54 protein-coding genes (1 of these 54 cut by a window edge) are annotated in these 56887 nt (G+C 61.0%); 27 read left to right on the plus strand and 27 right to left on the minus strand.

The window, feature by feature from the left end; all coding sequences use genetic code 11:
- Positions 1-216: 216 nt before the first annotated feature.
- The 8 genes from KGA85_RS05575 to KGA85_RS05610 all read left to right on the plus strand — a co-directional run bounded on the left by KGA85_RS05575 (position 217) and on the right by KGA85_RS05610 (position 8312).
- Positions 217-1737, plus strand: coding sequence for an aldehyde dehydrogenase family protein (locus tag KGA85_RS05575; protein ID WP_046037291.1), 1521 nt, complete (start codon positions 217-219; stop codon positions 1735-1737).
- Between the two features lie 192 nt (positions 1738-1929).
- A complete protein-coding gene (pqqA, locus tag KGA85_RS05580; RefSeq protein WP_003253598.1) occupies positions 1930-2001 on the plus strand; it encodes a pyrroloquinoline quinone precursor peptide PqqA in 72 nt (23 codons plus the stop codon).
- A gap of 55 nt (positions 2002-2056) precedes the next feature.
- Positions 2057-2971, plus strand: a complete 915-nt coding sequence (gene pqqB, locus KGA85_RS05585; protein ID WP_223461801.1) for a pyrroloquinoline quinone biosynthesis protein PqqB — start codon at positions 2057-2059, stop codon at positions 2969-2971.
- Between the two features lie 141 nt (positions 2972-3112).
- Positions 3113-3865 (plus strand): pyrroloquinoline-quinone synthase PqqC, encoded by a 753-nt coding sequence (gene pqqC / locus KGA85_RS05590; protein ID WP_223461803.1) that lies wholly within the window; start codon positions 3113-3115, stop codon positions 3863-3865.
- Entirely contained in the window at positions 3862-4134 is a 273-nt protein-coding gene (gene pqqD, locus KGA85_RS05595; RefSeq protein ID WP_223461805.1) for a pyrroloquinoline quinone biosynthesis peptide chaperone PqqD, read from the plus strand. The genes pqqC and pqqD overlap by 4 nt, the downstream gene beginning before the upstream one ends.
- Positions 4112-5254 (plus strand): pyrroloquinoline quinone biosynthesis protein PqqE, encoded by a 1143-nt coding sequence (pqqE, locus tag KGA85_RS05600; RefSeq protein WP_223461807.1) that lies wholly within the window; start codon positions 4112-4114, stop codon positions 5252-5254. The genes pqqD and pqqE overlap by 23 nt, the downstream gene beginning before the upstream one ends.
- A gap of 174 nt (positions 5255-5428) precedes the next feature.
- Positions 5429-6592: an alcohol dehydrogenase-like regulatory protein ErcA gene (ercA, locus tag KGA85_RS05605; protein WP_223461809.1), complete on the plus strand. Its 1164-nt coding sequence runs from the start codon at positions 5429-5431 to the stop codon at positions 6590-6592.
- Positions 6576-8312: a NahK/ErcS family hybrid sensor histidine kinase/response regulator gene (locus KGA85_RS05610; RefSeq protein ID WP_223535913.1), complete on the plus strand. Its 1737-nt coding sequence runs from the start codon at positions 6576-6578 to the stop codon at positions 8310-8312. Before ercA ends, KGA85_RS05610 begins: the two co-directional genes overlap by 17 nt.
- Here KGA85_RS05610 and KGA85_RS05615 read toward each other — a convergent pair.
- From KGA85_RS05615 to copC, 9 genes are all read right to left on the minus strand, one after another.
- Positions 8288-9178 (minus strand): aldose 1-epimerase, encoded by an 891-nt coding sequence (locus tag KGA85_RS05615; RefSeq protein WP_223542966.1) that lies wholly within the window; start codon positions 9176-9178, stop codon positions 8288-8290. The genes KGA85_RS05610 and KGA85_RS05615 overlap by 25 nt on opposite strands.
- A gap of 255 nt (positions 9179-9433) precedes the next feature.
- On the minus strand, positions 9434-10714 hold the full coding sequence (locus KGA85_RS05620; RefSeq protein ID WP_223458172.1) for a TRAP transporter large permease: 1281 nt from the start codon (positions 10712-10714) through the stop codon (positions 9434-9436).
- A complete protein-coding gene (locus KGA85_RS05625; RefSeq protein ID WP_223458170.1) occupies positions 10715-11242 on the minus strand; it encodes a TRAP transporter small permease in 528 nt (175 codons plus the stop codon).
- 78 nt (positions 11243-11320) lie between these two features.
- Positions 11321-12292, minus strand: coding sequence for a TRAP transporter substrate-binding protein (locus tag KGA85_RS05630; protein ID WP_223458168.1), 972 nt, complete (start codon positions 12290-12292; stop codon positions 11321-11323).
- 78 nt (positions 12293-12370) lie between these two features.
- Complete coding sequence (locus KGA85_RS05635) at positions 12371-13258, minus strand: SMP-30/gluconolactonase/LRE family protein (protein WP_223542967.1); 888 nt, start codon at positions 13256-13258, stop codon at positions 12371-12373.
- A 52-nt stretch (positions 13259-13310) separates the two neighbouring features.
- Positions 13311-14135: an NAD-dependent epimerase/dehydratase family protein gene (locus KGA85_RS05640; RefSeq protein ID WP_223458164.1), complete on the minus strand. Its 825-nt coding sequence runs from the start codon at positions 14133-14135 to the stop codon at positions 13311-13313.
- 193 nt (positions 14136-14328) lie between these two features.
- Positions 14329-15624, minus strand: a complete 1296-nt coding sequence (locus KGA85_RS05645) for an OprD family porin (RefSeq protein WP_223458162.1) — start codon at positions 15622-15624, stop codon at positions 14329-14331.
- Between the two features lie 156 nt (positions 15625-15780).
- Positions 15781-16638, minus strand: a complete 858-nt coding sequence (gene copD / locus KGA85_RS05650) for a copper homeostasis membrane protein CopD (RefSeq protein ID WP_223542968.1) — start codon at positions 16636-16638, stop codon at positions 15781-15783.
- 3 nt (positions 16639-16641) lie between these two features.
- Positions 16642-17007, minus strand: coding sequence for a copper homeostasis periplasmic binding protein CopC (gene copC / locus KGA85_RS05655; protein WP_223458158.1), 366 nt, complete (start codon positions 17005-17007; stop codon positions 16642-16644).
- A gap of 135 nt (positions 17008-17142) precedes the next feature.
- On the opposite strand from copC, the gene KGA85_RS05660 reads away from it, so the two are divergent.
- Complete coding sequence (locus KGA85_RS05660) at positions 17143-17763, plus strand: TetR/AcrR family transcriptional regulator (protein WP_008046717.1); 621 nt, start codon at positions 17143-17145, stop codon at positions 17761-17763.
- Between the two features lie 128 nt (positions 17764-17891).
- Here KGA85_RS05660 and preA read toward each other — a convergent pair whose 3' ends face one another.
- The 3 genes from preA to hydA form a co-directional block, all read right to left on the minus strand.
- Positions 17892-19166 carry an NAD-dependent dihydropyrimidine dehydrogenase subunit PreA gene (gene preA / locus KGA85_RS05665; protein ID WP_223458156.1) on the minus strand — a complete coding sequence of 425 codons (1275 nt, stop codon included), beginning with the start codon at positions 19164-19166 and terminating at the stop codon, positions 17892-17894.
- Complete coding sequence (locus KGA85_RS05670) at positions 19167-20534, minus strand: NAD(P)-dependent oxidoreductase (RefSeq protein WP_223533872.1); 1368 nt, start codon at positions 20532-20534, stop codon at positions 19167-19169.
- A 160-nt stretch (positions 20535-20694) separates the two neighbouring features.
- Positions 20695-22134, minus strand: a complete 1440-nt coding sequence (gene hydA / locus KGA85_RS05675; protein ID WP_223458152.1) for a dihydropyrimidinase — start codon at positions 22132-22134, stop codon at positions 20695-20697.
- 541 nt (positions 22135-22675) lie between these two features.
- On the opposite strand from hydA, the gene KGA85_RS05680 reads away from it, so the two are divergent.
- The 7 genes from KGA85_RS05680 (at position 22676) to KGA85_RS05710 (ending at position 30907) form a co-directional block, all read left to right on the plus strand.
- On the plus strand, positions 22676-24160 hold the full coding sequence (locus KGA85_RS05680) for an NCS1 family nucleobase:cation symporter-1 (RefSeq protein WP_223542969.1): 1485 nt from the start codon (positions 22676-22678) through the stop codon (positions 24158-24160).
- Positions 24161-24308: 148 nt separating this feature from the next.
- Entirely contained in the window at positions 24309-25592 is a 1284-nt protein-coding gene (locus tag KGA85_RS05685; protein ID WP_223533870.1) for a Zn-dependent hydrolase, read from the plus strand.
- 94 nt (positions 25593-25686) lie between these two features.
- Positions 25687-26121, plus strand: coding sequence for a carboxymuconolactone decarboxylase family protein (locus tag KGA85_RS05690; protein WP_223533869.1), 435 nt, complete (start codon positions 25687-25689; stop codon positions 26119-26121).
- 3 nt (positions 26122-26124) lie between these two features.
- Positions 26125-27018 carry an RNA polymerase sigma factor SigJ gene (gene sigJ / locus KGA85_RS05695; RefSeq protein ID WP_223458144.1) on the plus strand — a complete coding sequence of 298 codons (894 nt, stop codon included), beginning with the start codon at positions 26125-26127 and terminating at the stop codon, positions 27016-27018.
- Positions 27019-27146: 128 nt separating this feature from the next.
- On the plus strand, positions 27147-28247 hold the full coding sequence (locus tag KGA85_RS05700) for a LuxR C-terminal-related transcriptional regulator (protein ID WP_223533868.1): 1101 nt from the start codon (positions 27147-27149) through the stop codon (positions 28245-28247).
- Between the two features lie 403 nt (positions 28248-28650).
- Complete coding sequence (locus KGA85_RS05705; protein WP_223458141.1) at positions 28651-28800, plus strand: hypothetical protein; 150 nt, start codon at positions 28651-28653, stop codon at positions 28798-28800.
- A gap of 136 nt (positions 28801-28936) precedes the next feature.
- Positions 28937-30907, plus strand: coding sequence for a hypothetical protein (locus tag KGA85_RS05710; RefSeq protein ID WP_223533569.1), 1971 nt, complete (start codon positions 28937-28939; stop codon positions 30905-30907).
- Between the two features lie 203 nt (positions 30908-31110).
- On the opposite strand, the gene KGA85_RS05715 is transcribed toward KGA85_RS05710, so the two are convergent.
- From KGA85_RS05715 to KGA85_RS05735, 5 genes are all read right to left on the minus strand, one after another.
- Positions 31111-31878: an SDR family oxidoreductase gene (locus KGA85_RS05715; protein WP_008046696.1), complete on the minus strand. Its 768-nt coding sequence runs from the start codon at positions 31876-31878 to the stop codon at positions 31111-31113.
- 145 nt (positions 31879-32023) lie between these two features.
- Entirely contained in the window at positions 32024-33091 is a 1068-nt protein-coding gene (locus KGA85_RS05720) for a phosphotransferase family protein (RefSeq protein WP_223458137.1), read from the minus strand.
- A gap of 144 nt (positions 33092-33235) precedes the next feature.
- Complete coding sequence (locus KGA85_RS05725; protein ID WP_223458135.1) at positions 33236-34201, minus strand: 2-hydroxyacid dehydrogenase; 966 nt, start codon at positions 34199-34201, stop codon at positions 33236-33238.
- Positions 34202-34345: 144 nt separating this feature from the next.
- Positions 34346-34933: a TetR/AcrR family transcriptional regulator gene (locus KGA85_RS05730; protein ID WP_223537549.1), complete on the minus strand. Its 588-nt coding sequence runs from the start codon at positions 34931-34933 to the stop codon at positions 34346-34348.
- A 28-nt stretch (positions 34934-34961) separates the two neighbouring features.
- Complete coding sequence (locus KGA85_RS05735; protein WP_223458131.1) at positions 34962-35345, minus strand: tautomerase family protein; 384 nt, start codon at positions 35343-35345, stop codon at positions 34962-34964.
- Positions 35346-35721: 376 nt separating this feature from the next.
- Between KGA85_RS05735 and KGA85_RS05740 the strand changes: the two genes are divergently transcribed.
- A complete protein-coding gene (locus tag KGA85_RS05740) occupies positions 35722-37002 on the plus strand; it encodes a serine/threonine transporter (protein WP_223533571.1) in 1281 nt (426 codons plus the stop codon).
- Between the two features lie 94 nt (positions 37003-37096).
- The gene (locus KGA85_RS05745) at positions 37097-38746 is read left to right on the plus strand and encodes a SulP family inorganic anion transporter (protein WP_223458128.1); all 1650 of its coding nucleotides are present in this window, start codon (positions 37097-37099) and stop codon (positions 38744-38746) included.
- 126 nt (positions 38747-38872) lie between these two features.
- Here KGA85_RS05745 and acnB read toward each other — a convergent pair whose 3' ends face one another.
- A complete protein-coding gene (gene acnB, locus KGA85_RS05750; RefSeq protein WP_223458174.1) occupies positions 38873-41473 on the minus strand; it encodes a bifunctional aconitate hydratase 2/2-methylisocitrate dehydratase in 2601 nt (866 codons plus the stop codon).
- Positions 41474-41930: 457 nt separating this feature from the next.
- On the opposite strand from acnB, the gene KGA85_RS05755 reads away from it, so the two are divergent.
- On the plus strand, positions 41931-42401 hold the full coding sequence (locus tag KGA85_RS05755) for a DUF1289 domain-containing protein (RefSeq protein ID WP_223458126.1): 471 nt from the start codon (positions 41931-41933) through the stop codon (positions 42399-42401).
- A gap of 55 nt (positions 42402-42456) precedes the next feature.
- Here KGA85_RS05755 and KGA85_RS05760 read toward each other — a convergent pair whose 3' ends face one another.
- Positions 42457-43320 carry a universal stress protein gene (locus tag KGA85_RS05760; protein ID WP_223458124.1) on the minus strand — a complete coding sequence of 288 codons (864 nt, stop codon included), beginning with the start codon at positions 43318-43320 and terminating at the stop codon, positions 42457-42459.
- A gap of 162 nt (positions 43321-43482) precedes the next feature.
- On the opposite strand from KGA85_RS05760, the gene KGA85_RS05765 reads away from it, so the two are divergent.
- Positions 43483-44091 carry a tRNA-(ms[2]io[6]A)-hydroxylase gene (locus KGA85_RS05765; protein WP_223458122.1) on the plus strand — a complete coding sequence of 203 codons (609 nt, stop codon included), beginning with the start codon at positions 43483-43485 and terminating at the stop codon, positions 44089-44091.
- A gap of 15 nt (positions 44092-44106) precedes the next feature.
- On the opposite strand, the gene KGA85_RS05770 is transcribed toward KGA85_RS05765, so the two are convergent.
- A complete protein-coding gene (locus KGA85_RS05770) occupies positions 44107-44598 on the minus strand; it encodes a GFA family protein (protein ID WP_223458120.1) in 492 nt (163 codons plus the stop codon).
- A 164-nt stretch (positions 44599-44762) separates the two neighbouring features.
- Between KGA85_RS05770 and KGA85_RS05775 the strand changes: the two genes are divergently transcribed.
- The 3 genes from KGA85_RS05775 (at position 44763) to KGA85_RS05785 (ending at position 47957) form a co-directional block, all read left to right on the plus strand.
- Positions 44763-45647, plus strand: a complete 885-nt coding sequence (locus KGA85_RS05775) for a LysR substrate-binding domain-containing protein (protein ID WP_223458118.1) — start codon at positions 44763-44765, stop codon at positions 45645-45647.
- A gap of 100 nt (positions 45648-45747) precedes the next feature.
- The gene (gene aguA, locus KGA85_RS05780; protein WP_223542970.1) at positions 45748-46857 is read left to right on the plus strand and encodes an agmatine deiminase; all 1110 of its coding nucleotides are present in this window, start codon (positions 45748-45750) and stop codon (positions 46855-46857) included.
- Between the two features lie 2 nt (positions 46858-46859).
- Positions 46860-47957: an extracellular solute-binding protein gene (locus KGA85_RS05785; protein ID WP_223458114.1), complete on the plus strand. Its 1098-nt coding sequence runs from the start codon at positions 46860-46862 to the stop codon at positions 47955-47957.
- Positions 47958-48077: 120 nt separating this feature from the next.
- On the opposite strand, the gene KGA85_RS05790 is transcribed toward KGA85_RS05785, so the two are convergent.
- The 5 genes from KGA85_RS05790 to KGA85_RS05810 all read right to left on the minus strand — a co-directional run bounded on the left by KGA85_RS05790 (position 48078) and on the right by KGA85_RS05810 (position 52322).
- Positions 48078-48695, minus strand: coding sequence for a DNA-3-methyladenine glycosylase family protein (locus KGA85_RS05790; RefSeq protein ID WP_223458112.1), 618 nt, complete (start codon positions 48693-48695; stop codon positions 48078-48080).
- 4 nt (positions 48696-48699) lie between these two features.
- Positions 48700-49512 (minus strand): isocitrate lyase/phosphoenolpyruvate mutase family protein, encoded by an 813-nt coding sequence (locus tag KGA85_RS05795; RefSeq protein WP_223533572.1) that lies wholly within the window; start codon positions 49510-49512, stop codon positions 48700-48702.
- A 35-nt stretch (positions 49513-49547) separates the two neighbouring features.
- Entirely contained in the window at positions 49548-50630 is a 1083-nt protein-coding gene (locus KGA85_RS05800; protein WP_223533573.1) for a bifunctional transcriptional activator/DNA repair enzyme AdaA, read from the minus strand.
- An 83-nt stretch (positions 50631-50713) separates the two neighbouring features.
- Complete coding sequence (locus tag KGA85_RS05805) at positions 50714-51334, minus strand: LysE family translocator (RefSeq protein ID WP_223458105.1); 621 nt, start codon at positions 51332-51334, stop codon at positions 50714-50716.
- 91 nt (positions 51335-51425) lie between these two features.
- Entirely contained in the window at positions 51426-52322 is an 897-nt protein-coding gene (locus tag KGA85_RS05810) for a DMT family transporter (protein WP_223458103.1), read from the minus strand.
- A gap of 89 nt (positions 52323-52411) precedes the next feature.
- On the opposite strand from KGA85_RS05810, the gene KGA85_RS05815 reads away from it, so the two are divergent.
- Both KGA85_RS05815 and KGA85_RS05820 read left to right on the plus strand, forming a co-directional pair.
- Positions 52412-53743, plus strand: a complete 1332-nt coding sequence (locus KGA85_RS05815; protein WP_223458100.1) for a PLP-dependent aminotransferase family protein — start codon at positions 52412-52414, stop codon at positions 53741-53743.
- Positions 53744-53829: 86 nt separating this feature from the next.
- Positions 53830-54417, plus strand: a complete 588-nt coding sequence (locus tag KGA85_RS05820) for a LysE family translocator (protein WP_223542971.1) — start codon at positions 53830-53832, stop codon at positions 54415-54417.
- A 207-nt stretch (positions 54418-54624) separates the two neighbouring features.
- Here KGA85_RS05820 and KGA85_RS05825 read toward each other — a convergent pair whose 3' ends face one another.
- Positions 54625-55458, minus strand: a complete 834-nt coding sequence (locus tag KGA85_RS05825) for a helix-turn-helix transcriptional regulator (protein WP_223537565.1) — start codon at positions 55456-55458, stop codon at positions 54625-54627.
- 33 nt (positions 55459-55491) lie between these two features.
- Positions 55492-55995 carry a VOC family protein gene (locus KGA85_RS05830; protein WP_223458094.1) on the minus strand — a complete coding sequence of 168 codons (504 nt, stop codon included), beginning with the start codon at positions 55993-55995 and terminating at the stop codon, positions 55492-55494.
- Positions 55996-56261: 266 nt separating this feature from the next.
- Between KGA85_RS05830 and KGA85_RS05835 the strand changes: the two genes are divergently transcribed.
- Both KGA85_RS05835 and KGA85_RS05840 read left to right on the plus strand, forming a co-directional pair.
- On the plus strand, positions 56262-56510 hold the full coding sequence (locus tag KGA85_RS05835; RefSeq protein WP_223533574.1) for a transmembrane sensor/regulator PpyR: 249 nt from the start codon (positions 56262-56264) through the stop codon (positions 56508-56510).
- Positions 56510-56887: the 5' end (the start) of an NnrS family protein gene (locus KGA85_RS05840; RefSeq protein WP_223458090.1), read on the plus strand. 777 nt of this gene lie beyond the right edge of the window; 378 of the gene's 1155 nt are visible here — the first part of the coding sequence; the start codon lies at positions 56510-56512; its stop codon lies beyond the right edge, outside the window. Before KGA85_RS05835 ends, KGA85_RS05840 begins: the two co-directional genes overlap by 1 nt.

Consider the following 56887-nt stretch of genomic DNA (forward strand, 5'->3'; position numbering starts at 1 on the left):
GGCTTGCTCGCGAAGGGGCCTTCACATTCAACATTGATGTTGCATGATCCGCCGCCTTCGCGAGCAAGCCCGCTCCCACATTAGGTTGTGTGAAATCTACGACCAAATAACGAGAGCCCCTCCTGCCAACGATGCATTCGTCTGGCACGCGGGGCTCTCTAGTATCGGCTCATCGCCTGTCAGTACGACAGGCATCGACCCAGACAGAGGCCTACCATGATCTACGCACAACCCGGAACCCCAGGCGCCGTCATTACCTTCAAACCGCGCTACGGCAACTTCATCGGTGGCGAGTTCGTTGCCCCGATCAATGGCGAGTACTTCACCAACACCTCGCCGGTCAACGGTGAAGTGATCGCCGAATTCCCGCGCTCCAGCGCCGCCGACATCGACAAGGCCCTCGACGCCGCGCATGCCGCAGCGGATGCCTGGGGCAAGACCTCGGCCCAGGACCGCTCCCTGGTGCTGCTGAAAATCGCTGACCGCATCGAGCAGAACCTAGAGGTGCTGGCCGTCACCGAAACCTGGGACAACGGCAAGGCCGTGCGCGAAACCCTGAACGCCGACGTGCCGCTGGCGGCCGACCACTTCCGTTACTTCGCCGGCTGCATCCGCGCCCAGGAAGGCGGGGCTGCGGAGATCAATGAGTTGACCACGGCCTATCACTTCCATGAGCCCCTGGGCGTGGTCGGGCAGATCATTCCGTGGAACTTCCCACTGCTGATGGCCGCCTGGAAACTCGCCCCGGCCCTCGCTGCAGGCAACTGCATCGTACTCAAGCCTGCCGAGCAAACGCCGCTGTCGATCATGGTCTTCGCCGAGCTCATCGCCGACCTGCTGCCAGCGGGCGTGCTGAACATCGTCCAGGGCTTCGGTCGCGAAGCTGGCGAGGCCTTGGCCACCAGCAAGCGCATCGCCAAGATCGCCTTCACCGGCTCGACCCCGGTGGGCGCGCACATCATGCATTGCGCCGCCGAGAACATCATTCCGAGCACCGTGGAACTGGGCGGCAAATCGCCGAACATCTTCTTCGAAGACATCATGAATGCGGAACCGGCGTTCATCGAAAAAGCCGCCGAAGGCCTGGTGCTGGCGTTCTTCAACCAGGGCGAAGTCTGCACCTGCCCGTCCCGGGCGCTGGTCCAGGAGTCGATCTACGAGCCGTTCATGGCCGAGGTGATGAAGAAGATCGTCAAGATCAAGCGCGGCAACCCGCTGGACACCGAGACCATGGTCGGCGCCCAGGCGTCCGAGCAGCAATACGACAAGATCCTCTCGTACCTGACCATTGCCCAGGAGGAGGGCGCCGAGCTGCTCACCGGCGGCGCGGCCGAACGTCTGGAGGGCGACCTGTCCAGCGGTTACTACATCCAGCCGACCCTGCTCAAGGGCCACAACAAGATGCGTGTGTTCCAGGAAGAAATCTTCGGCCCGGTGGTGGGTATCACCACCTTTAAGGACGAAGCCGAAGCCCTGGCGATTGCCAACGACAGCGAGTTCGGCCTCGGCGCCGGCCTCTGGACCCGCGACATCAATCGCGCCTACCGCATGGGCCGGGCGATCAAGGCCGGGCGCGTGTGGACCAACTGCTACCACCTGTACCCGGCGCACGCGGCGTTCGGTGGCTACAAGAAGTCCGGCGTCGGTCGGGAGAATCACAAGATGATGCTCGATCACTACCAACAGACCAAAAACCTGCTGGTGAGCTACGACATCAATCCGCTGGGGTTCTTCTGATTCCTTAAACACGACGCATAACCTGTGGGAGCGGGCTTGCTCCCACATGGGTATGTGGGGTTCCGGAAATTTGCGCAACACCCCCTACCAAATCACCCCGCAAACTCCTTCGAAAGTAGCATTCGGGCCCTCATCGCGCCGTGCATTAATGGCTCTACCGGAATCACCCGGGCACAAGAAGAGGAATGACCCATGTGGACTAAACCCGCGTTTACCGATCTGCGCATTGGCTTCGAAGTGACGATGTATTTCGCCAATCGTTGATTGACCACCCGGCCAGCCGATGCGTTGGCCGGGCCTGCCTTCTGGAGCATCCGCCATGCACATCCGCGTTCTCGGTTCCGCCGCTGGCGGTGGTTTTCCACAGTGGAATTGCAACTGCCGCCAGTGCGCCGGTGTGCGCCATGGCAGCCTGCGGGCACAGCGCCGTACGCAGTCGTCGATTGCCCTGAGTGACGACGGTGTGGAGTGGGTGCTGTGCAACGCGTCACCGGACATTCGCGCGCAACTCGAGAGTTTTGCGCCACTGCAACCGGCGCGGCGCCTGCGTGACAGCGCCATCGCCGGCATCGTGCTGCTGGACAGCCAGATCGACCATTGCACCGGTTTGCTCAGCCTGCGCGAAGGCTGTCCGCATGCGGTGTGGTGCACCGAGCGCGTGCATCAGGACCTGAGCAGTGGTTTCCCGTTGTTCAACATGCTTGAGCATTGGAACGGCGGATTGCAATGGCAACCGGTCGGCCTCGATCGCCAGCCGTTCAGCATCCCGGCCTGCGAGTATTTGCAATTTCGCGGGATTCCCCTGGTGAGCAACGCACCGCCGTATTCGCCTAATCGCGGCAACCCGCAACCGGGCGACACCATTGGCTTGTTCATTGAAGACCTGCGCAACGGTGCTTCGCTGTTCTATGCACCGGGCCTTGGCCGGATCGACGATGAAGTGCTGGGCTGGATGCAGCGTGCCGATTGCCTGCTGCTGGACGGCACCCTGTGGCGCGACGACGAGATGCGTATCTGCGAAGTCGGCCAGAGCCTGGGCAGCGAAATGGGGCACCTCCCACAAAGCGGCCCCGGCGGGATGCTTGAAGTTCTGGAGGGTTTCAACCGCCAGCGCAAGGTACTGATCCACATCAACAACACCAATCCGATCCTTGATGAAGACTCGGCCGAGCGGGCGCTGCTGGAACGGCGGGGGATCGAGGTGGCTTACGACGGCATGAGTATTGAGCTGTAGCGAAGGACGCCTTCGCGGGCAAGTCGGATCGCCGCACCGCCGCTCCCACAGGGTTTGGTGTTTGCCGCGAATCCATTGTGGGAGCGGGCTTGCCCGCGAAGAGGCCGGACCAGACGCCGCAGAACTTCCCGGAGAACCGCAATGACTGACAATGCAATGACCCCCAGTGAATTCGAAGCCGCCCTGCGTGCCAAGGGCGCCTACTACCACATCCATCATCCCTTCCACCAAGCCATGTACGCCGGCCGCGCCAGCCGCGAGCAGATCCAGGGCTGGGTCGCCAATCGCTTCTATTATCAGGTCAACATCCCCCTGAAGGACGCCGCGATTCTCGCCAACTGCCCGGACCGCGACGTGCGCCGGGAGTGGCTGCAACGGATTCTCGACCACGACGGCGTCCCCGGCAGCGAGGGCGGTATCGAAGCCTGGCTGCGACTGGGCGAAGCGGTGGGGCTGGATCGCGAGCAGATTTTGTCCCAGGAATTGGTGCTGCCCGGCGTGCGATTTGCCGTGGACGCCTACGTCAATTTCGCCCGTCGCGCCTGCTGGCAGGAAGCGGCCAGCAGTTCGCTGACCGAACTCTTTGCGCCACAGATCCATCAATCGCGACTCGATGCCTGGCCGACCCATTACCCGTGGATCGACGCTGCTGGCTACGACTATTTCCGCACGCGCCTGAGCCAGGCGCGGCGCGATGTCGAGCATGGCTTGCGCATCACCCTGGCGCACTACGTGACGGCCCAGGGGCAACAACGCATGCTGGAGATCCTGCAGTTCAAGCTCGACGTGCTGTGGAGCATGCTCGATGCCATGAGCATGGCCTACGAGCTTGCGCGCCCGCCGTATCACACGGTCACCGGCGACAACGTCTGGCATCGGGGGATCGCCCTGTGAGCCTGATCGATCGCCAGCAGTCACCGGCCTTGCGTCGCGGTTTTCGTCTGCAATGGGAGCCCCGTCAGGACTGCCATGTGCTGCTGTACCCCGAAGGCATGATCAAGCTCAACGCCAGTGCCGGACAAATTCTCGCCCTGGTGGATGGCCAGCGCAGCGTGGCGGCGATCATTGATCGATTGAGCGCGAATTTTCCCGGGGTACCGGGGATCGACGAAGACGTGCTGGCGTTTCTGGAGGTGGCCCATGCGCAATTCTGGATCGAGTGAGACGCTGCCCGGACCGCCGTTGTGGCTGCTCGCCGAGCTGACCTACCGCTGTCCGCTGCAATGCCCGTATTGCTCCAATCCATTGGATTTTGCCCGGCACGGCGAGGAGCTGAGCACGGAAGAATGGATTCGCGTATTCCGCGAAGCGCGGGACATGGGCGCCGCGCAACTGGGGTTTTCCGGCGGCGAGCCGTTGGTTCGCCAGGACCTTGCCGAACTGATCAAGGCTGCCCGGGACATGGGCTACTACACCAACCTGATCACCTCCGGCATCGGCCTGACCGAGCAGAAGGTGCGCGACTTCAAGGTGGCCGGGCTGGACCATATCCAGATCAGCTTCCAGGCCGCCGACGAAGCGGTGAACAACATGCTCGCCGGTTCGCGCAAGGCCTTTGCGCAGAAACTCGCCATGGCCCGAGCGGTGAAAGCCCAGGGCTATCCGATGGTGCTGAACTTCGTCACCCATCGGCACAACATCGACCGGATCGCGCAGATCATCGAGTTGTGCCTGGAGCTGGAAGCGGATTTCGTCGAATTGGCCACCTGCCAGTTCTATGGCTGGGCCGAACTCAACCGCGTCGGTCTGTTGCCCACCCGCGAGCAATTGCAGCGTGCCGAGCGCATCACCAATGAGTACCGCGAACGCCTTGAAGCCCAGGGCCACCCGTGCAAGTTGATCTTCGTCACCCCGGACTACTACGAGGAACGTCCCAAGACCTGCATGAACGGCTGGGCCAACCTGTTTCTCGACATCACTCCCGACGGCACGGCCTTGCCTTGCCACAGCGCCCGGCAATTGCCGGTGCAGTTTCCCAACGTGCGCGAGCACAGCCTCTCGCACATTTGGAACGACTCGTTCGGCTTCAATCGTTTTCGCGGCGATGACTGGATGAAGGAGCCATGCCGCTCCTGCGATGAAAAACACAAGGACCTGGGCGGCTGCCGCTGTCAGGCCTTCATGCTGACTGGCGATGCCAGCAATGCCGACCCGGTGTGCAGCAAGTCGCCCCACCACGGCGTGATCCTCAAGGCCCGCGAAGAAGCGGAGGCGCCGGGGTTGGGGATGGAGCATCTGACGCTGCGTAACGCGAAGGCTTCGCAGCTGATTTATCGCGGCTAGTCTGGCGACACATATCCCCTGTGGGATCGCCGCACCGCCGCTCCCACAGGGGATCTGCGGAGAGTTCGAATGTGAGTACACCCCAGGCAGTGCTACCCATTGGTCTGATTGCATTCACAGCTGGATGGTTTAGTGTGGTTTCTACCTTCCAAAACAATAAAAACAGGCTTTCCAATGAGCCAGAGTCTCAACCAGCTGCGTAAATTCGTTTCACCTGAAATCATCTTCGGTGCCGGTAGCCGGCACAGTGTCGGCAATTACGCCAAGACCTTTGGCGCACGCAAGGTCCTGGTGGTCAGTGACCCCGGTGTGATTGCTGCCGGTTGGGTCGCCGATGTCGAGGCCAGCCTGCAAGCGCTGGGCATCCAGTATTGCCTGTACTCCGATGTCTCGCCCAACCCGCGGGTCGAAGAGGTGATGCTCGGCGCCGAGATGTACCGGGAAAACCACTGCGACGTGATCGTCGCCGTCGGTGGCGGCAGTCCGATGGACTGCGGCAAAGGCATCGGCATCGTCGTCGCCCATGGCCGCAGCATTCTCGATTTCGAGGGCGTGGACACCATCCGCGTGCCCAGCCCGCCGCTGATCCTGATTCCGACCACCGCCGGCACCTCGGCCGACGTCTCGCAATTTGTGATCATTTCCAACCAGCAGGAACGCATGAAGTTCTCCATCGTCAGCAAGGCGGTGGTGCCGGACGTTTCGCTGATCGACCCGGAAACCACCCTGAGCATGGACCCGTTCCTGTCGGCCTGTACCGGCATCGACGCGTTGGTGCATGCCATCGAAGCCTTCGTGTCCACCGGCCACGGGCCACTGACCGACCCCCATGCGCTGGAGGCGATGCGCCTGATCAATGGCAACCTGGTGCAAATGATCGCCAACCCGACCGACATCGCCCTGCGCGAGAAGATCATGCTCGGCAGCATGCAGGCCGGGCTGGCGTTTTCCAACGCCATCCTCGGTGCGGTGCATGCCATGTCCCACAGCCTCGGCGGCTTTCTCGATCTGCCCCACGGCCTGTGCAACGCGGTGCTCGTCGAGCACGTGGTGGCCTTCAATTACAACTCGGCACCGGAGCGCTTCAAGGTGATCGCCGAGACTTTCGGCATCGACTGCCGAGGCCTGAATCACCGGCAGATCTGCGGGCGCCTGGTCGAACACCTGATCGCCCTCAAGCACGCCATCGGCTTTCACGAAACCCTCGGTTTGCATGGCGTCAGGACCTCGGACATTCCGTTCCTGTCGCAGCATGCGATGCACGATCCTTGCATCCTGACCAACCCGCGCGAATCCAGCCAGCGTGATGTCGAGGTCGTCTATGGCGAAGCCCTCTGACGAGCAACAACGGGCCCTCGCCGGGCTGCTGGGGCTGGGCAGCCATTCGGCGCGCAAGAGTCATTACCCGGAGCTGGCCGCGCGCCTGGATGATCTGGAAGCCGAGCGTAACCGCTACAAGTGGTTGTTCGAGAACGCGGTGCACGGGATCTTCCAGGCCAGCCTGCACGATGGCATGCGCGCCGCCAACCCGGCGCTGGCACGCATGCTCGGCTATCAGGACCCGCAGGAGGTGCTGTTCTCCCTGACTGACCTGGCCAGCACCTTGTTCGTCGACGGCGCGCAGGAGCTGGAAACCATCGGCGAAATCCTCCGGCACCAGCGCAGCCTGCACGGCTATGAAACCCGCTTGCGGCGCAAGGACGGCAGTCACCTGGACGTATTGATGAACCTGCTGCTCAAGCCCGGCCAGGAAGGCCTGGTGGAAGGGTTCGTCTCCGATATCACCGAGCGCAAACTGGCCCAGCGGCGCCTGCAGCAACTCAATGACGAACTGGAGCAGCGCGTCGTCGCGCGCACCGATGAGTTGCTCGAAGCCAATCGTAACCTTCAGCAGCAGATCACCCAGCGTAAACAGATCGCCCGGGCCTTGCGCGACGCCCGCGATGCCGCCGAGGCCGCCAATCACAGCAAGGACAAATACCTCGCCGCCGCCAGCCACGACCTGCTGCAACCGCTGAACGCCGCACGGTTGCTGATTTCGACCTTGCGCGAACGCAAATTGCCGGAAGCCGAACAGCTGCTGGTGGAACGCACTCACCAGGCCCTGGAAGGGGCCGAAGACCTGCTGACGGATCTGCTCGACATTTCCCGGCTCGATCAGGCCGCGGTCAAGCCGGACATCGCCTCGTACCGCCTCGATGAACTGCTCGGGCCGCTGGTGTCGGAGTTCCAGTCCGTCGCCCAGGCGGCCGGCTTGAACCTGCGGGTGCGCATGGCCGATTGCGCCATCAGCACCGACTTGCGCCTGATGACGCGGATCCTGCGCAACTTCCTCAGCAATGCCTGCCGCTACACCGATGAAGGCAGCATCCTGCTGGGGGCAAGGCGTCGGGGCGAGATGTTGCGCCTGGAGGTCTGGGACACCGGGCGTGGCATCGCCGCCGACCGGCTCGATTCGATCTTCCTCGAGTTCAACCAACTGGACGTCGGCCGCGCCGCCGACCGTAAGGGCGTGGGTCTGGGGCTGGCGATTGTCGAGCGCATCGCCAAGATCCTTGGCTATAAGATCGGCGTGTACTCGTTGCCGGGACGGGGTTCGATGTTCAGCATCGAGGTACCGATATCCGACGAGGTTCCGTTACCCGTGAGCCAGGTGGTGCCACAACCGGGCACCGGCAACCCGCTGCCGGGCCGCCGTTTACTGGTGATCGACAACGAAGTGAGCATTCTCGAAAGCATGAGCGCGTTGCTCGGGCAGTGGGGCTGCGAGGTTCTGGTCGCCACCGATGAAGCGGCTGCGCTGGCGGCGCTACGCGGGCAGGCGCCGGAGCTGATTCTCGCCGACTATCACCTCGATCACGGGGTGGTCGGCTGTGATGTGGTGCGACATTTGCGCGAGCATTTCCACCAGGACATTCCCGCGGTGATCATTACCGCCGACCGCACCGACCATTGTCGGCGCGCGTTGCAGCGGCTCAACGCACCCTTGCTGAACAAACCGGTGAAACCCGGCAAGTTGCGAGCAGTGTTGAGTCAATTGTTGGGGGCACCAGCCTGAAGCGGCCGGTACTGCAGGGTGAAGCCCAGTTCGGTGGATTGACCCTGTTCCAGCAAACGCAACCCCGGCCGACCGGGCAGGTGGTGCGCGTTGACCGGGTGGCTCACCGGTTCGATACAGAAAAACCCCAGGCCCACGGGGCAGTAGAGCAGGTAGTAGTCGCTGCCGGTGGCCTGGCATTCGAGCGTGTAACCAAGATCCGCTTGCTCGATCAGGCAGTGGCCGTTCCATTCGCAGAAGCCGTTGTCCACCAGCGATTCGGGCAATGCCTTCGGTTGCTGGAAATCCCACTCGACCGGCAACGCGCTGAGCTCTGTCGGCAGTTTTGCCCCGTCGCACATCCACACGTGCCGGGCGGGCGCCTGTAGTCGGGTGTTCGGTGTGCGCGGCAGATACGGATGCAATCCCAAGCCATGCCACGCAGCGTGTTCAGCCAGGTGCGTGACGTGCATTTCGATGCTCAGCTTGCCCGCGCTCAAATGGAAACGTTGCCGGGCGCGATAAGCGAAGGGGGTTGTGCTGTCGAGTTGCAAGACCACTTCATTTTCCGACCGGGAAACCACCTCCCACGGCTGCTGCCAGGCGCTGCCGTGAATCGGCAGGGGATCGGTGAGGCTGTTGGGCGCCAACGCCAGCCAACCATCGGGACAATCGAAACCGCCATCGGCGATGCGGTTGGACCAGGGGATCAAGGGAAAGCAGCCGAGTTTGCCGGGCAGGCCGGTGTTCAGGGCGTACTCATCGGCGTGTCGCAGCAAGGGCTGGCCGGTGCTGCGCACGGTCCAGTTGACGATGCTGGCGCCGAGTTCCGGGGCGAGGGTGAGGTGGGTGAGTTCGTCTTTGAGTTCGATCAGAGTTAGCGACATGTTGACCTGCCATGTGATTTTTTGAGACTTGCACCGTTCCCTGTGGCGAGGGGGCTTTTGTGGCGGGGGGGCTTGTCGGATCGCCGCACCGCCCGGTTCGGCTGCGAAGCAGTCGCAAATACAAGCGACTCGTGGTGCCTCATAAATTGCAGGGGGCCGCTGCGCGACCCAACGGGGCGGTGCGGCGATCCGACAAGCCCCCTCGCCACAAAAGCCCCCCAGCACTAAAGACCCTGGGCTTGCTGGTCAGGGTTTTTACAACACCAGATGCGGCAACCACAGCGACAGTGCCGGAATGTAGGTCACAGCCAACAGCACCAGGAACAGCACGCCGTAGAACGGCAGCAGGGCCTTCACAGTGGACTCGATAGTGACCTTGCCCACCGCCGACCCCACGAACAGGACCGCACCCACCGGCGGTGTGATCAGGCCGATGCCCAGGTTCACCAGCATGATCATGCCGAACTGCACCGGGTCCACGCCTATGCCGAGGATCACCGGCATCAGGATCGGCGTGAGGATCAGGATCAGCGGCGCCATGTCCATCACCGTACCGAGCAACAGCAGCATGACGTTGATGCACATCAGGATCACGTAGCGGTTGTCCGACAGGGTCAGGAACAGCGTGGTGATCTTCGCCGGAATCTGCATCAGGGTCATGATGTAGCCGAAGCTGGCGGCGAAGCCGATCAGGATCATCACGATCGAAATCGTCCGCACGGTGCGGTGCATCAGTTTGGGCAGTTCGCTCCATTTGTAGTCGCGGTAGATGAACATGGTCACGAAGAACGACCACAGCACCGCTATCGCCGCCGACTCGGTGGCGGTGAAAATACCCGACAGAATACCGCCGAGGATGATCACCATCGCCATCAGGCCCCACAGCGCTTCGCCGCAGATCTTCAGCGCCTCGCGCATCGGAATGACTTCACCCTTGGGGTAGTCACGCTTTTTCGCGAAGATCAGGCACAGCACCATCAGGCACGCGCTCATCAACAGGCCCGGCACCACACCGGCCATGAACAGCGAGGCAATCGACACCGTGCCGCCGGCGGCCAGGGAATAGAGCACCGAGTTGTGGCTGGGCGGTGTCAGCAGCGCTTGCACCGAACCGCTGACAGTCACTGCCGTGGCGAATTCCCGGGGATAGCCACGGCGCTCCATTTCCGGAATCAACACCGAGCCGACCGAGGCGGTGTCCGCCACCGAGGAGCCGGAGATCGCGCCGAAGAAGGTCGAGGCCATGATGTTGACCAGCGACAAGCCGCCGCGCACGAAGCCCACCAGCACCCCGGCGAACGCCACCAGGCGCCGGGACATGCCGCCCTCGGCCATGATCGCGCCGGCCAGGACGAAGAACGGAATCGCCAGCAGGGAGAATTTGTTCACGCCCCCGGCCACCTGAATCATCAGCGCCTGGAACGGGATGTCGATCCACCACGCGCCGATCAGTGCGGCAAACCCCAGGGCGTAGGCGACCGGCATGCCGATCAGGATCAACGCGATAAAACTGCCCAACAGAATAAAAGCGTCCATTCAGGCAGCCCCTTCGTTTTCTTCAACGAGGTCGAAACGCACGACCCGACGGTTGCTCTGGTCACCGAGCAAGAGTTTTTCCAGGACAAACACCAGCGTCAGCACGCCGCCCACCGGAATCGGCATGTACGTGATGCCCACCCGCAGGGTTGGCAGGGCGCTCATGAACTGATTCCAGGTGGACATGCACAGCTTGCTGCCCCAGATGGCCATGAACAGGCAGATGGTCGCCATCAACAGTTGCGCGACAATGGCCGCGGCCTTGCGCAGGTGCGGCGGCATACGGTCGGTGAGCATCGCCACCGCCATGTGCGAACCGGATCGGTAGCTGGCGGCGGCGCCGATGAAAGTGAACACCATCATCAGCAGAATGGCGGTAGGCTCCGGCCAGCTGGAGCCGGTGCCGAGGACGTAACGGGCAAAAACGCCCCAGGGGATCATCAGGGAAATGGCCAGGACCGACAGGCCAGCAACCCAGATGCAGGCCATGTAAATCCTGTCGTTGATACGCAGCAGCAGATTCTTCATCGGTTTCCACCGTAACCGGGCGCGCACTGACGTACACCAATGTCAGCGGCGCCGGGCCTTTCTTGAATGCAGGGAGGGTTACTGAACGGCTTCGATGCGCTTGATCAGGTCGGCGTAAGGCGCGCCGTATTTCTCGCGGATTGAGGCGGTTGCCTCGTAGAAAGGTTTCTTGTCGACGGTGATGAACTCGACGCCGGCGGCCTTGAGTTTCTCTTCACTGCTGGCCGATTTCGCATCCCACAGGGTGCGTTCCTGGGCTTGGGCCGCCTTGGCGGTTTTCTTCACCAGGGCCTGCTGCTCGGGGGTGAGTTTTTCCCAGGTGATTTTCGACATCACGATCGGCTCGGGCAGGATCAGGTGACCGGTCAGGCTGTAGAACTTGGCGTTCTGGTAGTGGTTGTGTTCGAGCAGGGTCGGCGGGTTGTTTTCCGCGCCGTCGATCACGCCGGTCTGCAGGGCACTGAAGATTTCGCCGGTGTCCATCGCGATGCCGTTGCCGCCCATGGCGTTGATGGTTTCGATGAACATCGGGTTGCCTTGCACGCGGATCTTCATGCCCTTGAGGTCTTCCAGGCTGCGCACCGGTTTCTTGGTGTAGAGGTTGCGCGTGCCGCCGTCCATCCAGGCCAGGGCGACCAGGTTGAATTCGGAGTTGGTGATCTTGTCGAGGATTTCGTCGCCGACCGCGCCGTCGATGACCTTGCGCATATGCGCCTGGTCACGGAACACGAACGGCATGTTGAACACGTTCACGTCCGGCACCACCGGCCCGACGATGCCGAGGCTGACCCGGGCCATCTGCACAGCACCGACCTGGGCTTGTTCGACCACTTCCTTTTCCGAGCCGAGTACGCCACCGGCGAACATCTTGAAGGTCAGCGCGCCATTGCTGTCGGCCACCAGGGTTTTGCCCAGTTGCTCTTCAGCCACCACGGTCGGGTAACCGGCGGGGTGAATGTCGGCGAATTTGATTTCCAGTGCCTGGGCGGCACCGCTGAGGGAGAAGGCGAATGGAAGTGCGGCGGCGAGCAAGGTGCGTTTGAAGTCCATGGGGGGTGTCTCCAGTTTTATTGTTTTTTTATTCAAGGCACAGCGATGCAGCAGGAGCGCTTTTTCTTTCGAGAAGGGTCAGTCGTTGAACAGGGGTTCGGGTAAGCCTTTGACGCCGGGGTCGAGGGCGAACACGCCACCGGCCAGTGATTGCGGGTCATGGTCGTCGCCGGGGCGGATCGAGGTCACGAACAGCGTGTCCAGTCGAGGGCCACCGAAGGCGCACATGGTGGGTTTTTTCACCGGTACGGCGAGGGAACGGTCAAGTCGGCCGTCGGGGGTAAAACGGTGGATCAAGCCTGCGTCGTTGGCGCAAATCCAGTAGCAGCCATCGGCGTCGACCGCCGCGCCGTCGGGGCGACCTTCGTATTGGTTCATGTCCACGAACACGCGGCGATTCGAAGGTGTACCGGTGTCGATGTCGTAGTCGAAGGCCCAGATCTGCTGGACTTGCGGATGGGAGTCGGACAGGTACAGGGTGCGCCCGTCCGGGCTGAAGCCCAGCCCGTTGGGCACCAGGAAACCCTTTTGTTGAGCATCGAGCGGCCCGCGTTGCCCGGCGCTGTAGCGATACAAGATACCCTCGGCGGCGTTGGCGCCCATGTTCAGCACCATGCTGCCGGCCCAGAAACGCCCCTGACGATCGCAGCGGCCGTCGTTCAAACGCATGTCGGTGCGGGCATGCTCGACCTGGGCCAACTGTTCACTGTCGAGGCTGCCGTCGGTGCGCGGATGCAGGTGGAAGAACCCGCTCTCCATGCCGGCGACCCAGCCGCCGTCACGGTGACGGGCGATGCAAGCGAGCATCTGCGGGGTTTTCCAGGCATCCACCTGCCCGGTGTCGGCACTCCAGCGCTGTAAACCGCCGGCGGGAATATCGACCCAGTACAGCGCGTTTTCCTCAGGCACCCAGACCGGGCTTTCACCGACCGCGTTGCGGGCGTCGACAATCAATTCGGCTTGCATGGCAACTCATTCCCTTGGTTTTTGTTGTGGGGATCAAGCAACGCGCGAAGGCTCAGTCACCGAACGGCCCAGCTGCGCAGAAGGCGCCACCCTGATAGAGCCGCGCCGGATCATCGGCGGCTGGCATCGGCAGGGCTTCGACTTTTTCGCGGAACACTTCGGAGCTGTCCTGAGGGACAAATCCGAGGGTCGTGGCATAGCGGTTATCCCACCAGATGTCCTTGTTGTCGGACATGCCATAGACCACGGTGTGGCCGACATTCGGCGTATACAAGGCGCGCTCGAGCAGTTGGGTCAGGTCGCCGAAGCTCAGCCAGGTACTCATCATCCGGCGGTTGTGCGGCTCCGGGAACGACGAGCCGATGCGCACGCTGACGGTCTCGATGCCATAGCGGTCGAAGTAGAAGGTGGCCATGTCTTCGCCGTAGGACTTGGACAAGCCGTAGTAACTGTCCGGGCGGCGAGGGGAGTGGGCGTCGATCACCTCGTCTTGCTTGTAGAAGCCGATCACATGGTTGGAACTGGCGAATATCACCCGCTTCACACCGTGGCGGCGCGCGGCTTCGTAGATGTGGAACACGCCGCAGATGTTGGCGCCGAGGATCTCTTCGAACGAGCGCTCGGTCGATACGCCGCCGAAGTGCAGGATCGCGTCCACGCCTTCTACCAGTTGATGCACCGCCTGCTTGTCGGCCAGATCGCAGGGCACGACTTCTTCGCGATCATCGATGGCCGGCGCGATGTCGGCGATGTCCGACAGGCGAATCACATTGGCGTAGGGGCGCAGGCTTTCGCGCAGGATTTTCCCGAGGCCACCGGCGGCGCCGGTCAGCAGCAGGCGATTGAAAGGGGGGCGGGCGGTTGCAGTGGTCGTCATGGGAATCCTGGACAAACAGTTGTTGTTATTGAATCGTTGTAGGTTGTCGTATGACTGTGCGGGAGTATCGTTAGGGTTTCTGGCTCTTGTCAACGCGACATTGGTGGAAATTGACGGAGGGTCGTTCCTATTCGCTGAACTGAAATACCCTCCTGTGGGAGCGAGCAAGCCCGCTCCCACAGTTGTTTCGTGTTTACAACAGGCTGATGGGATAGCTGATGAAAATCCGGTTCTCATCGAATTCGTTGGTACTGAAGCTCTTGCGAATCGTTGCATTACGCCATTTCACGTTGAGGTTTTTCAGCGCACCACTCTGAACGGTGTAGGCCAGCTCCGATTCGCGACCCCATTCCTCGCCGTCGGTAATTTTCCCGGTGTGCACGTTGTCACCGCTGATGTAGCGGTTCATCAGGGTCAGGCCGGGAATGCCGAGGGCGACGAAGTTGTAGTCGTGACGTACTTGCCAGGACTTTTCCCGGGCGTTGTCATAGCTGGAGTTGTAGCTGTCGTTGGCCAGGGTGCCGCCGCTGGTGCCGTTGACCCGCATCCAGACGTCGTCACCGGTGAGTTTTTGCAGGCCGACGTAGAAAGTGTTGCCGCCATATTTGGCCGAGAGCAGGGCGAACGCGGTCTTGTTGTCGAGGTCACCGGCCTTGGCGCTGCCGTCTTCCTTGCCGATGAAGTAGCCGAGGTTGGCGCCCAGGGTCCAGTCGCCGACGGGCTGGCTGTGGATCAGGTTGAAGTATTGCTGCTGGTAGATGTCACTGAGTTCCGAGTACCAAACGCCGACCTGCGTGCGCTTTTCATTGAACGCATATTCACCGGCGCCGAAGTTGAAACGGTCCGAAGTGAACGCCGCTTTGCCGTTCATGAACATGTCTTCCATGCTCGCGTCGTTACGCGGGCTGTTTTTCTGGAATTGACCGCCGTAGAGCGTCAGGCCGCTGATTTCGGTGGAGGTCACCTGAGCGCCCTGGAAGGTCTGCGGCAGCGAGCGGCCATCGTCGGAACGCAGGATCGGCAACACCGGCATCCATTCACCGACCTTCAGTTCGGTTTTCGAGATTTTGCCTTTGAGCGCCACGCCGAGCCGGCCGAAATTGTCGGCGGGGCGGCCGTCGTCGTGGATCGGCAACAGCTGCGTGCCGCCGGTGCCTTTGCCGCCATCGAGCTTCTGCGAGTACAGGCCCAGTAGATCGACACCGAAGCCCACGGTGCCCTGGGTGAACCCGGAGCGGGCATCGAGAATGAAGTTTTGCGTCCACTCTTCAGCCTTGCCCTGGGGGTAGGCCGGGTTGGTGTAGTTGCGGTTGATGTAGGCGTTGCGCAGGTTCAGCGTGGCCTTGGCGTCGTCGGTGAAACCTTCGGCCTGGCAGGTGATGGGCAGGACGAGGGTCAGGCCGCTGCAGCCGATCAGGCTCAGGGTAAGACGACGGGCAAAGTCTGGACGCGAAGAACGGGCGGAGGAATTGCGGACGAGCTTGCTCACTGTGACGCTCCCTTGTTTATTGTTTTTATTATTGTTATACGTCGTCGTACAACATTGGGGCGATATTTGCGAGATTTTTGTGGGTTGTCAATCGGAAGTTATACGATGACCTGGCGCAGACTTCGGGATATCCGAGGAACCTGTGGGAGCGGATTGTCAGCTGGAAATCATCGGGGACAGGGTGCCCAGTAGGGAGACTGCCGCCACTGCACCAAGCCCCAGCATCCACTCCAGCATCACGCTGGTGCGCAATGTCTGCAGACGCTGCTCGCAATCATTGATCCGCAAGCGATTGAACAACGCCAGGCCCAGCATCGCCGTCACCAGCACGGCCTTGATCAACAGGATCAAGGCGAACCCGGTGAACAACGGCGTCGGCCAGAATGCCCCGGTGAGCACCCGCACATTGATCAGACCGGTGATCAGCAACCCCGCGACCAGGCCGTAACCGATGCCACTGAAGCGCTGCAACATCCCGCGGATCGAATGCCCATCGGGTTGACGCAGAATCATCACCAGCAGCATCAAGCCGCCGAGCCAGGCACCCACGCAGATCAAGTGGATGAGTTGATTGAGGATCAGCAACTGGCCTGCGGTGCCATCGAGCATGGCGCCGTGGCCGACCGGGGCCAGGGTGGCCAGCAGCAGGCCGCTGAGGATCAGGCGCAGCGCAAGGCTGGCGCGCAGTGGTGTCAGCAACAGCGCCAGCAACAGCAGGTTGACCAGCAGATGCCAGCGCCAGACCTGACCGGAAAAGGTATTGCCCAGCACCAGGCCCAGGGTCGGCGGATCGAAGGCCGCGTCCCAGGCGCCGGCCATGCTCGCGGTAATCAGCAACAACCAGCAGACCCCGCTGGCCAGCGCCACCACCGCCAGCCAACGGCAGGTCCGAGCCAGGCGCTGATCCAGTGCGGTTTCACCATTTGCAAGCAAGGGCCTGAACACCCAGCCCCCGAACAGCATCAACACCACGATGAAATGCAGGAAGCGGCACAGCACCAGCGCGCTCGCCATGAATTACTGGCCAACCTTGAAGGCATAGGCACCTTCGCTTTTGTGGGTGTCGACGGACACGGCGTGCCATTCGACTTTGTAGGCGCCGGCGGTCAACGGCGCGGCCGGGGTGACGATCAGGGTCTTTTTGTCGCTGCCTTCGGTGGTCAGCGCTTTGACCGCCACCGGTGCGCCATCCCGGGTCAGCGTGACTTTAGTGAAACTGGCCTCGATACCCTCGGAGAACTCCAGGCGCAATTGCGCCGGCGCGGCCACGGTGCTGTCGGCGGCCGGTGTCTGGCTTTTCAGGTGGGCGTGGGCAAACACCGAAGAGGCAGCGAGTAGCGAGCCGAGCAGGGCAGCGACGGTCAGGGTTTTCTTGAGCAGCATCGTGGGGACCTCAGGCAGTTTCCAAGTGCGCAGAGTTTAGCTTTACGACGGCGGCTGTACGAAGTTTCGTTTTCACCTGTCGCCGCAGTCCAGAGCGGATGCTAGTCTTGCTCAACGTTGTTGTCGGGGATCCGCATGGGCAATCACAAGATCGAGATTCGTCGCAGTAACGTCGAAAAAATCCTGTTGGGGGCGGAAAAGGTCTTCGCTGAAAAGGGCTTCGGCAGCACCGCCATGGCCGACATCGCCGCTGAAGTGCAACTGCCGCGCTCCAACCTGCATTACTACTTCAGCACCAAGACCGAGTTGTACAGCGCCGTGCTCTTCGACTTGCTGGAAGTCTGGAAGCAGGACGCGCTGTGCTTCGAGATGTTCGACGACCCGCGTGTGGTGCTCAGCAGCTACATCCGCGCCAAGATGAACCATTCCCGCAGCCGGCCGTATGGCTCGAAAGTCTGGGCCAACGAAATCATCCATGGCGCGCCGACCCTCGGCGAAGCGCTGGATGCGAGCCTGTACGACTGGGCCAAGATGAAGGAAGCGAAAATCCGCCAGTGGGTGGACGACAAACGCATCCTGCCGGTGGAGCCATCGAGCTTGCTGTACATGATCTGGGCTTCGACCCAGCACTACGCCGACTTCGATCACCAGGTGAATATTCTCAACGATCACCAGCCGCTGTCGGACATGCAGTTCGAAAAGGCGGTGCAGACGGTGACCAGTGTGATTTTGCGGGGGATTGGGTTGGAGCCTTGAGACTTGTGGTGTAGCGGCGGGCCTCATCGCGAGCAGGCTCGCTCCCACATTGAAATGCAATCCAATGTGGGAGCGAGCCTGCTCCGGGCGGCGCTCCGACGATGGCGTCAGCTCAAACGCCGCTGACCTCAAGGGCTGACGTGATACGGATTCCTCGGATCATGATTCCAGTCCAGGAACGGCTTGCCAGTTTCCACCGGCACCATCTCGATGCAGTCCTGCACCGGGCAGGTGATCTGGCACAGGTTGCAGCCCACGCACTCCTCATCGATCACTTGATACTTGTGAGTGCCGTCCGCTTGCTTGAGGCTGGCCACCGCCTGGTGCGAGGTGTCTTCACAAGCGATATGACAACGACCGCAACCGATGCACGCCTCCTGATCAATCTTCGCGATCACTTGATAGTTGATGTCCAGGTACTTCCAGTCCGTGGTATTGCCCACCGCGCGGCCGGAAAACTCTGAGATGCTGGCATAGCCCTGACTGTCCATCCAGCGCGACAAGCCGTCCTTCATCTCTTCGACAATCCGGAAGCCGTGCAACATCGCCGCCGTGCACACTTGCACCGAGCCGCTGCCCAGGGCGATGAATTCCGCGGCGTCGCGCCAGTTGCCAATGCCGCCGATGCCGCTGATCGGCAGGCCCTGGGTCTGCGGGTCGCGGGCGATTTCGGCGACCATGTTCAAGGCAATCGGCTTGACCGCCGAGCCGCAGTAACCGCCGTGGGTGCTTTGGCTGCCGACCATGGGGTTGGCGACCATGCGCTCGAGGTTGACGCTGGTGATCGAGTTGATGGTGTTGATCAACGACACCGCATCGGCACCGCCTCGGTGGGCGGCGCGGGCGGCGACGCGGATGTCGGTGATGTTCGGCGTGAGCTTGACGATCACCGGCAACGAGCAATACGTCTTGCACCAGCGGGTGACCTGTTCCACATATTCCGGCACCTGGCCGACCGCCGCACCCATGCCCCGTTCCGGCATGCCGTGGGGGCAACCGAAGTTCAGCTCGATGCCATCGGCGCCGGTGGCCTCCACCAGCGGCAGGATGTTTTTCCAGGACTCTTCGACGCAAGGCACCATCAAGGACACGATCAGCGCACGGTCCGGCCAGTCCTTTTTGACCTGGGTGATTTCCCGCAGGTTGATCTCCAGCGAGCGGTCAGTAATCAGCTCGATGTTGTTAAAGCCCAGTACCTCCCGGTTCGCCCCGAAGTGCGCCGAGTAGCGCGACGACACGTTCACCGCCGCCGGGTCCTCCCCCAGGGTTTTCCAGACCACGCCGCCCCAGCCGGCCTCGAAGGCGCGGACCACGTTGTAGGCCTTGTCGGTCGGCGGCGCGGAGGCCAGCCAGAATGGATTGGGTGCTTTGATGCCGGCGAACACAATCGACAGATCGGCCATTTACGCAGCCTCCACGTTGAGCATCAGTTGAGCATTGATCGCCTCGGCGGCTCGCTTGCCATGCTGCACGGCTTGCACGGTGAGGTCTTGATCGAGGCTGGTGCAGTCGCCGCCGGCATACACGCCGGGGATGCTGGTGCGCAGGTTTTCATCGACTTCAATCCGTTCGCCCTGGCGCTTGAGCTCACGGGCCAGCGGATCGCTGAGGGCGTTGCCGTCGAAGGCCTGGCCGATGGCCTTGAAGATCGCATCGGCGGCCATTTCGAAGGTTTCACCGGTGGTTTGCAGGCGACCTTCCACCAGACAGGTGCGGGCGAAACGCATGCCGCGCACGCGGCCCTGGTCATCGAGCAGCACTTCTTCCGGTTGTGCCCAGGTCATCAGCCGCACCTGATTGGCCTTGGCAATGTCCTGTTCGTGATGGGTGGCACCCATGTCCTCGACGCCACGGCGGTACACCAGATTCACGTCGTGGGCGCCGAGGCGGGCCATTTGCACCGCCATGTCGATGGCGGTGTTGCCCGCGCCGAGGACAATGCAGTGGTCGGCCAGGGGCAACTGGCTCAGGTCATCGGCCTGGCGCAGTTCGCGGATGTAGTCGGTGGCGGCGAGCAGGCCGGGCGCGTCTTCGTGGGCCAGACCCAGCTGTTTGCTGGCATTGAGCCCGAGGCCGAGGAACACCGCATCGAACTGTTGGTGCAGTTCGCTGAGGGTCAGGTTGTCCCCGAGTTTCTGCCCGTGACGGATTTCGATGCCGCCAATTTCCAAGAGGAACTCAAGCTCCTTTTGCGCGTAGTCATCCACCAGTTTGTATTTGGCGATCCCGTATTCATTGAGGCCGCCAGCCTTTTCCCGCGCCTCGAAGATCACCACGTCATGCCCGTGCATGGCGCTGCGGTGGGCGCAGGACAAACCGGCCGGACCGGCACCCACCACGGCGATGCGTTTGCCGGTGGCGGCAGCGCGCTGGAAGGGGTGTGTGCTGAAGTGGGCATTGTCCACGGCGTAGCGTTGTAACAGGCCGATCATGACCGGCGCACATTCGTGGGCGTTGTTACGTACACAGGCTTGCTGGCAAAGAATTTCCGTCGGACACACCCGGGCGCAACTGCCGCCGAGGATGTTGGCCGAGAGGATTTTCTGCGCGGCGCCTTGCACGTTGTCCTGCGCAATGTTGCGGATGAACGAGGGGATGTCGATCTCGCTCGGACAGGCATTGACGCAGGGCGCGTCGTAGCAATACAGGCAGCGCGAGGCTTCCAGTTGCGCCTGGCGCTCGTTGAGCGGCGGCGCCAGGTCGGTGAAGTGGCCGGCGAGGGCGGCCGCATCCTCATGGGGATGCGGGAGATGGTCCAGGGTCTTGATCACGGTATTGGCCTCACGGTTATTTGAGGTGCTGCCTCTTATGGGCATTGTTTTTGTGTTGTCTGGGCTGACGTCATCGCGAGCAAGCTCGCTCCCACAGGGATCTCGGGTGTTCACAAAACCTGTGGGAGCGGGCTCGCCCGCGATAGGCCGCAGGCCGCTTTCAGCGTTTCACCGCAACCGGCTTGTGCAACTCAGCTCGCTTGCTCAGCAAATCAAACACCGCCGGATACGCCGGCCGTTCGATATAGCGCCCGGCCCCGCGTTCGGCCCGCAGGTCGCCGTCGGCCCAGACCACGCGGCCCTGGCTGATGGTGTGGCTGGGCACGCCGCGCACGGTCTTGCCTTCGAAGATGTTGAAGTCCACCTGCTGATGGTGGGTCTTGGCGGAAATGGTCCGCGTGCCCTGCGGATCCCACAGCACCAGGTCGGCATCGGCGCCCACGCGAATCGCGCCCTTGCGTGGGTAGAGGTTGAAGATCTTCGCCGTGTTGGTGGACGTCAGCGCGACGAATTGCTGCATCGAAAAGCGTCCACTGTTCACCCCTTCATCCCACAGCACTGCCATGCGGTCTTCGATGCCGGCGGTGCCGTTGGGGATCTTGCTGAAGTCGTCGCGGCCAGCGGCTTTCTGCTCGGCGCAGAAGCAGCAGTGGTCAGTGGCGGTGGTGTGCAGGTTGCCCGATTGCAGGCCATGCCAGAGCGCCTCTTGATGGCCGCGAGGACGGAACGGCGGGCTCATCACGTAACCGGCGGCGGTTTGCCAGTCCGGATCGCGATAGACGCTGTCGTCCAGCAGCAGGTGCCCGGCCAGTACTTCGCCGTAGACCGGCTGGCCCTTGCCCCGTGCGTAGGTGATTTCGTCCAGGGCTTCCTTGGTCGAGACGTGGACCAGGTACAGCGGCGTACCCAGGGTTTCGGCGATGCGGATTGCCCGGCTCGCGGCTTCGCCTTCAACCTGTGAAGGACGCGACAGGGGATGCGCTTCCGGCCCGGTGATGCCCTGGGCCATCAGCTTGCGTTGCAAGTGATACACCAGTTCACCGTTTTCCGCGTGAACGGTGGGCACCGCGCCCAGTTCCAGGCAGCGTTCGAAACTCGCCACCAGGGTGTCATCGGCGGCCATGATTGCGTTCTTGTAGGCCATGAAATGCTTGAAGCTGTTGACGCCGTGCTGGCTGACCAACTCAGCCATTTCCTCGCGGACCTGTTCGCTCCACCAGGTGATGGCGACATGAAAGCCGTAGTCCGACGCCGACTTCTCGGCCCAGCCGCGCCACTGATGGAAGGCTTCGAGCAAGGATTGCTGCGGATTGGGAATCACGAAGTCGATGATCGAGGTGGTGCCGCCGGCCAGTCCCGCCGCCGTGCCGCTGTAGAAGTCTTCGCTGGCCACGGTGCCCATGAAGGGCAGTTGCATGTGGGTGTGCGGGTCGATGCCGCCGGGCATCAGGTATTGGCCGCTGCCGTCGAGCACTTCGGCGCCGGCAGGAACATCGAGATTTTCGCCGATGGCCTTGATCACGCCGTCTGCGCAATACACATCGGCGCGATAACTTTCATCATGGGTAATAATGGTGGCGCCACGGATCAACAGAGACATTCCGAGTTCCTCGCAGGCAATGACCGGTTTATGCCGGTTCTAGATGTTCTATACAAAAACAGTCAAGACAGATCGATTCCTGTCAGTGCTGTCAGGATTAAACGCTAGCTGCAGTTATCCGAATCGGCAAGAATATTTTTTATAAGCTTATTATGTTGTTAACTAATTGATATTTAACGATTAAATTCAAGAATCACCAAAATGGTGAGGCCGCTCACCATTTTGACGCACTTGACAGGATCGAAAAATAGTCAAGATTTCCTATGTGAAATCAGCTGTTTGAGTATGGTCTATGGTTGATGTGCAGCCATTGAAAAAAAGATCAACGCACCAGTTTGAGTCCTGACTGTCCGGACAACTTGCCTGGCATTCGGCCTGAGTGGCCTGACAAATAGTCGAGTCAGCGAATAAAACTGATAAACATCAGTTGGTTGCAATGTGTTTATGGAACTGCCCGATGCGTAATCGGGGCACACGGCACGTTTATTGATGCCGCCAGCCCCTGATGAGCAACAATAATCAAAAGAACAGTGGAGCGGCCATGCAACAGATCAGATCGCAAGTGACCGAGCGCGACGGCTTGTTCGAGCTCGAAGCCGGCAGCGATGTCCTCGACAGTCCCCGTTACAACCACGACATTGCACCGACCAAGGTGCGCGAACGCACCTGGAACAAATGGCACATCACCGCGCTGTGGGTGGGTATGGCGATCTGCGTGCCGACCTACACCCTCGGCGGCGTGCTGACCACGTACTTCGGCCTGACCGTCGGTGAAGCGCTGCTGGCGATTCTGTTCGCCAACATCATCGTGCTGATTCCCCTGACCCTGAACGCCTTTCCCGGCACCAAGTACGGCATTCCCTTTCCGGTGTTGCTGCGCTCGTCCTTCGGCGTGCTCGGTTCCAACATTCCGTGCCTGATCCGCGCCCTGGTGGCGTGTGGCTGGTTCGGCATCCAGACCATGTTCGGCGGGCTGGCGATTCACCTGTTCCTCGGCTCGGTGTTCGAGGGCTGGAAATCCCTGGGCGGCACCGGCGAAGTCATCGGCTTCATGGTGTTCTGGGCGCTGAACCTGTGGGTGGTGATTCGCGGCGCCGAGTCGATCAAATGGCTGGAAACCCTGTCGGCGCCGTTGTTGGTGCTGGTGGGCGTAGGCCTGCTGGTCTGGGCCATGCCCAACGTGTCGATGAGCGAATTGCTGGCAATTCCGGCCAAGCGTCCCGAAGGCGCCGACGTGGCCAGCTACTTCGCCGCCGGGCTGACGGCGATGGTCGGCTTTTGGGCCACGCTGTCACTGAACATTCCGGACTTCAGTCGCTACGCAAAAAGCCAGAAGGACCAGATTGTCGGGCAGATCATCGGTTTGCCGCTGACCATGTTCCTGTTCGCGTCCCTCGGCGTGGTGATGACCGCCGCGTCGGTGAAACTGGTGGGGGTGACGGTTTCTGATCCGGTGACGCTGATCGGTCATATCCAGAGCCCGGTTTGGGTCGCACTGGCGATGGCGCTGATCATCATTGCCACGCTGTCGACCAACACGGCGGCCAACATCGTGTCGCCGACCAATGACTTCCAGAACATCGCGCCCAAGGCGATCAACCGCACCAAGGCAGTATTGCTCACCGGGTTTGTCGGGTTGGCATTGATGGCCCATGAGCTGCTGAAAAAACTCGGCCTGATCATCTCGGACGTCAGTCTCGAAACCGTCTATTCCAACTGGTTGCTCGGCTATTCCAGCCTGCTGGGGCCAATTGCCGGGATCATGGTGGTGGACTATTTCCTGATCAAGAAACAGCAACTGGACCTCGCGGGTTTGTACAGGGATGACGTGTATCCGGCGTGGAACTGGAGCGGCTTCATTGCTTTCGGCGTGCCGGTGGTGTTGACCCTGTTGTCCCTGGGCAGCGATGCGTTTAGCTGGTTCTACAGCTATGGCTGGTTTACCGGCTCGGCGCTGGGTGGGGTTATTTATTATGGGTTGAGTGTGATGAGACCTAGCCCATCTGTCGCGAAATCTGCGGTGTAAGGGAGGGCCTCATCGCGGGCAAGCCCACTCCCACAGGGTTCTCGGGTGTTCACAAAACCTGTGGGAGCGGGCTTGCCCGCGATGGCGGCCTCAAGTTCACCAACAAATTGCCTGAAGAAACACACAAGAACAGCCTGAGGAGATCATCATGAACGCGGCCATAGACGTTCTGCAGTCCAGCCATCAGCACATCAACCGCGACCGCCTGTGGCAATCGCTCATGGAACTGGCCAAGCTCGGCGCCACGGTCAAGGGCGGCGTGTGTCGCCTGGCCCTGACCGATCTCGACCGCCAGGCCCGGGACATTTTCGTCAAATGGTGTATCGATGCCGGCTGCACCGTCAGCATCGACGCCGTCGGCAATATCTTCGCCCGTCGTCCCGGGCGCAATCCCGACCTGCCACCGGTGATGACCGGCAGCCACATCGACACCCAGCCCACCGGCGGCAAGTTCGATGGTTGCTTCGGTGTGCTGGCGGGCGTCGAAGTGTTGCGCACCCTCAATGACCTCAACATCGAAACCGAAGCGCCGCTGGAAGTGGTGGTCTGGACCAACGAGGAAGGCTCGCGCTTCGCCCCGTGCATGATGGGTTCCGGCGTGTTCGCGGAAAAATTCACTCTCGAGGAAACCCTGGCCAAGGTCGATGCCGAGGGCGTGACGGTGGGCGAAGCGCTGAATGCCATTGGCTACGCCGGCCAGCGTAAAGTCAGTGGCCACAAAGTCGGTGCCTACTTCGAAGCCCACATCGAGCAAGGCCCGATCCTGGAAGACGAACGCAAGACCATAGGCGTGGTCATGGGCGCCCTCGGGCAGAAATGGTTTGACCTCAAACTGCGCGGCGTCGAAGCCCACGCCGGCCCGACCCCGATGCACCTGCGCAAGGACGCCCTGGTCGGCGCCGCGGTGATCGTCGGAGCGCTCAACCGCGCAGCCCTCAGCCATCAACCCCATGCCTGCGGCACCGTCGGTTGCCTGCAAGCCTATCCCGGCTCGCGCAACGTCATCCCCGGCGAAGTGCGCATGACCCTGGACTTCCGGCACCTGGAACCGGCGCGCCTGGACTCGATGATCGCCGAAGTGCGCGAAGTCATCGAAACCACCTGCGACGAACACGGCCTGACCTTCGAGCTGACGCCAACGGCCGACTTCCCGCCGCTGTACTTCGACAAAGGCTGCGTCGAAGCTGTGCGCGGCGCCGCCCAAAGCCTGGGCCTGTCGCACATGGACATCGTCAGTGGCGCAGGCCACGACGCGATCTTCCTCGCCGAACTCGGCCCGGCCGGAATGATCTTCGTGCCATGCGAAGGCGGCATCAGCCACAACGAAATCGAAAACGCCGCGCCGGATGACCTGGCGGCCGGCTGTGCGGTGCTGTTGCGAGCGATGCTGGCGGCTTCGGCGGCGGTGGCGAAGGGCGAGCTGGCAGCCTGAGCCGAGTGACGTGCGCTGAAATTTTCAGCGCACGTCACAACGCGCAATCCTCAATCGTCATCCTGTTGAATCCCTCAATCAGTGGAGCAACACGATGTCGTCCAACATCCAAGCGGTCAACCTGCTGCAAGCGATCCCGCAGGTTTTCGAAAGCCTGACCCAGGTCCATGTCGCGCTCGATCAGCATGATCTCGATCCCGCCCTCAAGCACTTGATCCACCTGCGCGCCTCGCAGATCAACCAATGCGGGTTCTGCGTAAAGATGCACACCCGCGAAGCCCGGGAAGCCAATGAAACCAACGAGCGTCTGGATCGCCTGATCGTCTGGCGTCACGTCAGTGACTTCAGCCCTGCGGAGCGCGCCGCGCTGGCGTGGACCGAAGCCTTGACCGTACTGGATGAAAAAACCGATTACGCCAGCCTGCGCGGTGAGCTGAGGGCGCATTTCAATGACCAACAGATCGGCGCCTTGACGGCCGAGATCGGCATGATCAACCTGTGGAACCGCTTACAGGTGTCGAGGCACTGATTGATGAACTGCGCTGAAAACGCCGCGACTGTGTTCGAGCAGCGCCGGCCCTTTTTGCTCGGTCTGGCCTATCGCATTCTCGGATCGCGCGTCGAAGCCGAGGATGCGGTGCAAGAGTTGTTCATCAAGTGGCTGGAGGCCGACCGGGCCTCCATCGCCACGCCGGCCGCCTGGCTGACCACCGCATGCACCCGTCATTGCATTGACCTGCTCCGGTCGGCGCACAAGTCGCGGGTGGATTACATCGGTACCTGGCTGCCGGAGCCGATTCACACGGCCCATCAGGACTCACCCGAGCAGATGCATGAACTGGCTTCGTCGCTGTCCACCGCATTCGTGTTGTTGCTGGAGCGGCTGACACCCAAGGAGCGTGCCGCGTACCTGCTGTACGAAATCTTCGACATGGATTACCCGCAGGTCGCTGATGCGGTCGGGGTGCAGGAAGCCGCTTGCCGCAAACTGGTGTCTCGGGCCAAGGCGAGTCTTGGCAGTGCCCAAACCCGCTATCAACCGGAACCTGTGCGGCAAAACCAGTTGCTGAGCGCCTTCCACAACGCCATTGCCAGTGGCTCTACGGCGAACTTGAGCGCGATGCTGAGCGAAGACGTCGAACTCTGCGCCGACAGCGGCGGCAAGGCTTCGGCGATCCGTGAAACGCTGTTTGGCATCGAAAGCGTGCTGGATTTCATTGGCCAGTCGTTGCACGCCTATTGGCAAACGTATGAATGGCTGCCCATTGAAATCAATGGTGCCCAAGGCGTCATCATTAAAGCCGACGGTGTTATCACCGCGTCGGTGACGTTTGGTTTCGATGAAATGGGGCGGGTGAATCGGGTTTTCATCATGCGTAATCCGGACAAGCTGGCAGGGCTGGGTGCGTCCTTTAACGTGCACTAGTCAAAGGACCACCGGCCCTTCAAGCTTTTCGCCGACAGAAAATGATGGAGATCCCACAAGGTTCATTGCACTAACCAGAACTCCGGCGGTCGTAGTCTTCACAGGGTCACTCTACTTGTGGAGTCGAAATGAGCCAGGACGTCTTGACCACGCAAGCCAATCGCCGCCAGTTGCAGCAAATCATCGCCGGCTTGTCCGATGGGGTGATTCTGCTCGATCCCGACCAGAGCATCCTGTGGGCCAACGAGGCGGCGCTGGCCATGCACGGTGCCTCGCAGATCAGCGACCTGGGTACCAGCGCCAAGGCGTATGCCAAACGCTTTGCCCTGCGTGATCGCAACAATCAGGTCGTGCCTGCCGACAGCTACCCGATCAACCGGGTGGCGCGGGGCGAAACGTTCAGCGATGTGCTGGTGGACGTGACGTCGACGGCGGACGAAGAGCGTACCTGGGTCCATCGCGTGCGCAGCCTGGTATTGGCCGATAGCCGTGGCGAGCCGGAGTCGCTGGTGTTGATCATGGACGATGTCACCGACCGGGCCTGCGCCGAGCAGCGCTTCGCCACAGCGTTTCGCCTGTCGCCAGTGCCGATTCTGCTTTGCGGCGCGGGTGATCAACGGGTGCTGGACGTTAACGAAGCGTTCCTCGATACCTTGGGTTATCCCCGTGAGGACGTGCTTGGCATCAGCATTGCGCAGATCGATTTCATCGATGACAAAAACGCGCGCATCTGGCTGTTCGCCGCGCTGGAGAAAACCGGCAGCCTGGACCGCATCGATGTGCGCTTGCGCCGAAAAGACGCCGGGCTGATCGATTGCACCGTGTCGGCGGACATCGTGAACATTCAAGGCAACCCCTGCTATCTACTGGTGCTGATGGACATCACCGAGCGCAGGCGCACTGAGCTGGAACTGGTGTCGGCCATTGAGGAAGCAATGAAGGACGCCTCATGGTTCAGCCGCACGCTGATCGAAAAACTGACCAACGTGAAGAACATCAATTCACCGAAGTTGCCCAGTGTGTCCTTCACCGACCTGACCACCCGTGAGCGCGATGTGCTGGGCCTGATATGCGAAGGCCGGGCCGACAAGGAAATCGCCGCGCGCCTGAAACTCGCGCCGAACACCGTGCGCAACCATGTGGCGGCAGTGTATTCCAAACTCAATGTGCACAGCCGCAGCGAAGCGATTGTCTGGGCGCGGGAGCGGGGACTGTTCTCCAGTGAATGACGGCCCAAGGGGCAGCGCTAAGGTGCAAATGCCACCGGCCGGGCTATTAGTGATTCGCAGATATTTATTTTTGTGACAGGTGTGTGGATTTTGCGCGCCGGTTCTGTTGTCACAAAAATGTGTCTATCACTTATCGCGGGTCAACCTATGAAAACTCTTGGGAAACGCGTTATCTCACCTTTGTCGCTGGCATTGTGCGTGGCGATTCTCGGCGGCTGCTCCAGTCCGCCACCCCCTCCAACAGTCACTCCACCCCCTCCTGAACGCACCTGCCAGGCCATGGATAAAACCGATGTTCTGGGCGATGTACGGGGCGAAGACGGACAAGTGACCCGAGTCACTTCCACGACTCGCTGCGTCACGCAGTAAAGCCGGGCGCAGTAACCTCGATCTGCTCGGGGGGATGGTGATTTCCTTCATCGTCGCTTTGGGCGATGGGGTGCAGCAGGCCGATCTGTATGCCAGTTCGGCTTTCGTCGGTGCGGTGAGTTTGTTATTGCGCCTGCTGTCGGTGCCTTTTGGCTGGCCGTCGCCGAAAGTCGTGGGTGGCTGACAGCTCAAGTCAGAAGCGGTTTTTATCGCAACTAGTTTTAGTTTGCCTGTCACTTATAACAGTTTCCGGCATGTCGATTTTTCCTGATAGTCAACGGACTGTTTTTTATGTCCATCGCTGAAAAGGAATCGTCGTCATGACCGCCGAAATAAAAGCTGCAACCACTGAATCAAGCCCGTGGGAACAAGCCACGTTGTTTATCAACGGCAAGAAAGTGGAGTGGGGGGCGGAGCTCGTTTTGCTCCGTGGGCAGCAGAACGAAGTGACCGTGGAGGCTCCACCCGCGCTCGCCCGGACGCTCAACCTGGGGCTGGCTGAGGCTGGCAGTTTGAACATCGTTGCATCACCAAATTTTGGCGAGTGGATTGTCCCCGTCGTTGGCAAGTTCAATTGGAAGATTACGCCGGATGCGGGCAAGAGCGGTCGCATCACTTTGGTGTTTTTCAGCAGGGAAGAGCTGGTGCCGTGGGAGCACCGAAGCCTGGTGATTTCGAGCAACCTGGCGGATGAGGCGGACGTGGAGATTGGCGGCGTCGCCGTGCCTGCCGGGGGTAATTGGTTTTTCCGGGAAAAGGCGCAAACGGTGACGTTGACCCCCAAACCCAACAGTCCACTGGCTGGGTTACCGGTCACGCTGACCTGTACCATCAAAAGCGGCCTGGAAGTCGACAACGTGGTGAGCACACCAGCCTTCGGCAGTGAGCAAACTGCGTATTATAGTTGGAGAGTGACGGGGAAAACCAAAAGCGGTACTTTTGAACTGAAGCTGTCGGGTAAGGGCATGACTACGCCTATTACCCTGCCAATCAGTAAGTTGCTGTCGAACCATTTAGCTGACGAGGCTGTTGTTAATATTGGCGGCGTCGCTGTACCGGACGGAGGTAATTGGTTTATCCGCAATCAAGCCCAGATCGTCACACTGAGACCCAAGTCAGATAGTCCATTGGCAGGCTTGCCGGTCACGCTGACCTGCACCATTAAAAGCAACCTTAGTCCTGCCAACGTGGTGAGTGCGCCAGGCTTTGGCTCTGAGCAAACCTTGCATAGTTGGAGGGTGACGGGGAATACCAACAGCGGTACTTTTGAACTGAAGCTGTCGGGTAAGGGCATGATTACACCGATTACCCTGCCAATCAGCAAGTTGCTGTCCAACAACCTGGCGGATGAGGCCAATGTCAAGATTGATGGTGTAGCGGTGCCTGCGGAGGGCAATTGGTTTTTCCGGGACAAACCGCAAACTGTCACGTTGACTCCAAAACCCGGCAGTCTACTCGCTGGCCTTCCGGTCAGTTTGACCTGTGCAGTCAAAGGTGGGCTCAGTCCCGCTAATTTAGCCAGTTCGCCCGCATTTGGCAGTGAGCAAACTGGCTATCGGTGGGACGTAGTGGGGAAAACCAAAAGCGGTACTTTTGAATTGAAACTGTCGGGTAAGGGTATGACTACGCCTATTACCCTTCCAATCAGCAAGTTGTTGTCGAACAATCTGGCTGACGAAGTAAATGTCATGATGGACGGTAAGGAGATTTCCAATGTTGACATCCCAAACCTGAGGAGAGAATGGCATACATTTACATTGGTCCCGAAGTTGTATAGCCCGTTGGCCGGCTACCCGTTGAGGCTACAATGGATCAAAGGAGATGGAATTGAGTCGGGGGATTTGGGGTTTCGGCCGCAAATAAATGCAGAGTCTGTTGTCTATAGTTGGCAGGTTACTGGTTCTTTCACGAAAGCGGGGAGTTATGAGCTCGGCTTTGCTGGGTCAGGATTCAGTGAGATGCTGGTGTTGCCTGTTATTAGGCAGATAGTCCCCAAGTACTATGTGGATGGAAAGGAGCTTCTTGATCTTACCGATTTTATTTTGCCTGATAGGCCGTATTCTTTAAGTGTGGAGGTTTCAGCTGGAATATCGAGCATATATGTGAAAAATAGCTCTGGTGAATTTATCTTTAATCCTCCTTTGAATCGGTCGTTTCCTGTAACTAATGGAAGAGTGGAATGGACCTTTTCATCTCCTGCTGCCGGTAATGTTCTAGAGACGGTAGTTTTTGATTATTCATCTGTATATACGGCGCGGGAAGAAGTTTTGCTTTTTAGTCGAGCGTATTAATTTGCTCGCTAAATAATTGTTGCGCATAGTTAAAAATTCGGCAGTGTCATGAGTCCACGAAAAACTGGGGCTCCTGTTATGCAGTGCTGAAATCTGGGCGACGCTCCCGCTCGCAAGGCAGCCAATCGGCTGCCTTTTTTTCATATTCTCGATCAGCAAGAAGCCGCCCTGGTTGCCTTTTCTGTTTCATCCGCTGACTCACATCAGGACAGAAACCCCCCATCCACATTCAACGAAACTCCTGTCGTGTAACTCGAAGCATCACTCGCCAGATACAACACTGCCCCCGCCATTTCACTCGGATCCGCCACGCGCTTGAGCGGGATCTGCTGCAGAGCGGTGTTCAGAATGGCTTCGTTTTTCACCAGAGCCGAGGCGAATTTAGTGTCGGTCAGGCCCGGCAGCAAGGCATTGCAACGAATCCCGAACTGCGCGCATTCCTTGGCGAAGACTTTGGTCATGTTGATGACCGCTGCCTTGGTCACCGAGTAGATGCCCTGGAAGATCCCCGGCGAAACGCCGTTGATCGAGGCAACGTTGATGATGCTGCCGCCGCCGTTTTCGCGCATCAGCTTGCCGGCTTCGACCGACATGAAGAAGTAGCCGCGAATGTTCACGTCGACGGTTTTCTGGAAGGCGCTGAGGTCGGTGTCCAGCACGTTGCAGAACTGCGGGTTGGTCGCGGCGTTGTTGACCAGGATGTCGAGGCGGCCGAACTGTTCCTTGATGCCGGCGAAGACCTGGCTGATCTGTTCCATTTCGCCGATGTGGCAGGCAACGGCGGTGGCCTTGCCGCCAGCGGCGATGATCGCATCGGCGACGTGCTGGCAGCCTTCGAGTTTGCGGCTCGACACGATCACGTGGGCGCCCTGCTGGGCCAGCAGTTTGGCGATGGCTTCACCGATGCCACGGCTGGCGCCGGAGACGAAAGCGATCTTGCCGTCGAGGTCGAACAACTGAGTCTTGGACATGGGATTCCCTTATAAAAAGTCTTGTTATCGAGTCAAATGCCGGGGTGTGGCGAGTGATGTCTGGTGGGCGGGCTTGCTGCGTTGGTCAGTGAGCGAGCGTTATCGTTAACGACCTTCGCGAGCAGGCTCGCTCCTACAGGGGATCTCAGAGGCTGGATTTGTTGATGACCTGCAAGCTCATCTGCTCAAGCAGCTTGTTCATGTGAATGAACTGCGCGAAGCGTTTGTCCTGGGTCTGGCCATGGTAGAAGCGGTAGTAGATCTGCTGCACGATGCCGGCCAGGCGAAACAGGCCGTAGGTGTAGTAGAAGTCGAAATTGTCGATGCGGATGCCCGAGCGTTCGGCGTAGTAATCGACGAACTCGCGGCGGGTCAGCATGCCCGGCGCGTGGCTTGGCTGACGGCGCATCATCTGCACCGGCGCCGGATCATCGGCTTCGATCCAGTAGGCGAGGGTGTTGCCCAGGTCCATCAGCGGGTCGCCGAGGGTGGTCAGTTCCCAGTCGAGCACGCCGATGATCTGCATCGGGTTGTTCGGGTCAAGGATCACGTTGTCGAAGCGGTAGTCGTTGTGCACGATGCTGGAGGTTGGGTGATCGGCCGGCATCTTGTCGTTGAGCCAGGCTTTGACCGTTGCCCATTGTGGCGCATCGGGGGTCAGGGCTTTTTCGTAGCGATCGCTCCAGCCTTTGATTTGCCGCGCCACGTAGCCTTCGGGTTTGCCGAGGTCACCCAGGCCGTAGGCGTTGTAGTCGACGCGATGCAGTTCCACGAACTTGTCGATGAAACTCTTGCACAGGGCTTCGGTTTTCACCGAATCCAGTCCCAATTCCGGTGGCAGGTCCGAGCGCAGGATGATGCCGTTGACCCGTTCCATTACATAGAACTCGGCACCGATCACCGCTTCGTCGGTGCAGTGCACGTAGGCTTTCGGGCAGTACGGAAAACCGTCGCGCAGTTGATTGAGGATGCGGAATTCACGGCCCATGTCGTGGGCCGACTTGGCCTTGTGGCCGAAGGGCGGGCGACGCAGGACGAATTCCTGTTCGGGGTATTCCAGTAAGTAGGTGAGGTTTGAAGCACCGCCCGGAAACTGGCTGATCCGTGGCAAGCCGCTGAGCCCCGGAATATGGGCCTTGAGGTACGGATCGATCAGGCTGGCATCGAGCTCTTCGCCGGTGCGGATACGGGTTGACTGGTCGTTAAGCGCCATGCTTATCCCTTCTGCTTATTCTGGAGGCCTTAAACTATTGGCTAATCTAATGCGCACACGGCGCACCCACAACCGCGAACGGCTCTTATAGGTGAGCGTGTTGCCGGCCAATCATTGTTTTTGATACAGCTGTTTGAATCGCCATCAATGGGCGACCCGGCTCATGGCGGGCGGCAAGTCGATCGGCGTCAGCACCGGTTGATTGGAGAAAAACGCCACGAGGTTCTTGCCCACCAGTTCGACGGTGCCCTGGGTGGCTTCCGGGGACAGCCCGGCGACATGGGGGGTGAGGATCACGTTGTTCAGGGTCTTGAGTGCATCCGGCACCTTCGGTTCGGCGTCGAACACATCCAGCGCGGCGCCGGCGATCCGGCGTTGCTCCAGGGCGCTGATCAGGTCGGCAGTGGCAATCACGCTGGCCCGGGCGATGTTGACGATAAACCCATTGGGGCCCAACGCGTCGAGTACCTGGCGATTGATCAGGTGCCTGGTGCCCTGGCCGCCGGGCGTGGCGACGATCAGGAAGTCAGAGGCGCGCGCCAGTTCGGTCGGCGTCGAGCAGAACGTGTAGGGCACATCGCTGCGATGCTGACGATTGTGGTAACTCACCGCCATGTCGAAGCCATTGGACGCGCGTTTGGCGATGGCCATGCCGACGGCGCCGAGGCCGAGAATACCCAGGCGTTTGCCGGCCAGGGAAGGGCGCATGATTTTTGGCCACTCGCCCCGGCGTACAGCTGCGTCGCAACGGGGAATATCACGCACCAGTGCGAGCAACATCGCCATGGCATGGTCGGCCACCGAGGACGCATTCACACCCGCACCGTTGGTGACGGTGATGCCGCGATCAGCGGCGGCCTGCAGGTCGATGTGTTCATAGCCGGCGCCGATCACGCAGATGATCTTGAGGTTGGGCAGCGCGGCGATTTCGTCGGCATACAGCCCCAATGGGCCCCGGGTGAGGACGGCGTCGATCTGCCCGGCATGGCGGGCGATGGCTTCGGCGCGCTCGGCGGGCGTTGGGGCCAGGATCAGGTGAAAACCCTGATGTTCGAGAATAGGCAGGTAATCATTGATGGTTTCAACCAGTACCAGAACGGTTACAGGCATGCTTGGCTCCCTGTGGGCATCGAAAAATCGGCTCGAACGTCACTTGAGATTGCTGATTTCAGGGTGGCTTGGCAACCACCAGCGATCGCAGTGCAGGAACTGGCGAAGCCTGCGATCTTTTTATTGCGCTGGGGGGCGGTCGCTTTACTTCGACGGCGTGAGGACGGCCCGGGCAGCCTCGAGAATTTCGTCAGACAGCGGATCGCCGCGGGTGGCCCGGGACAGCATCAGCGCACCGAACATCAGCGAATACTGCACCAGCGCCTGCTGGCGCTTGCTGGCTTCGTCCTCTGCGTCCAGCAGCGAGCCGAGGGAATCGAGCAGGTTGTTCAGGCCCTGCAGATAGGTTTGGCGCAATCCGCTCTCGGCGGCCTCGTGGCACATGTCGCCAGCGAAGGCCACCACCGGGCAGCTGTCGCCCGGATTGTCCCGGCTTTCGCTGGACAAGTAGGTTTTGACCACGGCGCGGCGGGAGGCGTCCTTGCTGTCCTGTTCGGTCACCCGCGCTTGCCAGCGTTGCGCGGCCTGCTCGAAAGCCCGGCCGCTAGCCTCTTGCGCCAGGGCTTCCCTGGATTTGAAATGCCCGTAGAAACCGCCGTGGGTCAGGCCCGCGGCGGCCATCACGTCGACAACGCTGATCCCGTGCAAGCCGCGTTCGCGAAACAGCCGGGTGGCGGCTTCGACTATGGTTTCGCGGTTGAGGTCGGCTTGTTTGCGGGAAACTCGGGGCATGGGTCATTCTCGGTTTGCAGGTTGAATATCAGAGGGCGTATTGGGCAATCCCGTTGCCGAACGACCAGTTCTCTTTTTTCACTTCCACCAGATTAATGAAAACGTCCTCCTGGCGCACGGCAAGCTCTGCGTTAAGGCTCTCGGCGATGGTTTTGTAGAGGAGTTTTTTCTGCTCGACGGTCCTGCCTTCGCTCATGGTGATCTGGATTACCACCAACTGGTCCGTGCGGTTGATGCCCAGATAACCGGGGTCAAAGATGAAATGCTGCGCATCGTGTTCGGCGAGTATCTGGAAATTATCGTTCTGCGGCACACCGATGGTGCTGTGCATGGCGGCGTAGATCAGTTGGCCGATGCGTTTGGCGTGGGTGGGGTCCTGATGTTTTTTGATGTCGACGCGAACCAGTGGCATGGGAAGACTCCAGAAGGAATGCAGGTCAGTTAAAAATACATGACGCCCGACCTTTATCAAGTGCGGACTGCGCTTTGGCGATGAAGCGCAGGTGCACCGCAGATCCTTGTGGGAGCGAGCTTGCTCGCGATGGCTGCGGCACATGCAACATATTCTCCGACTGATACTCCGCTATCGTCGGAACGCCGCCCGGAGCAAGCTCGCTCCCACAGGGGTATTTTTCGACTATCTGGTACCACCGTTCCTCACCTAAGTCTTTGCTTCTGCTCACTAATCCCCCAGAATGCCGCCCCTGTTTCGGCCGGGCGCTGCCTGTCGGGTATTCCGACGCGTCCTGGCCGGGTGGCAAGTGACCGGAATGTGGAGATCCCACCGGATGAATGATCAGGCCAATAGCGTTAACGAACGCTATGTAGAAGCGACACCCGCGACGCTTTCGAGCTGGAATCGCCAAGACACCACCTGGATGCTGGGCCTGTTTGGTACGGCGATTGGTGCGGGAACCCTGTTTTTGCCGATCAACGCAGGCCTGGGCGGTTTCTGGCCGCTGCTGATCCTGGCGTTGCTGGCGTTTCCGATGACGTTCTACGCACACCGCGGGCTGACCCGCTTCGTGCTGTCCGGTCGCGAAGGCGCCGACATCACTGAAGTGGTGGAAGAGCATTTCGGCATCAAGGCCGGCGCGCTGATCACCTTGCTGTACTTCTTCGCGATTTTCCCGATCCTGCTGATCTACAGCGTGGCCCTGACCAACACGGTCGGCAGCTTTATGGAACATCAACTGCACATCACGCCGCCACCGCGCGCCGTGCTGTCGCTGGTGCTGATCCTCGGTCTGCTGGCGGTGGTGCGTTGTGGTGAGCAATTGATCGTCAAGGCCATGAGCCTGATGGTCTACCCGTTCATCGTCGCGCTGCTGTTCCTGGCGGTTTACCTGGTTCCCCACTGGAGCGGCGGCATCCTGGCTACCGCGAGCAGCGTGCCGGCACCATCGGCGCTGTTGCATACCCTGTGGCTGGCGATTCCGGTGATGGTGTTCTCGTTCAACCACTCGCCGATCATCTCGGCGTTCGCCGTGGACCAGAAGCGTCGCTACGGTGAGCACGCCGAGGAGCGCAGCTCGCAGATCCTGTCCCGCGCCCACCTGCTGATGGTGGTGATGGTGCTGTTCTTCGTCTTCAGTTGCGTGCTGACCCTGTCGCCGGCGCAACTGGCTGAAGCCAAGGCGCAGAACCTGTCGATCCTGTCGTACCTGGCCAACCACTTCAGCAACCCGACCATCGCCTTCGCGGCGCCGTTGATTGCCTTCGTGGCCATCTCCAAGTCGTTCCTGGGGCACTACATCGGCGCCAGCGAAGGCCTCAAAGGCCTGATCGTCAAGAGCGGCAAGCGTCCGTCCGCCAAGGCCCTGGACCGCATGACCGCCGCGTTCATGCTGGTGGTGTGCTGGATCGTCGCCACGCTGAACCCGAGCATCCTCGGCATGATCGAAACCCTCGGTGGCCCGGTGATCGCGGCGATCCTGTTCCTGATGCCGATGTACGCCATCCGCAAGGTGCCGGCGATGGCACGCTATCGCGGCCAGGCATCCAACGTCTTCGTGACGGCGGTGGGCCTGGTGGCGATCACGGCGTTGATCTACTCGCTAACCGCGTGATCGAGCGGCCTGCTCGCGCAGTGCCGGATTGACAGCTACAGTGGCCGCTGCACGTGATACGTGCAGCGGTTTTTTTTCGCCTGGAGACACCGGATTGTCGAGCGCCTCACCGTCAAACCCCGTTGAACAACCCAATCGCTGGCAGGACCTGCTGGCGGGTTTGTCGATTGCCGGCCTGTTGCTGCCCGAAGCAGTCGCCTATTCAAGCATCGCCGCACTGGCGCCCCAGGCCGGGGTGATCGCCTTGTTCGCCGGGTTGCTGTGTTATGGCCTGTTGGGCACCAGCCGCTTTGCGATTGTCTCGGCCACTTCATCCTCCGCCGCCGTGCTGGCCGCCGCGACCGCCACCCTGGCCAATGGCGACTCCGGGCTTCGCTCGACTCTGGCCATCGGCCTGGTGCTGGTGACCGGGGCGTTTTTCTTGCTGGCGGGGCTGTTCAAGCTCGGCAGCGTGACTTCGTTTATCGCCAAACCGGTGCTGCGCGGCTTTGCCTTTGGCCTGGCGCTGACCATCATCCTCAAGCAGGTCGCCAGTGTGGTCGGCGTGCATTTGACCGATGCCAACCTGGTGGGCTTCCTGCCGCAATTGCTGGAACAACTGCCGCAATGGAACTGGGCTGCAGCGGCGGTCGGCGCCGTGGCATTGGCCTTGTTATGGCTGTTTGCGCAGTTTCGGCGCTTGCCGGGTGGTTTGTTGGTGGTGGTGATCGGCATTGCGGCGGGGCAGTGGCTGGACCTGCCGGCCTATGGCGTGAAGCTGATCGGCGTGATCGACCTGAGCCTGGAGGTGCCGAAGCTGCCGGCACTGCCGTTTGCCGACTGGCTGCGTCTGGGTGAATTGGCGTTCGCCATGGTGATGATTCTGTATGCGGAGTCCTACGGCTCGATCAGCTCTTATGCGCTAAAACATGGTGATCGCGTCACCTCGAACCGTGATTTGCTTGCGCTGGGGGCTTCCAACCTGCTGTCCGGCCTGTTCCACGGCATGCCGGCGGGAGCGGGGTATTCGGCGACGTCGGCCAATGAGGCGGCGGGTGCCACTTCACGCCTGGCCGGTATCGTGGCGGCGCTGGTGGTGCTGGTCATCGTGCTGACGGTGCTGCCTTACATCGCCCTGACTCCGGAACCGATCCTCGCCGCCATCGTCATCCATGCTTTGGGGCGCGGCTTGAGCCTGCAGCCGCTGGGACGCTATTTCATCTGGCGCCGAGACCGCTTGCTGGTCGTCTGCGCCGTGGGTGCGGTGTTGGTGCTGGGGGTGCTGGACGGCTTGCTGGTGGCGGTGGCGATCAGTGTGTTGCTGATGCTCAAGCAGATGTCGGCGGCGGATATCCAGATTCTGGGGCGGATCGATGGCGGTCACGACTTTGTCGACCTGCAACGCCATCCAACGGCGCAAGCCGTGCCTGGCGTGTTGATTGTGCGGCCGGGTGAAGCGTTGTTCTTTGCCAACGTCGAGCGGATTCTTGGTGGTGCCTTGCGTCTGATCCGGCACTCACAAGTGCCTGTTCATTCGGTGATTCTCAGTCTTGAGGAATCGCCTGATCTGGATGGCACCAGCATCGAGGCGTTGCAGGAGTTTTTTATGCGGGTGCATCAGGAAGGCAAACGGCTGATTCTGGCGCGTCTCAAGGACGACGCACAAACGGCGTTGGCGGTGTTGCCGCAGTTGGCGGCAAACGGAGTGGTGCTGAGCGGGTTGAGTGTTGATGGAGCGGTGCAGCAGGCGCTAGCTGGTCTGTGAGCCAAGAGTGATTGTCTGTGGCGAGGGAGCAAGCTCCCTCGCCACAGGAATCGCGTTTGACCATTACAGGCATAAAAAAACGCCGCTCATCTCACGATGGGCGGCGTTTTTCATTGCGTTGCAACGTTAGGCTTGAACGACCGGGATGTTGGCGTTCGCAGCAGCTTCACGGAACTCGGCGATCTGGTCGAAGGACAGGTAGCGGTAGACATCGGCCGCCATGCTGTCGATCTTGCCAGCGTATTCCATGTACTCCTCGACGGTCGGCAGGCGACCCAGGATGGAAGCCACGGACGCCAGCTCGGCCGAAGCCAGGTAGACGTTCGCGCCGTCACCCAGACGGTTCGGGAAGTTACGGGTCGAAGTCGACACGACAGTCGAGTTCGGCTCTACACGTGCCTGGTTACCCATGCACAGCGAGCAGCCTGGCATTTCCATGCGAGCGCCGGCCTTGCCGTAGATGCCGTAGTAGCCTTCTTCGGTCAGCTGGTGAGCGTCCATCTTGGTCGGCGGCGACAGCCACAGACGGGTTGGCAGCTGACCCTTGACCTGTTCCAGCAGTTTACCGGCAGCGCGGAAGTGACCGATGTTGGTCATGCACGAACCGATGAACACTTCGTCGATCTTCTCGCCAGCAACGCTGGAGAGCAGGCGAGCGTCGTCCGGGTCGTTTGGCGCGCAGAGCACAGGCTCCTTGATGTCGGCCAGGTCGATCTCGATGATTTCAGCGTATTCAGCGTCTTTGTCCGCTTCCAGCAGCTCAGGGTTGGCCAGCCAGGCTTCCATTGCTTGAGCGCGACGTTCCAGAGTACGTGCATCGCCGTAGCCTTCGCCGATCATCCAGCGCAGCAGGGTGATGTTGGACTGCAGGTATTCAGCAATCGACTCTTTGGACAGCTGGATGGTGCAACCGGCAGCCGAACGTTCAGCCGAGGCGTCAGACAGTTCGAACGCTTGCTCGACGGTCAGTTTAGGCAGACCTTCGATCTCCAGGATGCGACCGGAGAAGGCGTTCTTCTTGCCTTTCTTCTCTACGGTCAACAGGCCAGCCTGGATCGCGTAGTAAGGAATGGCGTGAACCAGGTCACGCAGGGTGACGCCTGGCTGCAGTTCGCCTTTGAAACGAACCAGGATCGACTCAGGCATGTCCAGCGGCATGACGCCAGTGGCTGCGGCGAACGCAACCAGACCGGAACCGGCCGGGAACGAGATGCCGATCGGGAAACGGGTGTGGGAGTCGCCACCGGTACCGACGGTGTCTGGCAGCAGCATGCGGTTCAGCCACGAGTGGATGATGCCGTCGCCCGGACGCAGGGAAACGCCGCCGCGGGTCATGATGAAGTCAGGCAGGGTGTGGTGGGTGGTCACGTCGATCGGCTTAGGGTAAGCCGCGGTGTGGCAGAAGGACTGCATCACCAGATCGGTCGAGAAGCCCAGGCACGCCAGGTCTTTGAGTTCGTCACGGGTCATAGGACCGGTGGTGTCCTGGGAACCCACGGTGGTCATCTTCGGTTCGCAGTAGGTGCCCGGACGAACGCCGGTCACGCCGCAAGCCTTGCCGACCATTTTCTGCGCCAGGGTGAAACCCTTGGTGCTTTCAGCCGGTGCTTCAGGCTTCTTGAACAGCGTCGAAGGTGGCAGACCCAGCTCGGTGCGAGCCTTCTCGGTCAGGCCACGGCCGATGATCAGCGGAATACGGCCGCCAGCACGAACTTCGTCCAACAGGACCGGGGTCTTCATTTCGAAGGTGGTCAGGACTTCGTCGGTGCCGTGCTTGCAGACTTTGCCAGCATGCGGGTACAGGTCGATCACGTCGCCCATGTGCATGTTGGAAACGTCGAATTCGATTGGCAGTGCGCCGGCATCTTCCATGGTGTTGTAGAAGATCGGAGCGATCTTGCTGCCGAAGCAGAAACCGCCGGCGCGCTTGTTCGGCACGTAAGGAACGTCGTCGCCGAAGAACCATAGCACCGAGTTGGTTGCCGATTTACGCGAAGAACCGGTACCGACCACGTCACCGACGTAGGCGATAGGGAAACCGGCGTTGCGCATTTCTTCGATCTGCTTCATCGGACCGGTGACGCCTTGTGCGTCAGGCACGATGCCGTCGCGAGCCATTTTCAGCATGGCCAGGGCGTGCAGCGGGATGTCTGGACGGGACCAGGCATCAGGCGCAGGGGACAGGTCGTCGGTGTTGGTTTCGCCGGTGACCTTGAACACGCGCAGGCTGATCTTGTCGGCCAGGGTCGGGCGCTTCACGAACCACTCGCCGTCAGCCCAGGATTGCAGCACGCCTTGGGCGTGAACGTTACCGTTCTTGGCTTTTTCAGCGACGTCGTGGAAGGCGTCGAACATCAGCAGGGTGTGCTTGAGTTCTGCGGCCGCTACTGGAGCCAGTTCGGCGTCGTCCAGCAGGTTAACCAGAGTCACGATGTTGTAGCCGCCCTGCATGGTGCCGAGCAGTTCAACAGCGCGCTTCTTGTCGATCAGGGGGGATTTGGCTTCGCCTTTGGCGATGGCGGACAGGAAGCCGGCCTTTACATAGGCTGCTTCGTCCACTCCAGGCGGAACGCGATTGGTGATCAGGTCAACGAGGAATGCTTCTTCGCCAGCCGGGGGATTTTTCAGCAGCTCGACCAGGCCTGCAGTTTGTTCGGCGTTTAGCGGCTGGGGAACGATACCCAGTGCTGCGCGCTCTTCGATATGTTTGCGGTAGGCTTCAAGCACAGTTATTACCCTCATCAGTGGTCCCAAATGGGTGTCCGGGACGCTCATCCCGAAATTGCCGTACTCATGCGCTGCATGGCGTTGTGAGCCACTTAGCCAGAATTACCGGCAATTCCTTACAGAAGCTGCTTTCAAAGTTTTACGCCTGCAGAACGGGAGCTGATGAGGGTTGGCGTTGGGCTTTTCCCCGCTGGAAAAACCCCTCGCCAACACCGCTCTGAAGGAACGACTGTGCTCGTGACGCTTTGAAAACAGCTTCTAACGGACATTGGCGCCTAAAAAGGCAGGCTGATTCTACGGCAAAAAAAAATTAAAGGTAAGTCAGTGTTTATTGGACTTTGGTGGTGGCGCTCACCAGAGCCCGATTCTCCATAGGCCCTGAACTTTGAGGGGTGATCAATGGCCGACAAAGGGCTAACATGCCGGCCTGTTCTGCTTTTTCGCGTTTTGCCTATCTATGCCCAATCAGACCATCAAGACACCCTGCGTCGGCCTCTGCTCCACTGTTTACGGTGACTTGGTGTGCCGTGGCTGCAAGCGTTTCCACCACGAAGTGATCCACTGGAACGGTTACAACGAGGAAGAAAAACGCGCGGTATGGCTGCGTCTTGAGCAGTTGCTGTCGCAGGTGATGGCCGCCAAGGTGGAAATTTTCGATCCGGCACTGCTGAGAATGCAGCTGGAGCAACGCAAGATCCGCTTCGTGCCCCATCAGTCGGAATATTGCTGGGCCTACCAGTTGATCGCCCGGGGCGCGCGGGTGATCAACAACCTGGAAGCCTACGGGATGGTGTTGCTGCCGGAGTTTCGCGACTGGAACCTGCCGGAATTGCGCGATGCCATTGATCGGGAGTTTTTCCTGCTTTCCGAGGCCCATTACCAGCGCTATATTGCGCCGGGGTTTCTGAAAGACTCCTTTGGCGGCTGAGCTGCTGATATGTGGCGAGGGGGCTTGCCCCCTCGCCACAAAAGCATGTTCGGCTTCAATGCTTGTCGGCCATTTCCTCAAGATGATCCGCCACTTCCGTCGGTTTGAGCACCAGCACATCGCTCTCCACCGCATCGAGTACCACTTCCGCCGTATTACCGATCAAGGTCCCGGACAATCCGCTACGGGCCACGGTACCGATCACCGTCACCGCCGCTTGCAACTTGTGCACCATGAACGGAATCAGCACATCCGCCGGGCCTTCCTCAATGTGCAGGTGATCATCGTCGATGTCGAATTCCGCCTGGAACGACTTGCATTGCTCGCGGTAGCGCGCCTGGATGGTTTCGCTGAGTTGAAACGTCGGGTCGGCCGACGACAGCATCGGCGACGGGTGGGCGCTGATCACGTGCAAGTGGGCCTTGGCCAGGGTGGCGATGTCATAGCCATGATCAATGATGGTGTCGTGCAGGTGGCGGTGTTCGAGGTCGGTGTTGCCGACGTCGACAGCTGCCAGGATCACTTTGTCTTTCCATGAATCAGCGGTTTTCACCAGCAGTACCGGGGAAGGGCATTGGCGCAGCAATTTCCAGTCCTCGGGTGTCAGCAGGGCCTTTTTCAGTGCGCTGTCGGGAAAGTGCTGCTTCACCACAAGACCGCAGCCTTCGGCTTGCTGCACATCGATGATGGTTTGATGCAGGCTCTGATTCCAGGCCTGCTCAGTGGTGATGTTGTAACCGTCTTCCAGTAAAGCGGCCTTGAGCACACCCAACATGCCACTGTGATCATGCTTGGGGTCGCACACCAGCAGATGCAACTGTGCCTGGGTCACACCGGCGATCAACTTCGCCCGTTTGAGCGCCAGGCTTTCGGAATGTTCGGGGTCGATGACCACCAGAATGCTGCGAACGGCTTGCATGTGCGCGATCTCCTGAAAATAAAAAAGCACGGCGTTGCACAACTATAGTTGCTGTCTGCGATTCGGGGACTTGATGCATATCAACGGTTGGCGACTGGTGGTCTGCGGGCAGGCCGGTATAATCGGCGCCCTTCGTTTTGAACCTATTTTTCCGTGAGCCCCATGATCCTTCCCGAAATTCACGAGTTCCTTGGCTGCCGCACCCCCGACGGCTGGATCCAGGCCGCGCTGGCCGATCAGGAAACCCTGCTGATCGACCACAAGAACTGCGAATTCAAGGCCGCCAGTACTGCATTGAGCCTGATCGCCAAGTATCACTCCCACGTCGATCTGATCAACATGATGTCGCGCCTGGCCCGGGAAGAGCTGGTGCACCACGAACAGGTCATGCGCCTGATGAAACGGCGCAAGGTCGAACTGCGCCAGCTGTCCGCCGGGCGTTACGCGTCGGGGCTGCGCAAGGTGGTACGCAGTCACGAACCGGTGAAGCTGGTGGACACCCTGGTGGTCGGGGCGTTCATCGAGGCCCGCAGTTGCGAGCGTTTCGAAGCGCTGGTGCCGCATCTGGACGAAGAACTGGGCAAATTCTACTTCGGTCTGCTCAAGAGCGAGGCCCGGCATTTCCAGGGTTACCTGAAACTGGCCTACCAGTACGGCGACGCCAAGGACATCGCCCAGGTGATCGACAAGGTCCGCGCCGCCGAGCAGGATCTGATCGAGTCGCCGGACGTGGAATTCCGTTTTCATAGCGGTGTGCCAGTAGCGGCGTAATCCCGCACCACCCAGTCATGAACGGCTCAAACCCAGCCGTTCATGCCATTGGGCGATGGACTCTTCGGGATATTCGTCGAACTGTTTATCACCGGGCAGGACTTGGACTTCCACCCACGTCGCCTTCGAACCAAGCATCAGGTGCGTATGCTCCGGCGGCACTGGCAGCGGCGTGTCGATGGCCGAGGCGAACGGGTGAATCAATTCCGGCCATTCAGGGCTGAACAGCCACAAACCCGAGCCGCAGACTGAGCAGAAATGCCGCTCGGCGGTGCTGCTGTGGGCGCGTTTGTCGCCTTCTTCCTTTAGCCGTGCATGGTAGATCGCGATGTGCTTGCGCCCGCGAACCCGGAGGCTGGCGGCATCGCCCCCGAGGTTGATCGCATAGCCTCCGCCACCTTGGGTCTTGCGGCAGATCGAGCAGTAGCAGCGCTGGTAAGGGTAGGGGTGGGCGCTGGTCAAACTGAACGACACCGCGCCGCAATGGCAGGAACCTTCGAGTTGCATGGGGGGCTCCGGTGGCTTGAGTGATCCCGTTCAGCCTAGAAGATTTGCAGTGATAGTGCCGACGCCTTCGCGAGCAAGCCCGACGATGAACGATAACGCGGTCCCACTGGACGCCCACCAAAGGCCAAGTCAGCATGGCCGCCTCGAAACCGGGACATGACCTGATGCGACGATTACCTTCCCTGGCAGCCCTGCGAACCTTCGAATGCGCCGCCCGCCACGCCCATTTCGGTCGGGCGGCGGCTGAGTTGTGTGTCACCGACAGCGCGGTCAGCCATCAGATCCGCCAGCTTGAAGAGCAGCTCGGTGTGCCGCTGTTCGTGCGCGAAGGCCGGCAGATTCGCCCGACCCTGGCCGCCGGGCGCCTGATGCAGAGCTTGCAGCAGGCTTTCGAACTGATCGGTGATGCCTGCGATGAACTGCGCGACCCTTCATCCCTGGCGGTATTGCGTCTGGCGGTCACCGCCGAGCTGGCGCAAAAGTGGTTGATGAGCCGGCTCACGGATTTCTACGCGCGTTACCCGCACATTACCTTGCATCTGTACGAACAGCCGATCGACGCCACGGCGCCCGGAGAAGACATCGACCTGGCGATCACCTACGGCACCGGCCCGGTGGACAGCACCGCGTATTTCGTCCGGCCGCTGCCGGCGTTGCAGTTCTTCCCGGTGTGCAGCCCCGGCCTGTTCAACCAGGGCACGCTGAAAACCCCGAAGGACCTGGCCCGCCACTGTCTGCTGCACGACGACCAGGACGGCAAGACCTGGACCGCGTGGCTCACCAGTCATGCCGGCGACCAGCGCCCCGACCGGCAACTGTATTTCGCCCATGCCGGGCTGGCACTGGAGGCCGCGGCCCAAGGGCAGGGCGTGGCCATGGGCGACAACCTGACGGCCCAGGAAGATTTGCTCAGTGGTCGGCTGGTGCGGCCGTTCACCTCGAGCATGACCGCCCTGGGTCAATATGCGTTGGTGTGCGAGCGTGTGCGGCTGGAGCGTCCGGCGGTGGCGCAGATGCTGGAATGGTTCAACGATCAGTTGCTCGATTGATGAGTTAGATTCAAGTATTCCGAAATAATCATCGTTGGTGAGCCAGTCGCCAACGCCCTTAGCCTGTGGTCATTCCAATCCCTGCTGAAGAGGTTTGACCATGGCCCGTTTGCTCGACACCACTCCCAAACTGGACGGTTTCCGTCTGCCCGGCGAATTCGAAGCCAAGTCCGGTTGCTGGCTCGGCTGGCCAGAGCGTACCGATGTCTGGCGCAACGGTGCCAAGCCTGCGCAGAAAGTCTGGGTGCAGATCGTCACCGCCATTTCCATGAGCGAACCGGTCACGGTGTGCGCCTCGGCGGCACAGTTCGCCACCGCGCGCCGCCAGTTGCCGCCGCAAGTGCGCGTGGTGGAAATGACCTGCAACGACACCTGGTTCCGCGACAGCGGTCCGTGCTTCGTGGTCAATGACCAGAGCGGCGAAGTGCGCGGCGTCGACTTCGAATTCAACGCCTACGGCGGCCTCGACGGCGGCCTGTATTACCCGTGGGACAAGGACGACCAGATTGCCAGCAAGATCCTCGAAATCGAACGCTTCGACCGCTACCGCGCGCCGTTGATCGCCGAACTGGGCGGCATCCAGAGCGACGGCCAGGGCAGCATCCTGACCACCGAGCAATGCCTGCTCAACCGCAACCGCAACCAGCACTTGGGCAAGGACGAAGTGACCCGTCGCCTGACCGATTACCTGGGTGCCGAGCAAGTGATCTGGCTGCCACGGGGCTGCAAGTTCGACGAAACCGATGGACACGTCGATGACCTCGCGTGTTTCGTGCGCCCCGGTGAAGTAGTGCTGCAATGGACCGACAACCGCGACGACCCGCAGTGGGAAATCTATCAGGAGGCCTACGACATCCTGCGCAGCACCCGCGACAGTCGTGGTCGCGAGTTGATCGTACACAAGCTGCCGCAGCCGGATGTGCTGGAGTGGACCGCCGAAGAAGCCGAAGGCCTGGACCAGCAGGACAGCACCCACTCCCGTCAGGCCGGGACGAAGATCTGCGCGTCGTACATCAACTACTACGCCGGCAACAGTTCCATCGTGGTGCCGCTGTTCGGTGATCGCAACGACAAGGTGGCGCTGGCGACCCTGGCCGAGCTGTTCCCGAAACACAGCACCGTCGGCATCGAAAACTCCCGGGAAATCCTCCTCGGTGGTGGCAACGTCGCGTGTATCACCATGCCGCAGTACGCTGGCAAAGGAGTGTAAAAGTGGGCATGCACAAACTGACTCAAGCAGTACTGCTGGTGCTTGCACCCCTGTGTGTGCAGGCCGCCGACACCGCCAAGCCGGTGGTCAACCTGTACATCTGGGGCGAATACCTGGCCCCGGACACCTTGAAGAATTTTGAAGCGAAAACCGGCATCCATGTGGTGGCTGACCACTTCGACTCCCTGGAAACCGTCGAGACCAAGCTGCTGACCGGCCGCAGTGGCTACGATCTGGTGCTGACGGCGGGGCAGCATCTGTCCCGGGCCATCGAGAGTGGCGCGGTGCAGACGGTCGACAAGCAGCAACTGCCGCATTTCGCCGGCGTCGGCGAGGAGTTCCGCCAGCACATGGCGGTGTTCGATCCGGGCAACCGCTACGCCGGGATCTACGCCTGGGGCACCACGGGCGTGGGTTATCAGGAGCAGGCCGTGAAACAGCGCCTGCCCGACGCGCCGACCGATAGTTGGGCGATGCTGTTCGATCCGGCCGTGGTCTCGAAATTCGCCGATTGCGGGGTCAGCCTGCTCAACGATCCCAACGAAGTGTTTGCGGCGGTCATGAAGTACATGGGCCTGGACATCAACCGCCAGAACCTCGATGACCTGAAGCTGGCCGAACAGCAACTGGCGAAGATTCGGCCGTACATTCGCTACTTCGACAACGACCTGAACATCAGCGACCTGGCCAACGGCAACACCTGCGTGGCGATGTCGTGGAACGGCAACGTGGCCATTGCGGCGGGCCAGGCCGAGGCGGCGGGCAAGCCGTATTCGCTCAAGTACCGGATTCCGCAGGAGGGCACGCTGATCTGGTTCGACGCCATGGTCATTCCCAAGGATGCGCCGCACCCGAAGGCCGGTCTGGCATTGATGGACTACCTGATGACCCCGGAAGTGATCGCGCCGATCACCGACAGCATCCATTACGCCAATGCGATCACGGCGGCGGACAGCTTGGTCGACCCGGCGATTCGCAATGATCCGGGGACGTATCCGACGGCTGCGGTCAGGGCTTCGCTGTACAGCAAGAATGACAATGGCAAGGCGTTCAACCGGGCGCTGATCAGGGCGTTCAGTCGGTTGAAGTCGGGGTTGTGATTGGCTTTGGCTGTGTGATGTTGGTAAGGACGCCATCGCGAGCAGGCTCGCTCCTACAGGTTTTGTGTTCGACATAAGACCTGTAGGAGCGAGCCTGCTCGCGATGAACGATAACGCGGTTTATTTGTTGGGCACCCGCCACAAATACCACGACGCCACCGTCCGATAAGGGCTCCACGCCAACCCAATCTCGATCATCTGCTTGCGCGTCGGCTGCACCTCGAGCCCTTTGAGCCGTCGATAACCCTCTCGCACGCCAAAATCATCTGCCGGCAGGATATCCGGGCGTTCCAGGCTGTAGATCAGCAGCATCTCCACGGTCCAGCGGCCCACACCGCGCAAGGTGATCAGGCGCTCGATCAGCGCTTCATCGTCCATGGCCAGCGCCGTGGCGTAGTCCGGCACCACGCCGTCCAGCGACGCTTGGGCGATGCCCTGGATGGTCGCGATCTTGCTCGCGGAAAACCCGCAACTGCGCAGTCGGTCGAAATCCGTGGCGACGATCTGTTCAGGCCGGGGAAACGAATCCGAACCGAACAGCGCCAGCAGCCGGCCGACGATCGCATCGCCGGCCTTGGCGTGCAGTTGCTGATAGGCAATCGCCCGCACCAGCGACTCATACGGGTCACGCGCCGCATGCGGCTGGTGCAGGCACGGGCCGATGGCGTCGATGTGGCGGCACCAGTCGTCATCGATGGCCGCCAGGAAGGCACTGGCGGCCTGATAGCCGTCGGACATGGGCTCAGGCTTTCCCGGACGGTTTCAGCAGGGCGTTCACTTCGCCATAGGTCAAAGCCTTCAGGTCGTGGCTATCGAACTTGCCGGTTTGCAGAAAACTCTTGGCGATGCCGGCCATGGCACCGTAGAGGAACTCGGCGATGCCCGAACCCGCGCTCAGACGGCGTACGCCCAGTGCCTCGAGCGCTTCGGGCGACGGAAGGCCCGGGAACCCCAGCACATTCAGTGGCAGCGAGGTGCCCTGGCACAGTGCCTTGATCTCGTACTCCGCAGTAACGCCGGCGGCAAACAGGCCATTGGCACCGGCCGCCTGATACAGCGCAGCGCGCCTGAGGGTTTCGGCGACGCGATCTTCGGCGGGCACCAGACCCCGCAGGTAGACATCGGTGCGCGCATTGATAAACAGGTTCACGTTGCGTCGGTCGGCCACCTGGCGCGCGATCTCAATCTTGCGTACCAGCAACTCCGGTGGCGCGGAGCCGTCTTCGATATTGATCCCGACCGCACCGGCGGCGATCACCGCCTCAACCACCTGGGCCACCCGTTCCAGGTCATCGGAATAACCGGCTTCGATGTCCACGGTCAGCGGCACCGAAATGACCCGGGCAATCGACTCGACCGTCGAGACCAGGCGCTCAAGGGGCAAGGTGTTGCCGTCCGGGTAGCCATGCACCCAGGCCACCGCCGCGCTGCTGGTGGCCACGGCCTTGTTACCCAGTTGCTCCACCAAGCGCGCCCCGGCGGCATCGGCGACGTTGGTGAGGATCAGCAAACCTTCGTGATGCAGTTGGTGCAGTTGATTGTCGAGCCTGTCCATCGAGTTTCCTTCCTTATGAAAAATCTGTGGGGGGATCAGAGCGCCAATGGCTCCGTGAGCTGCACCGCGGCGTTTTCCAGCCTGAGCATAAACGCCTTGCGCGGCTGGCCTCCAGCGTAGCCGGTCAACGAGCCGTCGGCGCCGATCACCCGGTGGCAGGGCACGACAATCGATAAGCGGTTATGCCCGTTGGCCAGGCCCACCGCCCGACTGGCACCGGGCTTGCCCAGGCTCGCCGCGATGGCGCCGTAGGTGGTGGTCCGGCCGTAGGGGATCTTCGCAAGCTCAGCCCAGACCCGACGGGAGAACTCGCTGCCGGGCATGTGCAAGGCCACGCTGAACTCAGTGAGCGTGCCGGCGAAATACGCGGACAATTGCGCTTCGATCTGCTGCAAATGCGCGTTGTGCCCCGGTGCCACGGCATAACCAAAACGGTTTTGCAGCGCTTCGACCGCAGGATTCAGCGAGGCCTGGTCGAGAAACTCCAGCAGTACCAGCCCGCGCCGTTCGGCCATGGCGATCATCGGCCCCAGCGGCGTGGTCAGGCGCGTGAACAACAGCGGCTCGCTGTTGGCCGCGCGGCCCGGGGTGATGTGGAACGACTTTTGGAAGGCATCGCGAAATCCGCTCAGGGACTCGTAGCCGGAATCGAAGGCGACGTCATCGATGGAGTCACCCTGTTTGATCCCGCCCAACGCCATGCCCAGGCGCCGGGCACGCAGCCAGGCGTGGAAGGTCATGCCGAAATGCTGCTTGAACCAGCGACGCAGTTTCAGCGGTTCGATGCCTTCGGCCAGTAGTTGGGCGTCGGTCCAGCGCTGCTCCGGGTCGGCGTCTACCGATTTGAACAGTGTCTGCACCCAGTCCGGCGCGCTGGCGGCGGTGTCCAGCGGTTTGCAGCGCAGGCAGGCGCGATAGCCCGCCGCCAGGCATTGTTCGGCGTTGGCAAAGAACTCGACATTCGCAGGCTTCGGGCTGCGGGCGGTGCAACCGGGGCGGCAGAAGATGCCTGTGGTCTTGACTGCCGTGAAGAACACCCCCTCGTAGGAAGTGTCTCGTTCGAGCATGGCGCGAACCATCTCGGCGCGGGGCGGAAGCAGCGTTTTTTGTAGGTTCATGGGCGCAGCATAGATCGCGGCACGGGCGACCTCCACCGGAGAATCGACAGTGAATTTCCGATTTTCGCAATGCTCCTACAGGATCAGGCGCGTCTGGCCATCAGCAATACCGAAGCCGCCGCCGACAACAACCCCGCGCAGCAACGGTTGAACATCCGCTTTCCCGACGGCTTGGCGAACCAGCGGCGCATGTGCAGGCCCATGTAGGCGTAAGCGCCGATGGCGATCCATTCCAACACCAGAAACAACGCACCCAACACCACGAACTGCGGCGCAATGGCGTGGGTCGAGTCGACGAATTGCGGCAGGAACGCGGTGAATATCAGGATGGCCTTGGGGTTGCCGGCCGCGACCAGGAATTCCTGCCGGGCCAGCGCCAGCGTGCCCACGGGCGCTGAGGTGACCACGTTTTCGACACCTGGATCGGCGCGCCACAATTGCCAGGCGAGGTAGAACAGGTAGGCCGCGCCGAGGATCTTGAGGGCGTAGAACAGCAGCTCAGAGGTTTGCAACACCACCGCCAGCCCCGCCGAGGCGAGGGCAATCATCCCGGCGAACGCCAGCAACCGGCCGATGCCGGCCACACACGCGGTGCGGTAGCCATAGCGGGTCGAATTGCTGACCGACAGCAGGTTGTTGGGGCCGGGTGCCATGTTGAGGGCGAAGCAGGCCGGCAGAAACAGGGTGAGGGTGGCGAGGTCCATGGTGGGCTCCTGTAGCAAGAGCGCTATTTCTATCACGGCTTACCCTTGGCCAGACCCATACAGTCATGGGCGCAAACCACCGTACACGGGGCTATCTGGCGAACTTTTTCGCCCCGGCGACGCAGAGGATCACGGCGACGGTGACACCCAGCATGCCTACGCTGACCTGTTCATGCAGCAAGGTGGCGGCCAGGGTCAGCCCGAAAAACGGCTGAAGCAGCTGCAATTGCCCAACGGCGGCGATGCCCCCTTGGGCCAGGCCGCGATACCAGAACACGAAGCCGATCAGCATGCTGAACAGCGAGACGTAAGCCAGGCTGAACCAGGCCGGCGTGCTGATGCCGGTGAACGAAGCCGGCATGCGCATCCAGCTGAGCACGGCCACGACCGGCAACGACAGCACCAGCGCCCAGCTGATTACCTGCCAGCCACCCAGCGTGCGCGACAGTTTCGCGCCTTCGGCATAACCCAGGCCGCAGGCGAGGATCGCCAGCAGCATCAGAATGTCGCCTTGGGGGGAGGCGGTCAGGCCCTGCGACAGGGCAAACCCGACCACCAGCAGGCTGCCCAGCACCGAGAAAATCCAGAACGCCGCCCGTGGCCGCTCGCCGCCGCGCAGGACGCCGAACACCGCTGTCGCCAGGGGCAACAGGCCGACGAAGACGATGGAGTGCGCGGACGTCACGTATTGCAGCGCCAGCGCGGTCAACAGGGGAAAACCGATGACCACGCCCAGGGCAACGATGATCAGCGGTATCAGTTGCTGGCGCGCCGGGCGTTTTTCCTTGAATAACCACAGCAGGCACAGCGCCAGGATCGCCGCAATGGTCGCGCGCGCGACCGTCAGGAACACCGGATCAAACTCCAGCACCGCCACCCGTGTCGCCGGCAGCGAGCCGCTGAAGATCACCACGCCGATCAGCCCGTTGATCCAGCCGCTGGTGCTGTTTTCCAGCGTCCGGTGTTGCAAGTTCGAGGTCCGTTCCATTTGGCTCTCGCTCATTGTCTGATTGCACGAAACTCATCGTATGAGCGACTATCGATACAATCAAAAAATTGTCATGGATACATCTCGACATGCCTCGATCCCGCTACAAGACGCTGGTGGATGCCTTTGCCGCCGACATCCGTTCCGGGCGTTTGCCGCCCGGCACGCGCCTGCCGACTCACCGGCAACTGGCCACAGAGCATGGTTTGGCACTGGTCACCGCCAGCCGGGTGTATGCCGAGCTGGAGGGCATGGGCCTGGTCAGCGGCGAAACCGGACGCGGGACCTTTGTCAGGGAAACCTCGCTGCCGCCGGGGCAGGGCATCTCGCAGCACGTGGTGGCGGCGGGGATGATCGACCTGAACTTCAACTACCCGTCATTGCCCGGTCAGGCCGACCTGTTGCGCACGGCCTTGCGTCAACTGGCATTGTCCGGTGACCTGGAATCCCTCCTGCGCTATCAGCCCCACGCGGGACGCCTGCACGAGCGGGCCTCGGTCGCGCGCCATCTGCTTGACCGCGGGCTGAGCGTGCCGGCCGAACAGGTGTTGATCGTCAGCGGCGCCCAGCATGGCCTGGCGGTGGCGATGATGACGCTGCTCAAGCCTGGCGACGTGATCGCCGCCGATGCGTTGACCTATCCCGGTTTCAAGACCCTGGCCGAAACCCTGCATCTGGAAGTCTTGCCGATTCCGGTCACGGATACCGGGCCTGATCTGCCAGCCCTGGAAAAACTCTGTCGCAGCCGATCGGTACGGGCTGTGTACTCGATGCCGACTTTGCACAACCCTTTGGGCTGGGTGATGGACCTCGATCAGCGCGAGCAGTTGGTGGCGATTGCGCGCCGGCATGACCTGACGATCATCGAGGACGCGGCCTACGCGTTCCTGGCCGAAAACGTACCGCCACCGTTGGCAGAGCTGGCGCCGGAAAGGACGGTGTACGTGTCCGGCCTGTCGAAGAATGTCGCCACCGGGCTGCGTGTTGGCTTCATCGCCGCACCCGCGCATTGGGTCGCCGCCTTCGAGCGCACCATCATGGCGACCACCTGGAACACCCCGGGCGTGATGACCGCCATCGCCACGGCTTGGCTCGACGATGGCACCGTCAGCCAACTGGAGGCGCAAAAACGCGCGGACGCCCGGGCCCGGCAAGCCCTGGCCCGCGAGGTACTGGCAGGGCTCAGGACCATCAGTCACCCGAATTCCTACTTCATCTGGTTGCCATTGGCGGAAGACGCCCGGGCCGACCAGATCGCCATGGCGCTGATGCGCGAGCAGGTGTCGGTGTCGCCGGCCGAGCCCTTTGCGATATCGGCTCATGTGCCACACGCGATACGCCTGGCGTTGGGTTCGGTGGACATGGATTCGCTGCGGGTTGCCCTGGGCAAGGTTAAAAACGTCGTTGGTTATTACTCATAGCGCTGCAGGGCAGTTTTCTTCAATACGCGAGCGGCTCGGCTCTTTACCTTGAGGGCCTTGTTCAATTCGATGGAAGAAGGTGTGCAATGAGTCTGATGATGTCCATGGCGGCGTTTGCGCTGGTCGCTTCCATCACGCCGGGGCCGGTCAATATCGTGGCGTTGAGCTCCGGCGCACGGTTTGGTTTCCGGGCCAGCCAGCGTCACGTGGCCGGGGCAACCCTGGGGTTTGTCTTGCTGTTGGTGCTGATGGGCCTGGGCCTGCATGAGTTGTTGCAGCGCTGGCCGGCGCTGACCCAGGTGGTGCAATGGGCGGGGGTGGCCTTTCTGTTGTACATGGCCTTCAAGCTGGCGGCCGACAATGGGCAGGTGCAGGCCAGTGAATCGGCCCAGGCGCCGTCAATGCTGTATGGCGCCATCATGCAATGGCTCAACCCCAAGGCCTGGCTGGCCTGCGTGGCCGGCATGGGCGCGTTTGTCGCCGATGGCGAGGCACGCCTGGTCTGGCAGTTCGCGGCGATTTATCTGGTGATCTGTTATGTGTCGGTCGGTTGCTGGGCGTATGCCGGGACGTTTTTGCGCGGTTTTCTGAATAATTCGGCGGGTATGCGCCTGTTCAATCGCGCCATGGCGTTGCTGCTGGTGGTGAGTGCGGTGTATCTGTTTTTGCCGTAACGGCAATCACCACGGTTTTGTGGCGAGAGAGTACTTTGTGGCGAGGGGGCTTGCCCCCGTTGGGCTGCGAAGCGGCCCCCGGCATTCTTTCAGGCATACATTGCTTGCAGGATTTACGACGGCTGCGCCGCCGAACGGGGGCGAGCCCCCTCGCCACAGGGGAGAGTCAGATTCAAGAGCATCTTTGCCAGGAGGCATTGTGTTGCCTCACCCCCGATACTGCCCCGGCGTCGCCGCCAAATGCTGTTTGAACGCCCGTTGAAAATGCGCCTGATCGGCGAACCCCGCTTCCAGTGCCACGTCCGCGATCAGCTTGCCGCTGCGCAATTGATCCTGGGCGAACTGGATGCGCCGGTTCACCAGGAACGCGTGGGGCGTCATGCCGTAATACTGTTTGAAGGCGCGGATCAGGTAGGACGGTGACAGTTGCGCCGCCTCGCAAATGTCTTCGAGCCTGAGGGTTTGCGTGCAGTGGTCACGGATGTAGTCGGCCGCGCGCTCCAGCTTGAAGTTGGGTTCGCGCAGCGGCTGGTCGGCCGGGTTGAGTCGTAGCTGAACCTCGGTAAAGAATTCCACGGCCACGCTGTGTTTGCGCAGCACGTCTTGCTGTGGATCGACCAGCACCTCATACAAGGCCGCGAGGCCGGCAAACAGCTGGGCGTCCCGGGTGTGGGTCAGGGAAAAGCGGCGAAACGCCGCGTCATCGCTGAACCCGAGCTGATGCTGCAAATCGGTCAGCCACGGCGTATCGACGTACAGCATCAGGTACGACCAGGGTTGGTCTTCGATCCGGTTGCAGGCGTGGACGTCGCCGGGGTTCATCAGCACCACCGTGCCGACGCTGACCTCGAAAGCCGACTGCTCATGGAGATAGGTGCTGCGCCCGGCGGTGATCGCCCCGATGGAAAAGTGCTCGTGGGCGTGCCGGGTGTAGCAGACTTCGCGCCCGTCGGCGATGGCGCGGGCTTCGATGAAGGGCAGGGCATCATCGCGCCAGAAGCGCGGGGCCTTGTCGGCGTTCTTGGCAACGGCGTGCTTCATGCTCACTCCTCGGCAGGTCAGCGCCCGAGTGTATTAGCTCTCGCCGTCAAAGGCGCGCTGCAACGTCGCAATATCGAGTTTTTTCATCTGCATCATCGCCTGCATGGCCCGTTGGGATTTTTTCGTGTCGGGGTCCTTGATCATGTCCATCATCGCGACGGGGACAATCTGCCACGACAGCCCGAACTTGTCCTTGAGCCAGCCGCATTGCTGGGCCTCGGGCACGCCACCGGCCGACAGGTTGCCCCAGTAATGGTCGACTTCTTCCTGGCTCAGGCAATTGACCTGAAACGAAACCGCTTCACTGAACGTGAACAACGGCCCGCCATTGAGGCCGGTGAAACTCTGCCCGTCGAGCTCGAAGCTGACGGTCATGACCGAACCTTCCGGCCGGCCATGGAACTCGAAACCGGCGTGGCCGTAGTAGGTGACGGCAGTGATTTTCGAGTGGTCGAAGATCGAGCAATAGAATTTCGCCGCCTCTTCGGCCTGATCGTCGAACCACAGGCAGGGCGTGAGTTTTTGTACGCGTAGCATGGTGCCAACTCCTCTGCAGGTAACGCATGTTCCGGACTTTCAGCGTAGTCAGGCTCTGCTCGTCTGGCCGTACCGTAGATCGACAAATTTGCAACGGTGTTGCTGGCTTGTAGTCATAATGACTCTGTATGGGGTCAAACGGACTATTTGTGTGGTGGGTCTTTATGACTCGTATGCGCGCAACTGCCTGGATTTAAAGAGGCAAAAACCTGGCACGGGACTTGATCAGGTAAACGTACAACTGAACGCCTTCAGGAGTACGCATAATGTTCAACTTCTTCAGCAACCCCCAGAACGTTCTTCAACTGTCGAACCGTGTGCTCGGCGCGGGCCTGGCGATGCTGCTGGCCGGCATTTACGGTGCCTATCTCTACGGCGGCCATCTGGCGATCACCGTGCTGGTGGCCATGCACGCCATGACCATTATTGGCCCGACCTTGCTGAAAATCGGCTATGTCATGCGCCTGTTGTCCCAGCATCAGCTGGGTCAGGCCCGGATCGGGGTGTTGGCTTGATGCGCAAACTGGCGGCTGCACCGGTCTTCAGCCTGGGCTTTCGACCCTTCTTTCTGGCTGGGGCCGGGTTCGCGGCCCTCGCCATCGCGATCTGGGCCTTGTGGCTGTACGGCCGCTTGCCCGGTGCGCAACCGGTGGGCGGCATGCTCGCCTGGCATCGGCACGAAATGCCTTTCGGATTTGCCACGGCCATCATTGCCGGGTTCCTGCTGACGGCGGTGCCCAACTGGACCGGTCGGCCGGGGCTCAGGGGTTGGCCGCTGATCGGCCTGGTGCTGGTGTGGCTGCTGGCACGGTTGGCCTGGTGCCTGCCGATACCGGCGCCCTTGCTGCTGGCCTTGCAGGTTCCGTTTCTGCCGTTGCTGGCGTGGGGGTTG

The organism is Pseudomonas sp. GL-B-12 (assembly GCF_019955895.1).
Lineage (GTDB): Bacteria > Pseudomonadota > Gammaproteobacteria > Pseudomonadales > Pseudomonadaceae > Aquipseudomonas.

Excerpts from the sequence above, each read along its gene's own strand:
- KGA85_RS05575 (WP_046037291.1), top strand. The coding sequence starts at position 217 with ATGATCTACGCACAACCCGGAACCCCAGGCGCCGTCATTACCTTCAAA.
- pqqB (WP_223461801.1), top strand. The coding sequence starts at position 2,057 with ATGCACATCCGCGTTCTCGGTTCCGCCGCTGGCGGTGGTTTTCCACAG.
- pqqC (WP_223461803.1), top strand. The coding sequence starts at position 3,113 with ATGACTGACAATGCAATGACCCCCAGTGAATTCGAAGCCGCCCTGCGT.
- pqqE (WP_223461807.1), top strand. The coding sequence starts at position 4,112 with ATGCGCAATTCTGGATCGAGTGAGACGCTGCCCGGACCGCCGTTGTGG.
- ercA (WP_223461809.1), top strand. The coding sequence starts at position 5,429 with ATGAGCCAGAGTCTCAACCAGCTGCGTAAATTCGTTTCACCTGAAATC.
- KGA85_RS05610 (WP_223535913.1), top strand. The coding sequence starts at position 6,576 with ATGGCGAAGCCCTCTGACGAGCAACAACGGGCCCTCGCCGGGCTGCTG.
- KGA85_RS05615 (WP_223542966.1), bottom strand. The coding sequence starts at position 9,178 with ATGTCGCTAACTCTGATCGAACTCAAAGACGAACTCACCCACCTCACC.
- KGA85_RS05620 (WP_223458172.1), bottom strand. The coding sequence starts at position 10,714 with ATGGACGCTTTTATTCTGTTGGGCAGTTTTATCGCGTTGATCCTGATC.
- KGA85_RS05625 (WP_223458170.1), bottom strand. The coding sequence starts at position 11,242 with ATGAAGAATCTGCTGCTGCGTATCAACGACAGGATTTACATGGCCTGC.
- KGA85_RS05630 (WP_223458168.1), bottom strand. The coding sequence starts at position 12,292 with ATGGACTTCAAACGCACCTTGCTCGCCGCCGCACTTCCATTCGCCTTC.
- KGA85_RS05635 (WP_223542967.1), bottom strand. The coding sequence starts at position 13,258 with ATGCAAGCCGAATTGATTGTCGACGCCCGCAACGCGGTCGGTGAAAGC.
- KGA85_RS05640 (WP_223458164.1), bottom strand. The coding sequence starts at position 14,135 with ATGACGACCACTGCAACCGCCCGCCCCCCTTTCAATCGCCTGCTGCTG.
- copD (WP_223542968.1), bottom strand. The coding sequence starts at position 16,638 with ATGGCGAGCGCGCTGGTGCTGTGCCGCTTCCTGCATTTCATCGTGGTG.
- copC (WP_223458158.1), bottom strand. The coding sequence starts at position 17,007 with ATGCTGCTCAAGAAAACCCTGACCGTCGCTGCCCTGCTCGGCTCGCTA.
- KGA85_RS05660 (WP_008046717.1), top strand. The coding sequence starts at position 17,143 with ATGGGCAATCACAAGATCGAGATTCGTCGCAGTAACGTCGAAAAAATC.
- preA (WP_223458156.1), bottom strand. The coding sequence starts at position 19,166 with ATGGCCGATCTGTCGATTGTGTTCGCCGGCATCAAAGCACCCAATCCA.
- hydA (WP_223458152.1), bottom strand. The coding sequence starts at position 22,134 with ATGTCTCTGTTGATCCGTGGCGCCACCATTATTACCCATGATGAAAGT.
- KGA85_RS05680 (WP_223542969.1), top strand. The coding sequence starts at position 22,676 with ATGCAACAGATCAGATCGCAAGTGACCGAGCGCGACGGCTTGTTCGAG.
- KGA85_RS05685 (WP_223533870.1), top strand. The coding sequence starts at position 24,309 with ATGAACGCGGCCATAGACGTTCTGCAGTCCAGCCATCAGCACATCAAC.
- KGA85_RS05690 (WP_223533869.1), top strand. The coding sequence starts at position 25,687 with ATGTCGTCCAACATCCAAGCGGTCAACCTGCTGCAAGCGATCCCGCAG.
- sigJ (WP_223458144.1), top strand. The coding sequence starts at position 26,125 with ATGAACTGCGCTGAAAACGCCGCGACTGTGTTCGAGCAGCGCCGGCCC.
- KGA85_RS05700 (WP_223533868.1), top strand. The coding sequence starts at position 27,147 with ATGAGCCAGGACGTCTTGACCACGCAAGCCAATCGCCGCCAGTTGCAG.
- KGA85_RS05705 (WP_223458141.1), top strand. The coding sequence starts at position 28,651 with ATGGTGATTTCCTTCATCGTCGCTTTGGGCGATGGGGTGCAGCAGGCC.
- KGA85_RS05710 (WP_223533569.1), top strand. The coding sequence starts at position 28,937 with ATGACCGCCGAAATAAAAGCTGCAACCACTGAATCAAGCCCGTGGGAA.
- KGA85_RS05715 (WP_008046696.1), bottom strand. The coding sequence starts at position 31,878 with ATGTCCAAGACTCAGTTGTTCGACCTCGACGGCAAGATCGCTTTCGTC.
- KGA85_RS05720 (WP_223458137.1), bottom strand. The coding sequence starts at position 33,091 with ATGGCGCTTAACGACCAGTCAACCCGTATCCGCACCGGCGAAGAGCTC.
- KGA85_RS05725 (WP_223458135.1), bottom strand. The coding sequence starts at position 34,201 with ATGCCTGTAACCGTTCTGGTACTGGTTGAAACCATCAATGATTACCTG.
- KGA85_RS05730 (WP_223537549.1), bottom strand. The coding sequence starts at position 34,933 with ATGCCCCGAGTTTCCCGCAAACAAGCCGACCTCAACCGCGAAACCATA.
- KGA85_RS05735 (WP_223458131.1), bottom strand. The coding sequence starts at position 35,345 with ATGCCACTGGTTCGCGTCGACATCAAAAAACATCAGGACCCCACCCAC.
- KGA85_RS05740 (WP_223533571.1), top strand. The coding sequence starts at position 35,722 with ATGAATGATCAGGCCAATAGCGTTAACGAACGCTATGTAGAAGCGACA.
- KGA85_RS05755 (WP_223458126.1), top strand. The coding sequence starts at position 41,931 with ATGCCCAATCAGACCATCAAGACACCCTGCGTCGGCCTCTGCTCCACT.
- KGA85_RS05760 (WP_223458124.1), bottom strand. The coding sequence starts at position 43,320 with ATGCAAGCCGTTCGCAGCATTCTGGTGGTCATCGACCCCGAACATTCC.
- KGA85_RS05765 (WP_223458122.1), top strand. The coding sequence starts at position 43,483 with ATGATCCTTCCCGAAATTCACGAGTTCCTTGGCTGCCGCACCCCCGAC.
- KGA85_RS05770 (WP_223458120.1), bottom strand. The coding sequence starts at position 44,598 with ATGCAACTCGAAGGTTCCTGCCATTGCGGCGCGGTGTCGTTCAGTTTG.
- KGA85_RS05775 (WP_223458118.1), top strand. The coding sequence starts at position 44,763 with ATGCGACGATTACCTTCCCTGGCAGCCCTGCGAACCTTCGAATGCGCC.
- aguA (WP_223542970.1), top strand. The coding sequence starts at position 45,748 with ATGGCCCGTTTGCTCGACACCACTCCCAAACTGGACGGTTTCCGTCTG.
- KGA85_RS05790 (WP_223458112.1), bottom strand. The coding sequence starts at position 48,695 with ATGTCCGACGGCTATCAGGCCGCCAGTGCCTTCCTGGCGGCCATCGAT.
- KGA85_RS05795 (WP_223533572.1), bottom strand. The coding sequence starts at position 49,512 with ATGGACAGGCTCGACAATCAACTGCACCAACTGCATCACGAAGGTTTG.
- KGA85_RS05800 (WP_223533573.1), bottom strand. The coding sequence starts at position 50,630 with ATGAACCTACAAAAAACGCTGCTTCCGCCCCGCGCCGAGATGGTTCGC.
- KGA85_RS05805 (WP_223458105.1), bottom strand. The coding sequence starts at position 51,334 with ATGGACCTCGCCACCCTCACCCTGTTTCTGCCGGCCTGCTTCGCCCTC.
- KGA85_RS05810 (WP_223458103.1), bottom strand. The coding sequence starts at position 52,322 with ATGGAACGGACCTCGAACTTGCAACACCGGACGCTGGAAAACAGCACC.
- KGA85_RS05815 (WP_223458100.1), top strand. The coding sequence starts at position 52,412 with ATGCCTCGATCCCGCTACAAGACGCTGGTGGATGCCTTTGCCGCCGAC.
- KGA85_RS05820 (WP_223542971.1), top strand. The coding sequence starts at position 53,830 with ATGAGTCTGATGATGTCCATGGCGGCGTTTGCGCTGGTCGCTTCCATC.
- KGA85_RS05825 (WP_223537565.1), bottom strand. The coding sequence starts at position 55,458 with ATGAAGCACGCCGTTGCCAAGAACGCCGACAAGGCCCCGCGCTTCTGG.
- KGA85_RS05830 (WP_223458094.1), bottom strand. The coding sequence starts at position 55,995 with ATGCTACGCGTACAAAAACTCACGCCCTGCCTGTGGTTCGACGATCAG.
- KGA85_RS05835 (WP_223533574.1), top strand. The coding sequence starts at position 56,262 with ATGTTCAACTTCTTCAGCAACCCCCAGAACGTTCTTCAACTGTCGAAC.